Source organism: Haloactinopolyspora alba, assembly GCF_003014555.1.
Taxonomy (GTDB): Bacteria; Actinomycetota; Actinomycetes; order Jiangellales; family Jiangellaceae; genus Haloactinopolyspora; species Haloactinopolyspora alba.
The window spans coordinates 1-57,671 of sequence record NZ_PYGE01000008.1 but is presented as its reverse complement, the minus strand read 5'-3'; the positions used below and the strand labels follow the sequence as shown (position 1 = coordinate 57,671).

At 70.3% G+C, this 57,671-nt stretch carries 44 protein-coding genes and 1 pseudogene; 23 read left to right on the top strand and 22 right to left on the bottom strand.

The genetic code is table 11. The features are described from left to right. Positions 1-14 precede the first annotated feature (14 nt). Entirely contained in the window at positions 15-1,058 is a 1,044-nt protein-coding gene (locus CLV30_RS12505) for a zinc-binding dehydrogenase (protein ID WP_106537557.1), read from the bottom strand. A 197-nt stretch (positions 1,059-1,255) separates the two neighbouring features. Between CLV30_RS12505 and CLV30_RS26455 the strand changes: the two genes are divergently transcribed. Together CLV30_RS26455 and CLV30_RS12500 are read left to right on the top strand one after the other, a co-directional pair. After that, positions 1,256-1,405, top strand: a complete 150-nt coding sequence (locus CLV30_RS26455; protein ID WP_165358538.1) for a hypothetical protein — start codon at positions 1,256-1,258, stop codon at positions 1,403-1,405. Between the two features lie 80 nt (positions 1,406-1,485). Next, positions 1,486-2,292: pseudogene (locus tag CLV30_RS12500) on the top strand (glycosyltransferase family 2 protein); the annotation flags it as partial. A 159-nt stretch (positions 2,293-2,451) separates the two neighbouring features. On the opposite strand, the gene CLV30_RS12495 reads toward CLV30_RS12500, so the two are convergent. Beyond that, a complete protein-coding gene (locus tag CLV30_RS12495) occupies positions 2,452-3,042 on the bottom strand; it encodes a TetR/AcrR family transcriptional regulator (protein WP_106537555.1) in 591 nt (196 codons plus the stop codon). Positions 3,043-3,182: 140 nt separating this feature from the next. Here CLV30_RS12495 and CLV30_RS12490 point away from each other — a divergent pair, with 140 nt between their 5' ends. Then, complete coding sequence (locus tag CLV30_RS12490) at positions 3,183-4,130, top strand: alpha/beta hydrolase family protein (RefSeq protein ID WP_106537554.1); 948 nt, start codon at positions 3,183-3,185, stop codon at positions 4,128-4,130. A 17-nt stretch (positions 4,131-4,147) separates the two neighbouring features. Here CLV30_RS12490 and CLV30_RS12485 read toward each other — a convergent pair whose 3' ends face one another. Next, on the bottom strand, positions 4,148-4,792 hold the full coding sequence (locus CLV30_RS12485; protein WP_106537553.1) for a GNAT family N-acetyltransferase: 645 nt from the start codon (positions 4,790-4,792) through the stop codon (positions 4,148-4,150). Between the two features lie 370 nt (positions 4,793-5,162). Beyond that, positions 5,163-6,332 (bottom strand): acyl-CoA dehydrogenase family protein, encoded by a 1,170-nt coding sequence (locus tag CLV30_RS12480; protein ID WP_106537552.1) that lies wholly within the window; start codon positions 6,330-6,332, stop codon positions 5,163-5,165. Positions 6,333-6,451: 119 nt separating this feature from the next. Here CLV30_RS12480 and CLV30_RS12475 point away from each other — a divergent pair, with 119 nt between their 5' ends. Then, positions 6,452-7,768: a UDP-glucose dehydrogenase family protein gene (locus CLV30_RS12475; protein WP_205740670.1), complete on the top strand. Its 1,317-nt coding sequence runs from the start codon at positions 6,452-6,454 to the stop codon at positions 7,766-7,768. A 240-nt stretch (positions 7,769-8,008) separates the two neighbouring features. On the opposite strand, the gene CLV30_RS12470 is transcribed toward CLV30_RS12475, so the two are convergent. Further along, positions 8,009-9,268: an LCP family protein gene (locus tag CLV30_RS12470; RefSeq protein ID WP_205740669.1), complete on the bottom strand. Its 1,260-nt coding sequence runs from the start codon at positions 9,266-9,268 to the stop codon at positions 8,009-8,011. A 92-nt stretch (positions 9,269-9,360) separates the two neighbouring features. Between CLV30_RS12470 and CLV30_RS12465 the strand changes: the two genes are divergently transcribed. The 6 genes from CLV30_RS12465 (at position 9,361) to CLV30_RS12435 (ending at position 17,266) form a co-directional block, all read left to right on the top strand. Next, positions 9,361-9,861 (top strand): acyl-CoA thioesterase, encoded by a 501-nt coding sequence (locus CLV30_RS12465; protein ID WP_106537551.1) that lies wholly within the window; start codon positions 9,361-9,363, stop codon positions 9,859-9,861. 217 nt (positions 9,862-10,078) lie between these two features. Beyond that, entirely contained in the window at positions 10,079-11,641 is a 1,563-nt protein-coding gene (locus CLV30_RS12460) for an LCP family glycopolymer transferase (RefSeq protein WP_106537550.1), read from the top strand. Between the two features lie 65 nt (positions 11,642-11,706). Beyond that, entirely contained in the window at positions 11,707-12,840 is a 1,134-nt protein-coding gene (locus CLV30_RS12455; protein WP_211300053.1) for a glycosyltransferase family 2 protein, read from the top strand. 117 nt (positions 12,841-12,957) lie between these two features. Then, entirely contained in the window at positions 12,958-13,833 is an 876-nt protein-coding gene (locus CLV30_RS12450; RefSeq protein ID WP_106537549.1) for an ABC transporter permease, read from the top strand. 10 nt (positions 13,834-13,843) lie between these two features. Beyond that, entirely contained in the window at positions 13,844-14,626 is a 783-nt protein-coding gene (locus CLV30_RS12445) for an ABC transporter ATP-binding protein (protein WP_106537679.1), read from the top strand. Between the two features lie 435 nt (positions 14,627-15,061). Beyond that, positions 15,062-17,266: an FG-GAP-like repeat-containing protein gene (locus CLV30_RS12435; protein WP_129710938.1), complete on the top strand. Its 2,205-nt coding sequence runs from the start codon at positions 15,062-15,064 to the stop codon at positions 17,264-17,266. Here CLV30_RS12435 and CLV30_RS12430 read toward each other — a convergent pair. From CLV30_RS12430 to rfbB, 3 genes are all read right to left on the bottom strand, one after another. Next, positions 17,263-19,584, bottom strand: a complete 2,322-nt coding sequence (locus tag CLV30_RS12430) for an acetoacetate--CoA ligase (protein ID WP_106537546.1) — start codon at positions 19,582-19,584, stop codon at positions 17,263-17,265. The two genes, CLV30_RS12435 and CLV30_RS12430, sit on opposite strands and share 4 nt — an antisense overlap. Before the next feature lie 11 nt (positions 19,585-19,595). After that, on the bottom strand, positions 19,596-19,895 hold the full coding sequence (locus CLV30_RS12425; protein ID WP_106537545.1) for a nucleotidyltransferase family protein: 300 nt from the start codon (positions 19,893-19,895) through the stop codon (positions 19,596-19,598). Between the two features lie 76 nt (positions 19,896-19,971). Further along, positions 19,972-20,955 (bottom strand): dTDP-glucose 4,6-dehydratase, encoded by a 984-nt coding sequence (gene rfbB / locus CLV30_RS12420; protein ID WP_106537544.1) that lies wholly within the window; start codon positions 20,953-20,955, stop codon positions 19,972-19,974. A gap of 49 nt (positions 20,956-21,004) precedes the next feature. Between rfbB and rfbA the strand changes: the two genes are divergently transcribed. Both rfbA and CLV30_RS12410 read left to right on the top strand, forming a co-directional pair. Beyond that, complete coding sequence (gene rfbA / locus CLV30_RS12415) at positions 21,005-21,892, top strand: glucose-1-phosphate thymidylyltransferase RfbA (protein ID WP_106537543.1); 888 nt, start codon at positions 21,005-21,007, stop codon at positions 21,890-21,892. Further along, positions 21,889-22,515 carry a dTDP-4-dehydrorhamnose 3,5-epimerase family protein gene (locus CLV30_RS12410; protein ID WP_240723236.1) on the top strand — a complete coding sequence of 209 codons (627 nt, stop codon included), beginning with the start codon at positions 21,889-21,891 and terminating at the stop codon, positions 22,513-22,515. Before rfbA ends, CLV30_RS12410 begins: the two co-directional genes overlap by 4 nt. Positions 22,516-22,547: 32 nt before the next feature. On the opposite strand, the gene CLV30_RS12405 is transcribed toward CLV30_RS12410, so the two are convergent. Beyond that, positions 22,548-23,429, bottom strand: coding sequence for a sulfotransferase family protein (locus CLV30_RS12405; protein WP_165358537.1), 882 nt, complete (start codon positions 23,427-23,429; stop codon positions 22,548-22,550). 47 nt (positions 23,430-23,476) lie between these two features. Then, positions 23,477-24,331, bottom strand: coding sequence for a dTDP-4-dehydrorhamnose reductase (rfbD, locus tag CLV30_RS12400; RefSeq protein ID WP_106537541.1), 855 nt, complete (start codon positions 24,329-24,331; stop codon positions 23,477-23,479). Positions 24,332-24,747: 416 nt separating this feature from the next. Here rfbD and CLV30_RS12395 point away from each other — a divergent pair, with 416 nt between their 5' ends. Further along, complete coding sequence (locus CLV30_RS12395) at positions 24,748-27,612, top strand: glycosyltransferase (protein ID WP_165358536.1); 2,865 nt, start codon at positions 24,748-24,750, stop codon at positions 27,610-27,612. 50 nt (positions 27,613-27,662) lie between these two features. On the opposite strand, the gene CLV30_RS12390 is transcribed toward CLV30_RS12395, so the two are convergent. Then, positions 27,663-28,874: an MFS transporter gene (locus CLV30_RS12390; RefSeq protein ID WP_106537539.1), complete on the bottom strand. Its 1,212-nt coding sequence runs from the start codon at positions 28,872-28,874 to the stop codon at positions 27,663-27,665. A gap of 91 nt (positions 28,875-28,965) precedes the next feature. Between CLV30_RS12390 and CLV30_RS12385 the strand changes: the two genes are divergently transcribed. Continuing rightward, positions 28,966-29,553 carry a TetR/AcrR family transcriptional regulator gene (locus tag CLV30_RS12385; RefSeq protein ID WP_106537538.1) on the top strand — a complete coding sequence of 196 codons (588 nt, stop codon included), beginning with the start codon at positions 28,966-28,968 and terminating at the stop codon, positions 29,551-29,553. Between the two features lie 27 nt (positions 29,554-29,580). On the opposite strand, the gene CLV30_RS12380 is transcribed toward CLV30_RS12385, so the two are convergent. Further along, positions 29,581-29,889 (bottom strand): YciI family protein, encoded by a 309-nt coding sequence (locus CLV30_RS12380; protein ID WP_106537537.1) that lies wholly within the window; start codon positions 29,887-29,889, stop codon positions 29,581-29,583. Between the two features lie 185 nt (positions 29,890-30,074). On the opposite strand from CLV30_RS12380, the gene CLV30_RS12375 reads away from it, so the two are divergent. Next, positions 30,075-30,944, top strand: coding sequence for a helix-turn-helix transcriptional regulator (locus tag CLV30_RS12375; RefSeq protein ID WP_165358535.1), 870 nt, complete (start codon positions 30,075-30,077; stop codon positions 30,942-30,944). 10 nt (positions 30,945-30,954) lie between these two features. Here the strand turns inward: CLV30_RS12375 and CLV30_RS12370 are convergent, their stop codons facing one another. Then, positions 30,955-31,983, bottom strand: a complete 1,029-nt coding sequence (locus CLV30_RS12370) for an aldo/keto reductase (protein ID WP_106537535.1) — start codon at positions 31,981-31,983, stop codon at positions 30,955-30,957. A gap of 135 nt (positions 31,984-32,118) precedes the next feature. Here CLV30_RS12370 and CLV30_RS12365 point away from each other — a divergent pair, with 135 nt between their 5' ends. After that, complete coding sequence (locus CLV30_RS12365; protein WP_240723235.1) at positions 32,119-32,757, top strand: TetR/AcrR family transcriptional regulator; 639 nt, start codon at positions 32,119-32,121, stop codon at positions 32,755-32,757. Positions 32,758-32,807: 50 nt separating this feature from the next. On the opposite strand, the gene CLV30_RS12360 is transcribed toward CLV30_RS12365, so the two are convergent. The 4 genes from CLV30_RS12360 to CLV30_RS12345 form a co-directional block, all read right to left on the bottom strand. Continuing rightward, positions 32,808-33,959 carry a class I SAM-dependent methyltransferase gene (locus CLV30_RS12360; RefSeq protein ID WP_106537534.1) on the bottom strand — a complete coding sequence of 384 codons (1,152 nt, stop codon included), beginning with the start codon at positions 33,957-33,959 and terminating at the stop codon, positions 32,808-32,810. A 78-nt stretch (positions 33,960-34,037) separates the two neighbouring features. Beyond that, positions 34,038-35,129, bottom strand: a complete 1,092-nt coding sequence (locus CLV30_RS12355; protein WP_106537533.1) for a glycosyltransferase family 4 protein — start codon at positions 35,127-35,129, stop codon at positions 34,038-34,040. 53 nt (positions 35,130-35,182) lie between these two features. Then, complete coding sequence (locus tag CLV30_RS12350) at positions 35,183-36,445, bottom strand: nucleotide sugar dehydrogenase (protein ID WP_106537532.1); 1,263 nt, start codon at positions 36,443-36,445, stop codon at positions 35,183-35,185. A gap of 127 nt (positions 36,446-36,572) precedes the next feature. Next, positions 36,573-37,091 carry a hypothetical protein gene (locus CLV30_RS12345; RefSeq protein WP_205740667.1) on the bottom strand — a complete coding sequence of 173 codons (519 nt, stop codon included), beginning with the start codon at positions 37,089-37,091 and terminating at the stop codon, positions 36,573-36,575. A gap of 184 nt (positions 37,092-37,275) precedes the next feature. On the opposite strand from CLV30_RS12345, the gene CLV30_RS12340 reads away from it, so the two are divergent. Continuing rightward, entirely contained in the window at positions 37,276-38,523 is a 1,248-nt protein-coding gene (locus CLV30_RS12340; RefSeq protein ID WP_165358534.1) for a class I SAM-dependent methyltransferase, read from the top strand. Here the strand turns inward: CLV30_RS12340 and CLV30_RS12335 are convergent. Continuing rightward, entirely contained in the window at positions 38,508-39,932 is a 1,425-nt protein-coding gene (locus tag CLV30_RS12335) for a glycosyltransferase family 2 protein (RefSeq protein ID WP_106537530.1), read from the bottom strand. The genes CLV30_RS12340 and CLV30_RS12335 overlap by 16 nt on opposite strands. Before the next feature lie 98 nt (positions 39,933-40,030). Between CLV30_RS12335 and CLV30_RS12330 the strand changes: the two genes are divergently transcribed. Next, positions 40,031-41,995 carry a glycosyltransferase gene (locus CLV30_RS12330; protein WP_106537529.1) on the top strand — a complete coding sequence of 655 codons (1,965 nt, stop codon included), beginning with the start codon at positions 40,031-40,033 and terminating at the stop codon, positions 41,993-41,995. Between the two features lie 28 nt (positions 41,996-42,023). On the opposite strand, the gene CLV30_RS12325 is transcribed toward CLV30_RS12330, so the two are convergent. After that, positions 42,024-42,776 carry an SDR family NAD(P)-dependent oxidoreductase gene (locus CLV30_RS12325; RefSeq protein ID WP_106537528.1) on the bottom strand — a complete coding sequence of 251 codons (753 nt, stop codon included), beginning with the start codon at positions 42,774-42,776 and terminating at the stop codon, positions 42,024-42,026. Between the two features lie 124 nt (positions 42,777-42,900). On the opposite strand from CLV30_RS12325, the gene CLV30_RS12320 reads away from it, so the two are divergent. Next, positions 42,901-43,335, top strand: a complete 435-nt coding sequence (locus CLV30_RS12320; protein WP_106537527.1) for an Rrf2 family transcriptional regulator — start codon at positions 42,901-42,903, stop codon at positions 43,333-43,335. Positions 43,336-43,343: 8 nt separating this feature from the next. On the opposite strand, the gene CLV30_RS12315 is transcribed toward CLV30_RS12320, so the two are convergent. Beyond that, complete coding sequence (locus CLV30_RS12315) at positions 43,344-45,380, bottom strand: FG-GAP-like repeat-containing protein (RefSeq protein WP_106537526.1); 2,037 nt, start codon at positions 45,378-45,380, stop codon at positions 43,344-43,346. A 277-nt stretch (positions 45,381-45,657) separates the two neighbouring features. Between CLV30_RS12315 and CLV30_RS12310 the strand changes: the two genes are divergently transcribed. After that, positions 45,658-46,686 (top strand): class I SAM-dependent methyltransferase, encoded by a 1,029-nt coding sequence (locus CLV30_RS12310; protein ID WP_106537525.1) that lies wholly within the window; start codon positions 45,658-45,660, stop codon positions 46,684-46,686. On the opposite strand, the gene CLV30_RS12305 is transcribed toward CLV30_RS12310, so the two are convergent. Beyond that, a complete protein-coding gene (locus tag CLV30_RS12305) occupies positions 46,674-49,223 on the bottom strand; it encodes a glycosyltransferase (protein WP_165358533.1) in 2,550 nt (849 codons plus the stop codon). The two genes, CLV30_RS12310 and CLV30_RS12305, sit on opposite strands and share 13 nt — an antisense overlap. Positions 49,224-49,417: 194 nt before the next feature. On the opposite strand from CLV30_RS12305, the gene CLV30_RS12300 reads away from it, so the two are divergent. After that, positions 49,418-51,562 carry an acyltransferase family protein gene (locus CLV30_RS12300; RefSeq protein ID WP_106537523.1) on the top strand — a complete coding sequence of 715 codons (2,145 nt, stop codon included), beginning with the start codon at positions 49,418-49,420 and terminating at the stop codon, positions 51,560-51,562. Between the two features lie 3 nt (positions 51,563-51,565). Here CLV30_RS12300 and CLV30_RS12295 read toward each other — a convergent pair whose 3' ends face one another. After that, positions 51,566-52,777, bottom strand: a complete 1,212-nt coding sequence (locus CLV30_RS12295; protein WP_106537522.1) for an ROK family transcriptional regulator — start codon at positions 52,775-52,777, stop codon at positions 51,566-51,568. Between the two features lie 358 nt (positions 52,778-53,135). On the opposite strand from CLV30_RS12295, the gene CLV30_RS12290 reads away from it, so the two are divergent. Then, positions 53,136-54,104, top strand: coding sequence for a multicopper oxidase domain-containing protein (locus CLV30_RS12290; RefSeq protein WP_205740665.1), 969 nt, complete (start codon positions 53,136-53,138; stop codon positions 54,102-54,104). A gap of 90 nt (positions 54,105-54,194) precedes the next feature. Continuing rightward, a partial coding sequence (locus CLV30_RS12285) for a ThuA domain-containing protein (protein ID WP_106537675.1) occupies positions 54,195-57,671 on the top strand: 3,477 nt, incomplete at its 3' end.

Here is a 57,671-nt window from a genome sequence, read left to right as displayed (position 1 = left end):
GTGCTCCCATGGTGTCAGTCGGTCGTCAGGACGATCTTGCCCGAGATGTCGCGGCTTTCGAGTGCGGCGTGCGCGTGTGCCGCGTCGGCCAGCGGGAACGTCGCGGCCGGGGCCGCGTCGATCTCGCCGCGGGCTGCCAGCTCGAGAAGGCGTCGCAGGTTCGTGCGGTACCAGTCGTGGTCGGTGCGGATCTGCTTCGGAACCATGGTGAGGGCGGTGCGCCGGCCGGGCCGCAGGCCCATCAGCGTGACCCGGGCCGCTCCGCGGACCGTGTCGGCGACCATGTGCCCGGGACGTCCGGCGAAGGCGTAGCTGACCAGGACCCCGCCGCGGCCGAGCAGCCGGTACCCGGTCCGCAGGCTCTGCCCGCCGAGATGGTCGAAGACCGCGTCGAGTCCGTCCGGCTCGAACGCCCGCACGGTGGCCTCGACGTCCTGGCTCCGGTAGTCGATGAAGGTGACGCCGTTGGCGGCGAGCCGGTCCGCACTGCCGGGCGCGGACGCGGTTCCGTACATCCGCAGGCCGCGCAGCCGTCCCAGCCGGCTCAGGGCGCTGCCGACGCCGCCGCTGGCGCCCTGGATGAGCACCCGGTCGCCGGCCTCGACCCGTGCATGGGTGTCCAGCACGCTGACCGCCGTCAGGTGGTCCAGGGGCACGCCCGCCGCGGCGACGGGGTCGAGCCCGTCCGGCAGCGGAACGAGCAGCCACGTCGGCACCGTGACGTACTCGGCGTAGGCGCCCATCGCCGTCAGCGCGGCGGCGACGGTGGTTCCGGGTGGGAGCGCCGCCGCGGCGGCGCCGGTCCCGGAGCCGTGGTCGACGACCTCGCCGGCGAGCTCGTAGCCGGGTGTGAACGGGGTCTTGCGCTGCAGGATGTAGTCGCCGTCGCGGGCCATCACGTCGGTGAGTCCGACGCCGGCGGCGAGCACGCGGACCCGGGTGTGTCCCGGAGGTGGTTCCGGGCTGACGGTCTCGGACAGATGGAGCTGCTCGGCCCCGCCGAAGCGGCCGACGACGACGTTGCGGTGGTGGATCCGCCGGTCCTGGGACGTGTACACGGCTGCCTCCGTCGACGTGGGTATTTAGATGTCGCAACACTAAACGTTGTGACATACATGCCGCAACATCTAAATCGTCTGACGCGCCCGGCGTCGGTGTCGAGCCGGCGTGTAGGCGGACGGGTCGTGCCGACCGATTCGTGGCGTTGTGTCCGGGGTTGTCGGCAGTGTTCCGGGCGTGACGGGGGGTGAGTGCAGTGGAGCAACCGGACGTACCTGAGAACCTCGGGCCGATCCTGGCCGAGGTGGACGACGCGTGCGAGCACCTGGCGGGTGCGCTGGCCGCTCTGCGGGATGCTCGCCGCGCCCTGGGTGAGCTTGCCGACGGAGGGGGTGATCAGCGGTGACGGATGCCGGCGCGATCGAGGATGTCGGTCAGTCCGACCCCTAGTGCCGTGGCGACGTCGGTCAGTTCGACGACGTCGAGGCGGCGTTCGCCGTGCAGCGCTTGCTTCAGGCGATGTCCGACCAGGATGTCCGAGCCGCCACCGGGCTCCCGCTGACTCGTAACCGATCCACGTGGCTGCCCAGAGTGATCGACCTGGAGATCGCCTCGATCTGCTTGACCTACCGGGCCGCACGCTCCCGGATGGGCAGCCTCACCACCTGCTCGGGTGCGCTCTCGATCTACCGCGCCGACGTCGTGCTGGACAATCTCGACGACTACACCGCGTCCGCGATGGTCCAGGGTGACGACCGCCGGTTGACGCACTACGCCCAGCTCCGCGGAAAGGTCGTCTCGGTGCCGGAAGCGGTGGTGCACACCGACATGCCCGCCAGCGTCAAGGGGCTCTATCGCCAGCGCATCCGCTGGTCGTCGTCACACTGGCACTACACCCGGTGGGAGGTCGCCAACCTGCCGACCGGGCCGATGCTGTGGGCTTGTTTCCACCTCATCCTGTCCGTCGTCGTCCCCGCGTCCCTGGCATGGACGCTGGTCGCGGCGCCGTTGCTCGGCCAGGAGGTCAGGTGGCAGTTCCTGGCCTACTGGACGGTGGCGTGCTGGCTGCTCAACCTCAAATACGCCGTCGGCCGGCCGCACATGCTCGCGCGGGAGCGGTGGCTCACGTGGCTGCTCGGCACGCCCGTGCTCGTCGCCGTCCATCTCGTGGTCCTGCGGCCGGCCATGATCCATGCCCTGTTCAGGCTCCGCTCGAACAGCTGGGGCACGCGCGGCGCGCAGGTTCGCGGCCGATACCGGGGTCGGCCGGTCCCGGTCCTGGCCGACGCCTGAGCGCTTCGATCGCAGGGACGTCGAGTCCGGCGAGGACGGCTCAGAGCGCGACGGACAGGATCGTGGCCGCATTTCGAGGGGGTGACACAGGAAGCAACTGCTTACGCTCAGGCGGTCAACGCGACAACATCGACTGAGCTGGTCGGGGCACGTTTGTGATCACGGGCATACGTGCAGCCCCGTGACGAGGAGCCGGACCAGTCGGCGCGCGTCGTAGCGAAGATTCGTGCCGCCGCCCGCGCAGATACCCCCGACGCCGCGCATGAGCTCGTAGGCGTCCAGATCGGCGCGGATCTCGCCGGATTCGGTCGCTGCGTCGAGCAGTTCGGTGCACACGGGCACGAGCCGATCGAGGAAGTAGGCGTGCAGAGGGTCGAAACAGGGATCGTCGGACTGCAGCACGGCGGCGAGCCCTTGTTTGGTGACCACGAAATCGACGAAGAGATCGATCCATCGCCCCAGTGCGGCGTACGGGGTCTCGCTGGTGGCCAGCAGGGTCGGGCCCGCCTCGGCGAGGGCCTCGACCTGGTGCCGGTAGACGGCGATGATGAGATCCGCTCGCGTCGGAAAGTGACGGTAGATCGTGGCCGTCCCGACGCCCGCCTCGGCCGCGATGTCACGTATCGGAGCCTCGACGCCCGAACTGACGAAGACCGCGGCGGCTGCGTCCAGCAGGGTCTCCTCGTTCCGGCGCGCGTCGGCGCGCTTGGGCCGGGCCGTGCGGTCCGGGGCCGGATCACTGTCGTTCACCGCGTCTGACCTTTCTCTCCGCCACTCCCGGCGTTGCTAAACGGGACAGTGTCCCGTATCGTCAAGCGGGACAGTGTCCCGCTTCTATCGAATGATGCCAGACCCGGGATGCAACGACCAATCGAGAGGAACCTCGTCCGATGATCGACACAGACACGGCGACCGCGGACGTGCCCGTCGGCCCGTCCACACCGGTCGTCTCGGTGAAGCCGGTGGTGCTGCCGGTGCCGGGCCGTGGTGAGGACCTGCGGGTGCGGGTGTCCGCGCCCACGAGTGGGCACGGACTGCCCGTCGTCGTCTTCTCGCACGGCTTCGGCTCGTCGTTGGACGGCTACGGCCCGCTGGCCGACTTCTGGGCGGCTCACGGCTTCGTGGTGATCCAGCCCACGCATCTCGACTCGAGGACCGTGGGCCTCGCCGCGGACGATCCGCGCATTCCGCGGCTCTGGCGGTTGCGCGTCGAGGACATGAAGCGCGTCCTCGATGAACTCGACGTCCTGGAAGCCGCCGTTCCCGGTCTCGGCGGGCGCCTCGATCGAAGCCGCATCGCGGCGGCCGGACACTCCTTCGGCGGCCAGACGGCGGGCATTCTGCTGGGCATGCGCGTCCTCGACCCGGAGAGCGGGACGTCGGCGGACCTGTCCGACTCACGCGTCAAGGCGGGGCTGCTGCTCGCCACCGCCGGATCCGGCGGGGACCACCTGACGCCGTACGCGACCGAGAACTTCCCATGGCTGAAGGCGCCGGACTTCGCGGACATGACCACGCCGGCGCTCGTGATCGCGGGGGACCGGGACGAGCTCCCGCTGACGGTCCGCGGACCGGGCTGGATCACCGAGCCGTACTTCCTCAGTCCCGGCGACAAGAGCCTGCTCACCGTGTTCGGGGCAGAGCACTCGCTCGGCGGAATCGCCGGCTACGACGTCAAGGAGACGACGGACGAGGACCCCGGACGGGTCAGCATGATCCAGCGGCTCACCTGGGCCTACCTGCGCCACGTACTCGACATCGAAGACCTCGGCTGGTCCGCGGCACGCAAGGCGTTGTCGGAGAGCGCCGATCCACCCGGGCGGATCGAGTCCAAATAGGTGACTGGACGGGGTGGTCAGCCGGCGAACATGTGCCGGCACGCGTCGACACCGTCGACCACGACGTCGGTGTGCGGCACGTCCGCCCAGCGTGAGCGGGTCAGCCGAAGCCGATCCGAGATCAGCACCTCGGATCCTCTCGCATCGCGCGAGATTCCGTCGTGTTCGTATCCGAGCTTGCGGGACACCCCCTGGGAAGCGTGGTTGTCCTGGAAGACCTCGGTCCGGGCGGCTTCGGCGCCCAGATGATCGAACGCGAGCGTGAGCAGGCCCCGGCGAGCTTCGGTTCCGAGCCCCTGTCCGTGGTGCTCGAGGCCCAGCCACGACGTCGTCGCCACTTCGTGCACCACCGGGAAGTCCTTGGCGCGAAGGGTCACCATGCCGAGAGGCTCGCCGGACGTGGCGAAGACGCCCAGTCCGAGACTCCAGTCGTCGACCTCCCACGTCGAAAGCTCGTCCCAGTGCGACTGCAACACGATGCGGATCCGGTCGGCTGCGGTGCCGTCCGTCCAGGGTGTGAGGAAGGGGCGCTCGGACGGGTCGTGTATCCCGCGGCCGGCCAGTTCCGCGAGCCCGCCCAGCTCGGCCTCCCTGGGCAGTCGCAGCCGAAGCCGCGGAGTCGAGATCGTGAGTCTGAAGGTGGGCCAGAGATCGTGGATCACATCCGGAATCCTTCAGGCGGCGCACCGGATGCGCAAACGGATTCCGTCGCCGGTGCGGAATGTGGCTCGGACGCGGTGCACATACCGCCCTCGGGTGATTAGGCTGGCTACTCGGAGGTGCCCTATGACTGGTGGCAACGGGCATATGTTCCGGACAAAGGACGAGCGGAACGCGCGTGCGTTCATGGCAGAGCGAGAGACCTTTCCCTCGAAACGGTCGTCCCGGTTGCCGAAGTCGTGGGCGGGCCGCGTCGTCGTGTTCGTCCTGCTGGCGGCTGCCGTGGTGGCGCTCGTGTTCATCTGACGTCGGAGCTCGTGAGCACGCGCGACCGCCGACCTACGGCGTGGGTTCGACGACGGTTGCGAAGGCTCAGAAGGTGACGTGTCCGTTGAGCAGTTGGCGGGCCATGACGAGGCGCTGGATCTGGTTGGTGCCCTCGTAGATCTGGGTGATCTTGGCGTCGCGCATCATCCGCTCGACGGGGTAGTCGCGGGTGTAGCCGGACCCGCCGAACAGCTGGACCGCATCGGTGGTGACCTGCATCGCGACGTCGGAGGCGTAACACTTGGCCGCCGCGCCGAGGAACGACAGCTGCGGCTCGTCCCGCTCGCTCGCCGCCGCTGCGCGGTAGACCATCTGCCGGGCGGCCTCGATGCTCATCGCCATGTCCGCCAGCATGAACTGCACGCCCTGGAAGTCCGAGATCGGCCGGCCGAACTGCTGGCGCTCCTGGACGTACGCCGTCGCCGCGGCGAGCGCACCGCTGGCGATGCCGACGGCCTGCGCGCCGATGGTGACGCGCGTGTGGTCGAGCGTCTGCAGCGCGATCCGCAAGCCCTGCCCGGGCTCGCCCACGATCCGGTCGCCGGGGATGCGGCAGTGGTCGAAAAGAAGCTCACGCGTCGGAGACCCCTTGATGCCGAGCTTGCGTTCCGGAGCGCTGTACGTGAAGCCGTCGTCGCCGTCCTCGACCACGAAAGCGCTGATGCCGCGCGATCCGGCCTCCGGATCGGTGACGGCCATCACGGTGTAGTACCGCGACACGCCGGCGTTGGTGATCCAGGACTTCTGCCCGTCGAGCACCCAGTCGTCGCCGTCGCGGACCGCGCGGGTGCTCATGGACGCGGTGTCCGAGCCGGCCTCTCGTTCGGACAGCCCGTACGAGAACATCGCCTCGCCGCGGGCCACCGCGGGCAGGTACCGCGCCTTGAGGTCGTCGGAGGCCGCCAGCAGCAGCGGCATGGTGCCGAGCTTGTTCACCGCCGGGATGAGCGACGTCGAGGCGCAGGCGCGGGCGACCTCCTCGATCACGAGGCAGGTGGCGAGCGCGTCCGCGCCTGCGCCGCCGTAGGCCTCGGGCAGGTGCGGGGCGTGGAAGTCCGAGGCGCGCAGCGCGTCGTACGACTCCTGCGGGAACCGGCTGGCCTCGTCGATGTCGGCGGCGTGCGGCGCGACCTTGTCAGTGCACAGCTCCCGGACGGCCGCGCGGATGGCCTCGTGGTCCTCGGACAGCCGGTACGGCTCGAAGTCGACGTCCATGGACTGATGCTACTCACCAGTAGTGCGCAGGGGGCAACCCCGGCCCGGCCGTGGCGGTGCACACGCGCGCGCTTGTACCCTCATCCGTGTTCTCGCCAGTCTGAGCAAAGGAATGGGTCGTGTCCCTGCGCATCTCCGTCATCGGCACCGGTTACCTCGGTGCGGTCCACGCCGTCGGGATGGCCGAACTGGGCTACAGCGTCGTCGCGGTCGACGTCGACGAGGCGAAGATCGCGGCGTTGGCGCGCGGCGAGGCGCCGATCTACGAGCCCGGCCTGGACGAGCTGCTGCTCAAACACGCCGAGTCGGGGCAGGTCAGGTTCACCACCGACATCTCCGAGGCGGCCGACGCGGACGTGCACTTCCTGTGCGTGGGAACACCGCAGCGCCACGACGGGCTCGCGGCGGACATGACCTACGTCCATGCCGCCGTCGACGCGCTCGCGCCGCACCTGGAACGCCCATGCCTGGTCGTCGGCAAGTCGACGGTCCCGGTCGGTACGGCGGTGCCGCTGGCCGAGCGGCTGGTCAAGCTGGCGCCGATCGGGTCCGGCGCCGAGCTGGCCTGGAACCCGGAGTTCCTGCGCGAAGGCTTCGCGGTCGAGGACACGCTGCGCCCGGACCGGCTCGTGTTCGGGGTCAGCTCAGACGAGGCCGAGCAGCAGCTGCGCTCCGTGTACGCGTCGGCCATCGCGGACGGCACCCCGGTGGTCACCGCCGACCTGGCCACCGCCGAGCTGGTCAAGTCGGCGGCGAACGCTTTCCTGGCGACGAAGATCTCGTTCATCAACGCGATGGCTGAGCTGGCAGAGATCACCGAGGCCGACGTGACGAAGCTCGCCGACGCCATCGGGTACGACGAACGCATCGGCCGCAAGTTCCTCAACGCCGGTCTCGGCTTCGGCGGTGGCTGCCTGCCGAAGGACATCCGGGCGTTCATGGCGCGTGCGGGTGAGCTCGGCGCTCCGCACGCGCTGAGCTTCCTCGGCGAGATCGACGCGATCAACCTGCGCCGGCGTGAGCGAGTGGCCGAGCTCGCCCGCGAGCTGGCCGGCGGCAGCGTGGCCGGCCGCAGGGTCGCTGTGCTGGGCGCCGCGTTCAAACCCCAGTCGGACGACGTGCGCGACTCGCCGGCGCTGTCCGTGGCCGGGCAGTTGCACCTCGAGGGAGCGCACGTCGCGGTCCACGACCCGCGGGCCATGGCGAACGCGCGCCAGGTCTATCCCACGCTCGAGTACGCCGACACCGTCACCGACGCGTGCCGTGGCGCCCATGTCGTGCTGCACCTGACCGAGTGGCCCGAGTACCGTCGGATCGACCCGGTCGAGCTGGCCGAGGTGGTCAGCGCACGCGCGGTCGTGGACGGGCGCAACTGCCTGGACGCGCGGGCGTGGCGGACGGCCGGCTGGACGTACCACGGCCTCGGTCGGCCGTAACGGGTCGGGCGGACGGCCCAGGTGGGCCCGTCTTCGCCCGCGGCTCGCTCGTTCCTCGCTCGCCGATGCCCGACCGAACCCTGACGGCCCCACCTGGGCCGTCCGCCGCGTGCGGGCCCGTCTTCGCCCGCGGTTCGTTCGTTCCTCGCTCGCCGATGCCCGGAGCCGAGCCCTGACGGTCCCGCCTGGGCCGCCCCCGCGTCCGGGCGCGGAGCCGTCCACGCCCGCGGCGGGTCCGGGTCATTCCTCTTCGAGGAGCTCCTGGGGGATGTCGGTGCCGTCACGGAGCGCCGTCCACAGCCGGCCCGCCTGCTCCTCGTCCCAGTCGACTGTGTTGCCGACACGCCCGAGCGGGACGGTGAGCGTGTCGCCGGAACCGCTGGACACCGCTCCGATGGCGCGCACGAAGTTGAGCATGTCGAACGGGCCGGTGTCCTCGTCCAGAACGAGCGCGTCGCCGCCTGCCAGCGACGTGCGGGCGAGCTCGAGCGGGTTCAGCAGGGTGCCGGCCGACAGCGCCTTGTCCGAGATCGACGAGATGAGCTCACGCTGACGCTCCACCCTGCCGAGGTCGGATCCGCCGTCGAAATGCCGGGCCCGGGCGTAGCCGAGGGCCTGGGCGCCCTCCAGCTGCTGGCACCCGGCAGGCAGGTCGATGTGCGCCTTCTCGTCCTGGACGGGCTCGTCGAGGCACATCTCGACGCCGCCCAGCGCGTCGACGATCTCGGCGAAGCCGCCGAAGCCGATCTGCACGTAGTCGTCGATGGCGACGCCCGTGTTCTGCTCCAGCGTCTCGACCAGCAGCGGCGCCCCGCCGAAGGCGAAGGCGGCGTTGACCCGGTTCTCGCCCTCGTCCGGGATGTCGACGAGGGAGTCGCGCGGAACGCTGATCAAGGCCGGCCGTGCGCCGTCGCCGGGCACGTGCAGCAGCATGATGGTGTCGGTGCGCTGGCCCGAGGCGTCGCCGGTCCCCAGCTCGGACTGCTCGCCCTCCGAGAGCTCCTCGCGACTGTCCGAGCCGACCAGGAGAATCACCTGGCCGTCGGAGCGTGCGTCGCCGTGGTCGTCCGGGATGGCGTCGACCTTGTCGATGCGGCCCCAGACGTACCACGCCAGCACCAGCAGCGCGATGACGATGACCAGCAGGATGATGAGGAGCCAGCGCAGGAACCGGACGAAGCCGGACCTGCGGCGCTTCGGCTTCTTCGGCGGCTCGTCGCCGCCGCGGCGGCGCGGGGGCGGTTCCGCCGGCGGGGCGCCGGCACCGGCGTCGGTGCCGTCGTCGGACGGCATGACGCTGGTGCCGCGGGGGGACGCGGCGGCCGCGTCCTGTGCGGGCGGGACCGGGGTGTCGTCCTCGCGAGGGCTGTGTGCCTGCCCGCCGCGGTACGACACGCCGGGCACGTGGCCCGATCGGTAGGTGGTCCGCCGTACCTGGACGCCGTGCTCGTCCTCACCCGGTGGCGGGGGAGGTGCGTCGGGGCCGTCTGGTCGCGTCATCATCAAAGACGATACCGGGGCGCGGGTGATTCGTGCCTCGCACGCGGTCGTGTCCCGGCGGCGCGGCGCCCGCCTGGCCTACGCTGACCCCGATGACGACACCCGAGGGCAGGCCCACGTCGGCGGCGCAGACGAGCCTTTCGAGAATCATGACCGCGCTGGACACGAACCTGCTCGGCACGGTGCACGGTGGCGTGGTCATGAAGCTGGTGGACGACGTCGCCGGCGCGGTCGCGCAGCGGCACTGCGGCGGGCCGGCCGTCACCGCGACGATGGACGAGATGACGTTCCTCGAACCGGTGCACGTGGGCAACCTCGTGCACGCTCACGGCCGGGTCAACTGGACCGGCCGGACCTCGATGGAGGTCGGCGTCCGTGTGGTGGCCGAGCCGTGGAACGAGGTCCGCCCGCCCACCGCGGTGGCGACCGCGTACCTGGTGTTCGTGGCGTTGAACGAGGACGGTACGCCGCGTGCGGTCCCGCCGGTGCTGCCCGAGACCGAGGAGGACCGCAGGCGCTTCGCAGAGGCGGAGATCCGGCGGACGCACCGTCTGGCGCGCCGGCAGGCGATCCAGCACTCCCGGGAGAGTTGAGGGCGCGGTCCGGTGGCGGCGACCCGTGCGCGGGTTCCGTCCATGTCCCGCCTTGTCGTTCAACGTGGCGGTATCCGGCGTTCTGTGTGACTGTTGTGACGGACGAGACGTGCGGTGTCCGGCGTGCCGCAGACGCGATCACGGACCTCGGCGGTGATACTGGCGACGCGAGCGCTACGGGGGCGCCCGCGCGGACGACGCATCGTGGGGGACGTGCATGGGTACTGCGGCCAGGCCGCCGGGTCCCCGGCGGCAGCCGGCCAGACGCCGGCCGGCGGCCGCGCTGCGGGCCGAGCGTGAGGAGGCGGCCCGGTTCCGCCGGTCGTTGACGCTCGTCGGGCTGTCCGTCGTCGCGCCGGGTTGTGCCCAGTTCATCGCCGGTCACCGCAAGACGGGCAAGATCGCTCTTTGGACGGCGGCGGGTCTGGCGGCGGTGACGCTGCTCGTGCTCTGGCTGGTGCCGTTGGAGGACCTGGCGACGCTCGCGGTGCGGCCCTGGCTGCTGACCACCTTCAAGATCCTGGCTTTCGGGGCCGCGGCCTGCTGGGTCGGCCTGCTGGTCGACGCCTGGCGGCTCGGGCATCCGCCCGGGCTGAACCAGAAGCACCGGCTCATCATGGTCGGCTCGACGCTCGCGCTGGCCGCGATGGTCGCGACCCCCTTCGTCGTCGCCGCGCGGTACGCCACGGCCGCACACGACGCCGTCGTGGCGATGTTCCCGTCCGGAGAGGTCGCCGCGGCCAGTGACGGGCGGCTGAACATCCTGCTGCTCGGAGCGGACGCCGGCGACGGACGGGTCGGGGTCCGCCCGGACAGCATCAACCTCGTCTCGGTCGACGTGCGCACCGGCGAACCCGCCGTGATCAGCCTGCCCCGCAACCTCGAGAAGGCGCGGTTCCCCGACGGCACACCGGCGGACGAGCAGTTCCCGGACGGGTTCAGCGGCGAGGGCGAGCGCTCCGACTACATGCTCAACGCCACCTGGACGTACGGCGAGGAGCACCCCGACATGTTCCCCGGGCCGTCGGGCCCCGGGCCGACGGCGGTGAAGCAGGCCGTCGAGGGGACGCTCGGGCTCCCGGTGCACTACTACGTCGCCGTGGACCTCGACGGATTCCGCGACATCATCAACGCCATCGGCGGCATCACCATCCGGGTCGAGGAGGAGTTGCCCATCGGCGAGAAGGGCCGCGTTCTCGAGCCGGGCCTGCAGGAGCTTGACGGCTACCACGCGCTGTGGTACGCGCGGTCCCGCGAGGGGTCGTCGGACTACGCCCGGATGGCCCGGCAGCGGTGCGTCCTCGGCGCGTTGCTGAAGGAGGCGAAGCCGGGCACCCTGCTGGCGAACTTCCTCGACCTCGCCGAGGCGTCGAAGACGATGATCACCACGGACATCCCGCGCGAGGACCTCACCAACCTTGTCGACCTCGGTCTGAAGGCCAAGGACCAGGAGATGACGGCGCTGCAGTTCGTGCCGCCGTTGATCGCGCCGGCCGACCCCGACTTCGACCTGATCGCCGCCGAGACGCAGGCGTTCCTGGACGGCGCCGTCGAGACCGGTGACGGGAACGGATCCGGAGGCTCCGGGTCGGCGGGCGACGGCGCCGCGGGCGACGGCGCCGCGGGCGACGGTAATTCCGCGTCCTCGCCGGACGGTTCCGGGGACGGCGACGCCACCGGCGAGGGCGCTGACGTCGACGCCGGAAGCGGCGGTGAAGAGGGTTCGGGCTCGGACGCGTCCGAGCCGGTCGGCGTCTCCTCGGTGTGCTCGTACGAGTGAGCAGCGGACGATTCGCGGCGGGTGGCCGATCGCGTGATCTCGGTGCGGGTAATGTTCTCGCCGACATGAACGCCGCCGAGAACGCCGACATGAACGCCGCCGAGAACGCCGAGACGGATCCCGACCGGAACGCCGCAACGGACGCCGCGCGGCCGGGCCCTGCCGCATCCGACGGCGCCTGGCCGGCCGTCTCGGTCATCATGCCGGTGCTCAACGAGGAGCGGCACCTGGCCGAAGCGGTCTCCGGCGTGATGGCCCAGGACTACCCGGGCGAGGTCGAGCTCGTGCTCGCCCTCGGGCCGTCGACCGACCGCACGGAGCGGATCGCACACGACATCGCCGCGGCCGACCCGCGGGTGCGCACGGTCAGGAACCCCGCCGCCCGGACCCCCGCCGGACTCAACGCCGCGCTCGGCGCCGCCTCGCACCCCATCATCGTCCGGGTCGACGGGCACGGCGTGCTGTCGGACGGGTACGTGCGTACCGCGGTCGAGACGCTGGAGCGCACGGGCGCGGCCAACGTCGGCGGCATCATGCACGCCGAAGGGCAGACCGACTTCGAACGTGCCGTGGCGCGGGCGTACACGTCGCGGGCCGGCCTCGGTGGCGGGCGGTTCCACGTGGGCGGCGGCGCGGGGCCGGCCGACACCGTCTATCTAGGGTCGTTCCGCCGGGACGTGCTGGACACGCTGGGCGGCTTCGACGAGCACTTCCAGCGCGCCCAGGACTGGGAACTCAACCACCGCATCCGTGCCGCCGGGCACACCGTCTGGTTCACGCCCGAACTCACCGTCAGTTACCGGCCCCGGCCGGACCTGCGTTCGCTGGCGCGGCAGTTCCTCACCACCGGGCAGTGGCGGCGCGAGGTCGTACGCCGCTACCCGGATACGGCCGGGGTGCGGTACCTGGCCGCCCCCGTGGTGACGGTCGCGGTCGCCGGCGGCACGGTGACCGGGCTGGCTGCGGCACTGGGCGCTCCCGCCTGGCTCGCGCTCGGCTGGCTCGCTCCCGCCGGGTACGCCGCCGGGGTGCTGGCGGCAGGGCTCGCCGTCGGTCGTGGGCTGCCGGTGCGCTCGCGCGCGTGGTTGCCGCCCGTCCTCGCGACGATGCACCTGACGTGGGGTGTCGGCTTCCTCACCGGACCGCGGGGCGCAAAGCGCCGACCTGCACGGATACGCTGGCAGGGGGCGGCGGAGTGAGGACGGTCATGCCCGTCGGTGCGAGGATTCGGCGCCGTGTCGTCTACCCTTGACCCGGTCCGGCTGCGGAACCGTGTGCGGCCCGAGCGACGGCAGCAGTAGAAAGGCTCAACTCCCATGAACGCCACACGTCTCGACGAGGACTTCACCTCGTCGACGCACGTCTACGAGCCGCATCGGGCAGGCTTGCCACGGTTTGGCAAGTACTTCCGTGCGTTGTGGCAGCGCCGCGAGTTCATCCGCGAGCTGTCGCGCACATCCATGCGGGCGGCCAACACGCTGACGGTGTTCGGCCAGATCTGGCTGGTGCTCAACCCGCTGCTGCTGGCGATGGTCTACTTCACGCTGGTGTTCATCATCCGCGGCACCGCCGACTCGGACTTCCTGGCTCATCTGGTCGCGTCCATATTCGCATTCACGTACTTCGGCGGAATCCTGCGCAGCGGGGCGTCCAGCGTGACCGGCGGCGGCAAACTGCTGATGAACACGTCGTTCCCCCGGCTGCTGCTGCCGTTGACCGAGGTCCGTACCGCCTTCTTCCGGTTTCTGCCGACCCTCGGCGTGTACCTCGTCCTGCACATCGCGACTGGTCAGGCGTGGGACTGGACGATGCTGCTGGCCCCGTACTTCGTGCTCACCCTGACCTTGTTCGGCGCCGGGATGGGAATGATCTTCGCCACGGCGCAGGTGTACTTCCGGGACACGGCGAGCTTCCTGCCCTACATGGTCCGGCTCTGGCTCTACACCTCGCCGATCCTGTGGTACCCGTGGGAAGGGCAGGCACGAATACAAGAGGTGCTCGGCGATGTGGCTTGGCTGCTGTATCTCAACCCGTTGTATTCGATGCTGGGAGGATGGAGCGAAAGCCTCGTCCGCACCTCCATGCCGGACACGCCCATGCTGATCTTCAGCGCGGCGTGGTCGCTGGTCGCCATCGTGACCGGTGTGCTGTTCTTCATGTCGAAGGAGCGCGAGTTTGTCGTCCGTCTCTGAGGTGCAGGCCGTGAGCGAGTATTCGGTAGCCACGGCCGTCAAGGTCGAGAACGTCTCCTTGACCTACCGCACGACGTTCGAGCGGACACCGACGTTCAAGACCGCGTTGGTGCGGCTGGGCCGAGGTGAGCGGGCGGTCAAGGAGGTCGAGGCGGTCCAGGACGTCTCCTTCGAGGTGCCGCACGGCAACGCGGTCGGCATCATCGGCGCGAACGGCGCCGGCAAGTCCACGCTGATGCGGATGATCGCGGGCATTCTGCCGCCCAGCCAGGGCCGGATCGAGGTGGATGGTCGGGTGAGTACCCTCCTCGCGCTCGGCGTCGGCTTCAACAATCAGCTCACCGGCCGCGACAACGTCATCCTCGGCGGGCTCGCGGGCGGTCTGACGCGCGAGGAGATCCACGAGCGGTACGAGGACATCGCCGAGTTCGCCGAACTGGGCGAGTTCATCGACATGCCGATGCGCACCTACTCCTCCGGCATGTTCCAGCGACTGGCGTTCTCGGTCGCCGTACACATGGACCCGGACATCCTGCTCATCGACGAGGCACTGTCCGCCGGCGACGCCACGTTCAAGCAGAAGGCCGCGGCGAAGATGAAGGATCTCGCCGCCAACGCGCGCACGATGTTCCTGGTCAGCCATGCGCTCAGAAGCGTCAAGGACATGTGCAACGACGCGGTGTGGATGCACAACGGCCGGCTGATGATGCACGGCGAGCCGAAGGAGGTCATCGCCGAGTACCGAAAGTTCCTCAAGTTCGGCGAGGACGCCTACTCGATGGAGGACTTCTAACCCTCACCCTCCCTCCCCGGGAATGATCACGTCCCGCATGGAATTCCCTGCGTCACCACCCCTGCAGGCCTCGTGACGCGTGCGAAAGCCTCGTGACGTGAAACCCGGCCACTACGGCGAGCCCGGCTACTGAAGCGATCCTGGCCACGACGGCGAGCCGAACTTGCACGTCCGGCTGTGGACGGCGTGCGTGGCCCCTGTCGCGCCGTGTGGCACGTGACCGCGTCCGACGAGTGCGTGGCGGCGCGGCGCCGGCTCTTGTCTCCCCGTTGTTCCCCGGCGCCCGAGGGGCCGTGGCTACCCCGGTGTGCTTCCGCTCATGCGTGGACCGAACCGGCACATCTGTCGGACAAACGGACCATCTGGGTTGTGCGGGACAGGAGTGACGCGTGAGACTGATGGTGTTTCTCGGGCGCGGCGGAGAGGGGAGTCGGCATGCGCACCAGATCTGTGATTCCGAGCGGCTTGGTGACGGCTTTGGTCGTCGCGGGGCTCGGGAGCGCACCGCCGACTCTGGCGGCGCCCGACCCCTCCGGCACGGCCCCGGATTCTTCCGAGACCCGGGCGCCGGCCACGACGCCGTCGTCGGGGCAGGGGGCGCCGGCCACGACGCCGAGCGCACCCGAGAGGACGCCGACCGCACCGGACGGCTCGGTGTCGCACGGTTCGACAGCCCCGACATCGGCCACGCCGACGGCGCCGCCACCGGCCACGTCGACGGCGCCGCCACCGGCCACGCCGACGGCCGGGCCGCGTCGGGCCGGCCAAGGGCTGCAGACCGTCGGCCTGCGGGCGCGGGCGGAAGGTCTCGGCGATCTGCCCGCGATGCCGGCCGCTCCGTGGGACGACACCGGATCGAGGACCCGGGACGCCGGACGGCCCGTGGTGCGCACGCGGAAACTCGAGGTCGAGCCGTTCGAGCTCGCCGCTCTCACCTGGAAGGGCGACGCCGAGATCACCGCGTGGGTGCGAACTCGAAGCGAGGGCACGTGGTCGTCGTGGTACGAGCTGCCCGGCGGGGCGGACCATGCCCCCAACCACACGCCCGACCAGGGCGCCGGGAACGCGTCCGGCCCGACCGCGTCCGGCCCGACGACGCCGGGCACGACCGAGCCGGGAACGCGGCACGGGACCGACCCGCTGATCGTCGAGCGGTCCGACGCCGTTCAGGTGCGCGTCGACGCGCCCGACGGAGCGGTTCCGGACAGCCTGCGCCTCGACCTCGTCGCGCCGGGCGACGACCCGGCGAGCGTGTCGGACGCCCCCACGGCGTCGACGCAGGAGGCGGCGCAGGGAGCGGCGGTCGCAGGTGCTCGTGTGCCGCGGCCGAGGATCCGGTCGCGTGCGGCGTGGGGAGCCGACGAGTCCCTGCGGGGGGACCCGCCGGACTACGGCGAGATCCGCGGCGCGTTCGTGCACCACACAGTGAACACGTCGCGGTACTCCCGGTCGCGGGTGCCGCGCATCATCCGGTCGATCTACCGCTACCACGTCCAGTCCCGCGGCTGGAAAGACATCGGGTACAACTTCCTGGTCGACCGGTTCGGACGGATCTGGGAGGGCCGTTACGGCGGCATCGGCAGGCCGGTCATCGGCGCGCACACGTACCGGTACAACGACCAGGCGTTCGGGATGGCGGCCATCGGCACGTACACCGGCACCGTTCCGACCATGCGCATGCGCCGTGCTTACCAGGAGCTGTTCGGCTGGAAGTTCGCCGTGCACCGCGTCGACCCGCGGCGACGGGTCCGCTACGAGCAGGGCCGGCTGCCGGCGATCGCCGGGCACCGGGACGTCTCGGCGACGGCCTGTCCCGGACACGAGTTGTACCGGCGGCTGGACCAGATCCGGCGGGGCACCATAGCGGCCATGGAGCTGGTTCCGGGACGTGACCTCAACGTCAACTGGCGCCCGGAGTTGCTCGCCACGACGCGCGCCGGCAGGCTGTACCTGGCGAAGGGAAACGGCGACGGGTACGCCGCGCCCCGGCGGGCGGGCTCGGGCTGGCACCGGATGGACGGGCTGGCGACGCCCGGCGACTGGAACGGCGACGGCATCGACGACCTGGTCGCCCGGCGGAAGAGCGATGGCTCGCTGTGGCTGTATCCGAGTGCCGACAACGGAAACCTCGGTTCCAAGCGCCAGATCGGCTGGGGCTGGCAGGGCATCAACGCGATCGTCGGTGCGGGGGACTTCGACGGCAACGGCCGGCCCGACCTGCTGGCTCGCCGGCGTTCGGACGGGTCGCTGTGGCTGTACCCGCGCCGTGCGAACGGCATCACCTTCGCCCAGCCTCGTCGCGTCGGCACCGGATGGGCCGGGATGAGCGCCATCATGGTCGTGGGTGACTGGAACGGTGACCGCATCCCGGACGTCGTGGCCCGGCGTCGCTCGGACGGCTCGCTGTGGCTGTACCGGGGCCGCGGGGACGGCGCGTTCCGGCCGGCTCGGCTGATCGGTTCGACGGGCTGGGATCGCTACCAGCTCGTCGCCGCGGGGGACGTGGACGACGACGGCCGCGCCGACCTGGTGGGCCGCCGCGGTGACGAACTGGCGTTGTTCCGCGGCGACGGCCGCGGCGGGTTCATCAACAAGCAGCGCCTGGCCGGGCGGTGGGGCGGGTACAACCGGATCGTCTAGCCGCGGTCGGCGAGCGCGACGAACTCGTCGAGCGCGTCCGGGTTGCGCAACGCCTCGCGGCTCACGGCCGTGTCCGGGTCGGCGCCGGCGAGGATCTTCTTCACCGGCACCTCGCACTTCTTCCCGTTCAGCGTGCGGGGTACCGCGTCGACCCGGAGGAACCGGTCGGGCACGTGCCGCGGCGACAGCTCGGTGCGTAACGCGCGTCGCAGGTCGGCCTCGACGTCCTGCGGCGCGGCGCTCTCGGCGAGCACCAGGAAGCACAGCAGCTCGCCGTCGCCGTTCCCATGGCCGGACGTGTCGATGACCAGCGAGTCGTCGACGCCGGGGTGTCCTTCGGTGACGCGGTAGAACTCGGCCGTGCCCATCCGGACGCCGCCGCGGTTGAGGGTGGAGTCGCTGCGCCCGTGGATGATGGCGGAGCCGTGTGCGGTCGCGGTGACCCAGTCGCCGTGGCGCCACACCCCGGGGAAGTCGGCGAAGTACGCGTCATGCAGCCGGGTACCGTCCGGGTCGTTCCAGAACGCGACCGGCATGGAGGGCATCGGCCGGGTCAGCACCAGTTCGCCGACCTCGTCGGCGACGGGCCGGCCCTGCTCGTCGTAGGCGGCGACGGCGGCGCCGAGCGCGGGGCGGGACAGCTCGCCCAGCCACACCGGAACGTCCGGAGCGGGCCCGAGGAATCCGGTGCACAGGTCGGTGCCCCCGGAGAAGCTGGCGATCTGGACGTCGGGACCGAGCTGCGCTCCCAGCCAGCGGAACCCGTCCGCGGTCAGTGGCGCACCGGTCGATCCGACGGTGCGCAGTGACGCGAACGCGTCCGGGTCCAGCGTCACGTCGTCCTTGAGGCACGCCTGCACGAACGGCGCCGAGGTGCCGAACACGGACACGTCCTCCTCGGCAGCCATCCGCCACAGCGCGTGCAGGTCCGGATGCGACGGGCTGCCGTCGTACAGCACCACGGTCGAGCCGGTGAGCAGGCCGGAGACCAGGAAGTTCCACATCATCCAGCCGGTGGTGGTGTACCAGAAGAAGCGCTCGCCCGGGCCCGCGTCGAAGTGCAGCGCCATGGTCTTGAGGTGCTCGAGGACGATGCCGCCGTGCCCGTGCACGATGCCTTTTGGCAGCCCGGTCGTGCCCGACGAGTACAGCACCCACAGCGGGTGCTCGAACGGCACCGGCGTGAACTCGAGGGGTGCCCCGTCGTGGTCCTGCAGTAGCTCCGCCCAGCCCACCGTCCGATGATCATCGGCACTTTCCGGCCACATAGCCCGGGAAGTGCCGATGATCATGGTGGACTTCACCGACGGAAGCTCCGCGCGCAGAGCGTCGACCGTCGGGGTCACGTCGAATACGCGCCCGTTGTACCGATAGCTGTCGACCGCGATGAGTACCGTCGGCTCGATCTGGGTGAACCGGTCGGCGACGGCGCGCGTGCCGAAGTCCGGAGAGCACGACGACCACACTGCGCCGAGGCTCGCGGTGGCGAGGAACGCGACCAGCGCGTCCGGGGTGTTCGGCACGACTGCCGCGACCCGGTCGCCGCGGCCGACGCCGTGCGCGGCGAGGCCGGCGCGTGCCGCCGCGACTCTCCGGCGGAGCTGCCCGTAGGTCAGTTGCTGGCGCAGTCCGTCCTCACGCCGGTACACGACGGCAAGCGCGGTGTCGTCGCCGGCGCGCAGGGCCTGCTCGGCGTAGTTCAGGGTGGCGCCGGGGAACCATCGGGTGCCGGGCATGACCGGCTCGGGCAGCACGGCCTCCGGCGGGTCGTGGAACGCGACCTCGAAGAAGTCGGCCACAGCACCCCAGAACGCGGCGGGTTCGTCGACGGACCAGCGCCACAGCTCGTCGTAGCTGCCGGTGTCGGTGCTACCTCGCTCGCGCAGCCACCCGCGGAAGCGGCTGATCCGGCTGGCGGCGACCCGGCTCGGATCGGGCCGCCAGATGACTTCGGCCCGATCTGCCGAGGAGGTGTCCGCATCCAGGAGGTCGCGGATCCGCTGAATGTCGGCCTTGAACTCCGGGAGGGCCGCGGTGGCAGTCTGATGCAGAATCTCGAGGTCGACGTCCCAGTAGCCGTGAACGACCCGATTCCGCAGCCGAATCGGCTGACGCCACTGAAGTTCCGGGAACCGAGACTTCACCTCCTCGGATACTTGCCGCGCTGCCTCGCCGAGAACCATGAAGTTCCAGAAGAGTGAACCACGTCGGTCGGTGTGGGACTCGAGCTCTTCGACGCTCGACTCGTCACAGATGCGGATTGCCGTCGCCGCGGCCTCGATCATCTTGTCGAGGTGGAGTACGTCGCGCTGCTGCATGGACGGGGCGATCAGGCGGCGGCGTACATGAGACGGGCCTCGGCCAGAATGCTCGCGCGCAGGCGGCGATTGATGTATCGCTTCGAGATCAGGTCCACGTGGCGGCCGAAGAGTTCGTCGAGCTCGTCGTTGAGGTCCTCGATCGCCCAGCCGAGCTTCGCATCCGGGCGCAGCACGTAGAGCAGGTCGATATCGCTCTGCGGAGTGTCGTCGCCGCGTGCGACCGAGCCGAACACGTCGAGCTCGGCCACGCCGTAGCGTTCGCAGATCTCGGCGAGGCGGTCACGGTCGACTTCGGGGATGCTTCCCATGACAGCAAGGTACCGCGACGCCCAGCAGCAGGCCACAGCCGCAGGCGATCAAGTCTGCGTCACCGGCTGCAGTCGTTCAGCGGGTCGAGCCGGACTTCAGCGGCTCCCACCAGGCGCGCTGGTCGCGGTACCAGGCCACGGTGGAGGCGAGGCCGTCCTCGAACGTCTGCCGTGGCCGGTAGCCCAGCTCGCGCCGGATCTTGCCGTCGTCGACGGAGTACCTGCGGTCGTGCGCGAGCCGGTCCTCGACGTAGCGGACCATCTCCCAGCCGACGCCGCACGCGTCCAGCAGAAGGCCGGTGAGCTCGGAGTTCGTCAGCTCGCGGCCGCCGCCGATGTTGTAGATCTCGCCGGAGCGGCCGCCGCCGCGGACCAGCTCGACGCCCGCGCAGTGGTCGTCGACGTGCAGCCAGTCGCGGACGTTGAGCCCGTCGCCGTACAGCGGCACCTGCAGGCCGTCCAGCAGGTTCGTGACGAACAGCGGGACGACCTTCTCCGGGTACTGGTACGGGCCGTAGTTGTTGGAACAGCGGGTGACCGAGACTGGTACGCCGTGAGTGCGGTGGTAGGCCAGCGCGACCAGGTCGCTGCTGGCCTTGCTGGCGCTGTACGGCGAGTTCGGCTCGAGGACGTGGTCCTCGGTCCACGACCCGGACTCGATGGTGCCGTAGACCTCGTCGGTGGACACGTGCACGAACCGGTCGACGCCGTGCCGGCGTGCCGCGTCCAGCAGCGTGTGCGTGCCCACCACGTTGGTCTGGACGAAGTCGGCGCCGCCGGCGATGGACCGGTCGACGTGGCTCTCGGCGGCGAAGTGCACCACCTGGTCGCAGGACGAGACGAGCTCGTCGACCAGCGCGGTGTCGAGGATGTCGCCCTTGACGAACGTGTAGCGGGGATCGTCCTCGACCGGGGCGAGGTTCGCCGGGTTGCCCGCGTACGTGAGCTTGTCCAGGACGACGACGTCCGCGTCGGTCAGCCCGGGGTACGCGTCGGACAGCGCCTGACGGACGTAGTGCGATCCGATGAAACCGGCTCCGCCGGTGACGAGAACCCGCATCGAGCCCTTCCTCGATAGTCCTGTTTCCGCGCGGCTATCGTAAGCGCTCATGCGAGGAATCATCCTGGCGGGAGGATCGGGCACCCGTCTGCATCCGTTGACCGTCGCTGTGAGCAAGCAACTGTTGCCGGTGTACGACAAGCCGATGATCTACTATCCACTGACGACGCTCATGCTCGCGGGTGTGCGCGACATCCTCGTCATCACCACGCCGCAGGACCGGGCGCAGTTCGAGGCGCTGCTGGGGGACGGGTCGCAGTTCGGGCTGTCGGTGTCGTTCGCCGAACAGCCGGCGCCGAACGGGCTCGCGCAGGCGTTCGTGATCGGGGCCGACTTCGTCGGTGACGACAACGTCGCGCTCGTGCTGGGTGACAACATCTTCTACGGCGCGGGCCTCGGCACCCAGCTCGGCCGGTACTCGACCGTCGAGGGCGGGCTGGTCTTCGCGCACCACGTCTCGGACCCGACGGCCTACGGCGTGGTCGAGTTCGACGCGTGGGGCCAGGCGATCAGCCTGGAGGAGAAGCCGTCCGTTCCGCGCAGCAGCTACGCGGTGCCGGGGCTGTACTTCTACGACAGCGACGTCGTCGAGATCGCCCGCGGGCTGCGCCCCTCCGCCCGCGGGGAGTACGAGATCACCGACGTCAACCGGACCTACCTCGAGCGCGGCATGCTGGGCGTCGAGGTGCTTCCCCGCGGTACCGCGTGGCTGGACACCGGGACGTTCGACACCCTGATGGCCGCGGGCGACTACGTCCGGGTGATCGAGGCCCGGCAGGGCCAGAAGATCGGCTGCCCGGAGGAGGTGGCCTGGCGGATGGGGTTCATCGACGACGAGCAGCTGCGCGAGCGCGGCGACCGGCTGGCGAAGTCCGGCTACGGTGACTACCTGGTGGAACTACTGAAGACCGAGCGGGTGGAGGTCGGCCCGTCGTGAACGCACCGCTGATCGAGGCGCTGCCGGTCGAGGGCGCCTGGGCCGTGACACCGCGTGTGTTCAGCGACGACCGGGGAGCGTTCCTCGAGTCGTTCCGCGGCGACCTGCTGGAGCCGTACGTGGGACACCGTCTCGACGTGGTGCAGACGAACGTGTCGGTGTCGGCCGCCGGTGTACTGCGCGGCGTGCATTTCGCCGACGTCCCGCCGAGCCAGGCGAAGTACGTCACCTGTGTGAGCGGCGCCGTGCTGGACGTGGTCGTCGACATCCGGGTCGGCTCACCCACGTTCGGGCTGACGGCGTCAGTGCTGCTCGACGACGTCGACCGGCGGGCGGTGTACGTCTCCGAGGGTCTCGGGCACGCGTTCATGTCGCTGGCGGACGCGTCGGCGGTGACTTACCTGTGCTCGGCGCCGTACGCACCGGGCCGCGAGCACGGTATCGACCCGCTGGACCCGGCGCTGGGCATCGAGTGGCCGGCGCACGACCGTACCGGTGCGCCGATCGCGCCGTTCCTGTCGGAGAAGGACCGGCAGGCGCCGACGCTGGCTCAGGCGCGGGCCTCGGGGTTGTTGCCGCGGCACGACACCGTGCGGGCCTACCGCCGCAGCCTCGCGGGCTGAACCCGAGCGGCACGATCGAACCCGGTACGCCCTCAGGTCGAGAGGACGGCGGCCGAGGTCACGCCGTCGGCGTGCAGCTTGTCCACTACTGCACGGTAGGTTTCCTCGAACTGCTCGTGTTCGGCTTCGGGTATGTCCGCACGCCAGCGGCCCACCTTGGCGCGCGTGGGCGTCATGGACTCGGCGAAGAACTCGCGCATGGTGTCCTCCGGGGTGATGTCGAGGAACTCGCAGACCCGATCGAACTGGCGCTCGCGGTCGTTGGCGATGAGCGCCTCGAACCCCACGAGAAGGGTGTAGCCGTCTGACGGGGCGTTCAACTCGGCGGCACGTAACCGCTCGCCCCACCACTGCAGCGCCTTGAACGGGTCGTTCGGGCCCCACGGCTTCGATGCGACGGACACGGCGACGTCACGCCCGTCACGCACGATGTGGATCGTCTTCGACGACGGGAACATGCTCTCGAGCAGTGCCTGCTGCTCGACGTTCGGTGGTGTCATCTCGACCCACGCCGTTGCCCCGGCACGCTCGGCCACGGGGTCGAAGATCGTGGACATCAGGTCACGCGCGGCCGCGCTCGAGCCGGACCCGAACTTCTTGACGAACCTGTCGACGGCGCGCTCCATGTCTTCACGGTGCACGTCGGCCAGGTGTAAACCGCGGCTGCCGCCGTTGCTGGCCGTGCGTTCGAAGTAGTGGCCGACCAGTCGATCGCGGAAGTCCTCGATCGACATCTTCCCTGCGATGACGCTCGGCAGTCCGCCGGCTTCGCAGTGGAACCGGGCCTCGATCGGGATCAGGTGATATCTGGAGTGTTTCCCGATCAGCCGTGCTATGACGGTGGTTCCGCTGCGACCGGTCCCGCCAACGAAAACAGGCTCGGACTGCGTGGAACGGCGTCGCCGGAAGAACATGCGCGTAACCATAGCCGACGCTCCGGGAGGCCCGGCGGATCCCGCCATCAGAAGTCGGCCAGCACGACCGGCGCCGCGGCGGCGAACGCAGCCTCCCACGCGCGCATCGGGCCGAGCCCGGCGCGTCGCCATCCGTCGTGGTCCAGCACGGAGTAGGCGGGCCGCGGAGCGAGGCTGGGGAAGTTGTCGGTCGTGGTCTCGCGGACTCTGTCCGGATCGAGCCCGAGTTGGGAGAACACGGCACGGGCCAGGCCGTACCAGGTAGTCTGTCCAGTGTTGGTCGCATGGTAGATCCCCGTCGGCGCGTCGGCCTCGACGAGGTCGGCGATGCGGACGGCGACGTCATGCGACCACGTGGGCTGGCCGCGCTGGTCGGTGACGACGTCGACATGGTCGCGTTCGCGAGCGAGTCGCGCCATGGTCGTGACGAAGTTCCGGCCGTGCCGGCCGTACAACCACGCCGTGCGGACGACCGTCGCGCCGTTCGGATGGTCCGCGAGCACCGCCTGCTCGCCCGCGAGCTTGGTCTGCCCGTAGATCGAGCGCGGAGCCGTCGGCGCGTCCGTGCGGTACGGGGTGGTGGCCATGCCGTCGAACACGTAGTCGGTGGAGATGTGTACGAGTCTGACGCGGTGGCGCGCGCACGCGGTGGCGAGCAGCGAAGCACCGGTGGTGTTCACGGCCCGAGCGGTCTCGACATCGCGTTCGGCCCCATCCACGTCGGTGTAGGCGGCGGCATTGACGACGACGTCGTACCCGTGCACGGCCGCGTCGACGGTTGCAGCGTCCGTGATGTCCATTTCACCGTGCCTGGCGGCGGTGACGTCCTCGCCGCGTTCGCCGAGTATCGCGCACAGGTCCCGGCCGAGCATCCCGCCGGCGCCGGTGACCAACCACAGCATCGAGAAACTCCAAGTCGCCAACGAACGTTCGGTCGGGGTCGAGACGCTATAAGATACCGGTGCACTTGGGTCGGGAAGGACCTGGGTACACGGTCGTTTCCGAGGAGAGTTGCATGAGGGCACCCATGGCCACGCTTCGGCGCCTGGCCCGGCGAGCATTGCCGAAGGGTTATGTCGATGACGTCCTTCGACGTCGCCGGATCGTCAGCTCGATCCGTCAGAGTGGGTTGTTCGATCCCAAGTGGTACCGGGAGCAGTTCGACGGTTCGATCCCGTCGGGTACTGACCTCGTCGACCATTACGTGACGGTAGGTGCCGGTACGGACATATCGCCGAACCCGTGCTTCAGCTCTGCGTGGTACCGCGACCACCCTCGGACCCCGCGATCTCTGGACGTCGCTCCGTTCATCCACTACGTGAACCGGGGGATCGCCCGCGGGCTCCCGCCGCATCCCCTCTTCGACCCCACGTACTACGTCGCCGAGTACCCCGACGCCGCGGCGTACCGTGGCGGGCCGCTCGGCCATTATCTCTCGGTGGCGTGGAAGTCCGGTGCGAGGCCGAGTGCCGACTTCGACAACGACGCCTACCGGAAGAGGTTCGGCGACGTCGATGGTCCACCGCTTGCTGACTTCACCCGGCGGACATGCGCGTTGCTGCGCGAGACCGAGGGCTACGAAGGTCTACCCCGCACCAGCGAGACGTTCGATCATTCCGCCGCGGAGGCATTCAAGCGCGAGGTTCTCGACGAGTACCGGCGCAACGGTGAGCAGCGGCCGCTGGTGTCCGTGGTCATCCCTACCAAGGACCGCGCTCGCGGTGTCGTAGCCGCGATCGAGTCGGTAGTCGCGCAGACCTACTCGAATTGGCAACTCGTCGTCGTCGACGACGGCAGTACCGACGACACGGCGGAAGCGCTCGAGCCTTTCCTCGACGACGATCGCATCGAGCTGGTGCGGCGGGAGCGCGCCGGCGGGGTGTCGGTGGCCCGCAACGCCGGGCTCGAGCGCATCCGCGGCGATTACGTCGCCTACCTCGACTCCGACAACACCTGGTTCCCTGACTTCCTCGAGGTCATGGTCGCCTTCGTTCGCACACGCCGGGTCCGGTTCGCCTACGCGGCCTCGGAGTTGGTGGAAGAGAAGGAGAACGGGCGGCGCGGGTATCGCTCGTTGCCGTTCAACTCAGCTGCGCTGCGGGAGCGCAACTTCATCGACTGCATCGTCGTGCTGCACGAACGATCCCTGCTCGACGAGGTCGGCGGGTTCGACGAACAACTGCGGCGAAATGTCGACTGGGATCTGTTCGTCCGGATGTCCGAAGTCACCGATTTCGCCCATGCGCCATTCATTGCCACTCGCTATAACGCATGGGAACAGCGCAGCGACCGGATCACCATCAACGAGCTGTTCGGTTACCGCTACGTCATCCTCGGCAAGCACATGATCGACTGGGAGAACGTCGCGTCCGGGCTGGGTGAGCGGCAGCCAGGCTCGGTATCGGTCATCGTGCACGCGCCTTCCGATGCCCGAAGCATCGCCGCAACGGTGGAACGGCTGCTCGAGGTGACAGAGCGCGACATCGAGATCGTCGTGATCGATGCCAAGACGGACGAAGCCGAGGCCATCCGGCTGCAGCACCTGATGGTGCGCTTCCCGCAGGTGAGGGTCGTTCGCCTGTCGCTGCGCATCTCGCGCGAGCTCGCACAGTCTGTCGGGGTCGCGTACTCGAGCGGGGAACTGGTCGTGTTCATCCCGCCCGACACCTGGGTCGAACCCGGCTGGCTCGGCCCGCTGGTCGAGCCGTTGCGTGACGCCGGCGTCGTGGCCACGCAGCCTCGGTTGCTGGCGGTCGACGGCACCGTGTGGTCCGCCGGAGTGTCGTTCGCGCGTGGAGCGCTACCGCACAACCGCTACCGCCAGTTCCCGGGTGACGGTCCCGAGGCGGTGCGCTCGACCGCCCCTGCGGCGCTGTCGTCGAACGTGATGGCGGTGCGCGCGGCCGACTTCACCAGGGTGCGCGGCTTCGACCCGTTGTTCGTCAACGACATGGACAACCCCGATCTCAGCCTCAGGCTGGCCCACGAGACCGGCGGTGAGCTGCGCTACGTCGCAGAGAGTGTGGTGGCGCTCTCGGTCATGCCGCAGCGCAAGCGGAAGCCTTCGGCGGCGCTTCAGGCCGTGGACAACCAGGAGCACTTCACCGGCCGGTGGCGCGACGCCGTGCCGCAGGACGACATCCAGGTGTGGCGCGACGGAGGGTACGCCATCATCGGGTACGACGGCGCGGCTAACACGCACTGGGGATTCGACCCGATTGTCGTGCACGACCGGCCGCAGCGGCCGCTGCGGTGGGCGTTGAAGATCGGCGCCGAGGACGTGCCGACCCGGTTCAACTGGGGTGACTGGCATTTCGCCATAGGGCTGAAGCAGGCACTGGAGCGCCTGGGGCATGAAGTGGTGATCGACGCGAAGCGCGCTTGGTACCGCCCAACGTCGCGGCTTGACGACGTCACGCTCGTACTACGCGGTTTGAGCGCCTACCGGGTGAATCCGCAACAGATCAACCTGTCCTGGATCATCAGCCATCCGGAGCGGGTCACCAAACGCGAACTCGGCATGTACGACGCGGTTTTCGCTGCGTCGGCGAGTCTGGCCGACCGCCTGCGTACCGAGATGGGCACGGACGTCCAGCCGTTGCTGCAGTGCACCGACCGATACCGGTTCCGTCCGGTGGCGCCGGACGAGACCCGGCGTCATGATGTGCTCTTCGTCGGCAACGCCCGCGGCTTTGCGGGCCGCGGTCGCGCGTCGGTGACCGCCTCGCTCGAGGCCGGCATAGCCCCGGCAGTGTACGGCGCGCGCTGGGACGGCCTGCTGCCCGAGGGCTTGTGGAAGGCGGAGTACCTGCCCAACGAGCGGTTGGCGGCCACGTATGTCGCCGCAGGCGTCGTGTTGAACGACCATTGGGACGACATGAAGGACGAGGGGTTGCTGTCGAACCGATTGTTCGATCTGGCCGCCTGCGGAGCGCGTGCCATCACCGACGATGTGCCGGGTGTGGCCGACGTCTTCGGTGACGTCATCCCTACCTACCGGACAGCGGACGAACTGGCCGAGGCGGTGGCAATCCAACTCGCCGAGACACCTGAGCGTGCCGCGGCGCGGGAGGCTCTGTCGGAGCGGGTTCGCCAGGAGCACTCGTTCGACGCCCGGGCCGGGACCCTGGTCGACACGGTCGACAAGCTGCGGGCGGAGAAGGGCATTGCGCGGGTCGGTTGAACGTCCTACCGCACGAGGCGGAAGGGCCCACCTCACGCCCGGATCGCGAGTCATGGCCGCGCACCCGACGGTGCGAACTTCGTGGCTGTGGCGATACACCATGCCGCCACAGCCAGGAGTCCGGCGAGGGCCAGCAGCAGGACGGTGAAGTTCGTGGTCGCGGTGGCGACGATCGGGCCGAGGCTGGCGCCGAGGAACATCACGAATCCGTTGAGTCCGATGCCACCCGCGCGGTCCGGCGCCGCGGCCTCGACGAAGAGCGTCAGCATCGACGGCACGACGATGGCCACCCCGGTGACGAAGACCAGGCTGGCCACGCACACACCGGCCAACGACCCTGACATCACGGCCTCACCGGCAAGACCGTAAGCCGCGACGGTGAACCCGATGCGTGCCGCCCCGGCGGTGCCCCAGCGCAGCGCGAGCCGGCCCGCGAACAGCGCGGCGAACATTCCGGGAAGTCCCACCAGCCGCAGCCAGAGGACTCCGGACTCGTCCAGGCCGAGCGTGTCCAGATGCGGGCCCAGCGCGGTGTACATGCCGACGAAGGACAGCAGCAACGTCGCGTTCGCGGCGCACAGCAACTGCACCGACCGGCGGGTTGCCACCCGGGCGACCGCCACGAACCGGTGGCCGACGTGCCCGCGCGGTGCGTTCCGGGCCGGTTGCCGCACGCTACGGGCGATCGCGGCGCCCGCGGCCGCCAACGCGATCGCGCTTGCGAGGAACAGCCACGGCCAGCCGACCGTCACCGCCGCCCACGAGGCCAGCACCTGGCCGACGATCCCGGACGCGAGGAGCGCGATCGACAGCGCGCCGATGGCGGCCGGGCGCCTTGACGGTGGCAACGCCTCCGCGAAATAGGCGACGGCGGCCGGAGCGAAACTGGCGGCCGCGAGGCCCTGTACGCCGCGCCAGACGGCGAGCCAGTCCGTGGACGGGGCGAATGCACAGCCGATCGTCGCCACGGCGAGCACCGACACACCGATCGCCATCGCCCGCTTGTGCCCGTACTGATCCGCGAGCGGCCCCCAGGTCAGGAAGCCCACGGCGTAGCAGAGGCTGAAGCAGGACGCGAGCGCGAACGTGACGTCGCCGCCGAGATCTTCGCCCACGGGGCCGAGCAGCGGGATTGCGGCGTAGAGCTGGGTGAGCACCACCATCGCGGTGGCCACGAGCAGCGCGACCGTCCCTGTGCCCGGCGGTGGGTCCGTGCCGGCGGCTGTGCGGCTGAGCCGGGCGTCTTCTGCGGTCTGGGACATCGAACACCATCTCCAACGTTGTGGTTGGATTTGACTGTAGTACCGTACGGGCAGATGAGCAACGCTTGCGTTGGAAGTGGGGTTCGATCCAGTGGCGTGGGACACCGAAGGCACCAAGCGCAGGATCCTGGAGGCGGCGGCGTCCGAGTTCGCCCGGTACGGGCCGGACGGCACCACGATCGAGCGGATCGCGACGACCGCGGGCGCGAACAAGGAGCGGGTGTACAACTACTTCGGCGGCAAGCGTGATCTCTTCCGCCGGGTGCTGCGCGACGAGCTCGCGACGGTCGCGCAGGCGGTGCCGGTGGAGTCGTTCGCGGCCGTGGATGTCGGCGACTACGCCGGCCGGGTGTACGACTACCACCGCGAGCGCCCGGAGTTGAACCGGCTGATGCGCTGGGAGGGACTCGCCTTCGACGGCGAGGTCCCTGACGAGGCGCTGCGCCGCGAGTACTACGCGGCCAAGTCCGCCGCCGTCAGCGACGCTCAACGTCGCGGTGCGGTCACCACGTCGATCGACGCGGACCACCTGATCTTTCTCGTGCTGTCGCTCGCCGGGTGGTGGTCCGCGGTGCCACAGGTCGCCCGGATGTTCACGGGGGAGCCCACCGAGGAGGAGCACGCCAGGCGGCGCGCGGCGGTGGTGGAGGCCGCACGCCGCGTGGCCCGGGCGCCCTGAGTGCGCTCCGCCCCTCGGAGTGGCCGGTCACGCCTGGCTGGTCAACGCGCCCGCGGCAGGACCGAGCAGCGGCACCCACTCGCGGATCCGGGCCTCGGCGACCACGCCGTTGGTCACGAACGGGTCGCCGTCGACGATCGCCTGCACGGCCGCTCGGTCCTCGGCGCGGTAGACCAGCAGGCCGCCGCGGGCGTCGTCGGGCCCCCACGGGCCGGACGCGACCAGCAGGCCGTCGTCCACGAGGCGGCGCAGGTAGTCGATGTGGGCGGAGCGATGTTCGTCCTGAAGCGCCACGTCGTCGGTGTAGGTGTACATGAGGGCGAATGTCGTGGTCATGCGGAAGCTCCTTCGTCGCTGAGATGAGATGGGCTGCTCTCACCCGGCACAGTCAACGCCGCCGCCGACCACGAAGCGAGGCACTGATCGGACGCGGTCCAGCGGCCCGGGGTCCGCCGGACCTGGGTCCAGCAGTACCCGTTTCCGGCGCCCCGGCTGCATCGGCCGCGCGCATACTGGGGGACATGGACCGGTCCGACGAGTTGCGGGAGTTTCTCCGGTCGCGCCGTTCCCGGTTGGAGCCCGCGGACGTCGGACTGGACTGGCAGGCCGTCGGCCGCCGGACCGCGGGGCTACGCCGCGAGGAGCTCGCGCTCGTCGCCGGGATCAGCGTGGACTACTACGCCCGCCTCGAGCAGGGACGGGCGCGCAACGTGTCCGACCAGGTCGTCGACGCGCTCGCGACGGCGCTGCGGCTGGACGACATCGAACGAGAACACCTGCGCAGACTCACCCGTACGGACGCGAAGTCCAGCCCTCGATCGCAGGCGCAGGTGGTGTCGGCGCGGACTCGTTCGATGATCGAAGCGCTCCGCCCGACTCCCGCGCTGGTGCACAACTCGATGCTCGACGTGCTCGCCGTCAACACGATGGCCGGCGTGCTCCTCGAGGGGCTGCTGGACATGCCGCCGAGCCGGCGCAACCTCGCCAGATGGCTCTTCCTCCGGCCCGAGTCGCATCGAACGTTCCTCGACCGGGAGGAGTCGGCCCGCGAGCTGGCGTCGAGTCTGCGGACCGCGGCGACACGATCCGGGGACACGGCGGTGCACGCACTGATCGACGAGCTGACCGTCGGCTCAGCGGAGTTCGTCTCGTACTGGACCGAACACCAACTCTCCGGGCCGGGGGCGTTCACCAAGCGCGTTCATCACGACGCGGTCGGAGAGTTCGAGCTGTCGTACCAGTCGTTGGTCATCCCGCAGGAGGCCGACCAGTACGTCGCGCTGTACACGCCGCAACCAGGATCGCCCTCGGCCGAAAGGCTCGCCCTGCTCGCGGCGCGGACCGCGGACAGCGCGAGCCGTCCGGCGCAGCCGTCGACCGGACCGGCGTGAGTGGCAGGGCTCAGGCGGCCGAGCGCTCGTCGGCCGGGCGCCGGCGCAGCCGCGCCTGCGTGACGGCCGGTGGGTCGTAGGCCATGTCCAGCCGGCCGACGTCGGTTCCCGGCGGGCCGATCTCGTCGATGCGGTCGAGCATCTCGTCGGTCAGCGTGACGTCGACGCCGGCGAGCAGGTCGTCCAGGTGGTCCATGGTCCGCGGGCCGACGATCGCGGACGTGACGCCGGGATGGGCGATCGCGAAGGCCATGGCCAGGTGGGTCAGCGGCATGCCCGCGTCCCGGGCCACCGGGATGAGCTGCTCGACCACGTCGAGCCGGCTCTCGTCCTTCAGGTGCTGGAAGCCGAACTGGGACCGGTGTGTAGCGTTCTGCTGGTCCTTGCGGTACCGGCCGGTCAGCAGGCCGCCGGCGAGCGGGCTGTACACCAGGGTGCCCATGCCGAACTCCTGGGCCACCGGCAGTACCTCGCGCTCGATGCCGCGGGTGAGGATCGAGTACGGCGGCTGCTCGGTGCGGAACCGGGTGAGGCCGCGCCGCTCGGCGACCCAGTGCGACCGGACGATGTCCGACGCGGGCAGCGACGAGATGCCGACAGCCCGGACCTTGCCGGCGCGCACCAGGTCGGTCAGCGCCGAGAGGGTCTCCTCGACGTCGGTGTCGGGGTCCGGGCGCTGCATCTGGAACAGGTCGACGTGGTCGGTCTGCAGGCGCCGCAGCGAGTCTTCCAGGGCACGCGTCAGCCAGCGCCTGGAGGCGCCCTGGTGGTTCGGGTCCTCGCCCATCGGGAGCCGTGCCTTGGTGGCGAGCACGACGTCGTCGCGGCGCCCGCTGAGGGCCTTGCCCACGATCTCCTCCGACTCGCCGTGCGAGTACACGTCGGCGGTGTCGATGACGTTGATCCCCGCGTCGAGAGCCTTGTGGATGATCTTGATCGAGTCGTCGTGGTCGGGGTTGCCGACGGCGCCGAACATCATGGCGCCGAGCGCGTAGGGACTGACCTTGATGCCGGTCCGGCCGAGGGTGCGGTACTGCATGCGGGTTCTCCCGGGGTCTGGGCGTGGTGGGCGAGTGTGGTGAGCGTGTCCGTGGTGCCGTATGCTCGGACATAAGCGGAACGCTCTTCCAGAACTATACGGAAAAGTATTCCGGTTAGCAAGGGGAGGAGTGTCGTGGCCGACAGCACAACAACGACCGGAGCCGACTCGACGGGTCCGGTCGCGCCCGAACATGCGCCGCGTCCGCTGCGCGCAGACGCGCGACGCAACATCGAGTCCTTGCTCGAGGCGGCGAAGACCGTGTTCGGAACATCAGGCGTGGATGCGCCCGCCAAGGAGATCGCCGACCTGGCCGGCGTCGGAGTCGGAACCCTGTACCGGCACTTCCCGAAGCGATCGGACCTGGTCAAGGCCGTGTTTCAGCGCGAGGTGGATGCCTGCGCCGACGCTTCACCGGTGCTGGCGGCCGAGCACGAGCCAGGTGTGGCGCTCGAGAAGTGGCTGCACCGTTACACCGAGTTCCTCGCGGCCAAACGAGGGCTCGTCAAAGCCCTGCACTCGGGCGATCCGGCGTTCGACGACCTGCCCGACTACTTCATGCGGCGTCTCGGCCCCGCCCTCGGGTCACTGCTCGACGCGGCGGACGCCGCCGGCGACGTCCGCGCGGACGTCGAGGCCCAGGACATCCTGGAGGCCGTCGGCAACCTGTGCCTGCCCTCGAGCGAGAAGGGAGCCGCGTACAGCCGGCGCATGGTCGACCTCCTGGTCGACGGGCTGCGCTACCGCGCCGACACGAGCCGCGCTCGCTCCTGAAGGTTCCGGCGCCGCGCTGCCGGGTCCCGGCAGTGGTCGCGGTCCGGTGCTCAGCTTTCAGCCCGGTCGTCACCCTCGGCCCGGTCGTCACCCTCGGCGCGGTTGACCGTCAGCAGACGCGTGCGGCCGATCATTCCGCCGTCGTGCAGGCTCACACCGTCGGCACCCTCGGCGAGCCAGTCGGCGCCGATGCGCGCCTCGGCGTCCCGGTGGATGTCGTCCAGCGCGACCACGGCGCCGTCCGCGAGCGCCGGCGCGAGCAGCGGGAACGCCGGATAGCGCGAGCGCGGCCCGATCGAGCCCGGGGGCCCGTCGACGAACAGCAGGTCGATACCGGAGAGGTCGTCCCACTGCTTGCGGTCGTACCAGTCGAACGTGGTCTCGTCGAGTGTGAACGGCTCCAGTTCCGCCACCCGGACCGCCGCGAACTCCGCGAGCCTGTGCCGGGCGAGAGCCTGCCGGGTCTGCTCGGCGTAACGTTCGTCGTGCTCGAGCGCGACCACCCGGCCGTGCCCGGCGCGCCGGCAGGCGAAGGCCATCCACACGGTGGAGGAGCCGCTGCCGCACTCGACCACCAGCCCGTCTTCGGGCAGATGCATGACCAGGGACGTCAGCCGCAGGATGGTCTGCGGTGTCGCCGCGAACCCGCCCAGCACCGGGACCTCGTCGGACGGCTCGAAGATCGTGTAGAGGTTGCTCAGCGCGGACAGCTCCGACATCTGCGCCTCGGAGGCGATCGACGCGTCGTGGAAGCCCGTCGTGACGCCCTTGTGGACGGTGTCCAGCTTCTTGCTGAGCTCGGCGATGCTGTCCACCAGCTCGTCGTGGCGCACGGCGGCGTCGAGACGCTGCGCGCCGACGATCGCGCCGAGCGGGCCGCCGTTCGGATCGGCTTGCGCCTGCTTGATCTGCTCCAGGGACGACGCCTGTGTGCGGTTGGCGGACTCGACCTTCTCCAGTTGCGCCTCGACTGCCTTGGCCCGGTGCTCGACCGCTTTGGCCCGGTGCTCGGCGGCCCGGGCGATGCGCCCGACCATGACCAGACTGACGAGGGTCAGGCCGAGCAGCGCCGTGATGGCGGCGAGCGTGACGCTGCTTTCGTCGATCAGGGCCCATACCGCGAAAAGCGCGGCGGCGACCGCGCCGAGCATGCCCAGAACGGGCCAGCGGGAGCCTAAGAACGAGCGTACGGCGCGCAACATCTGCGATCTCCGTCGTCGGGCGGATGGTAGACCGAACTCTATCCGGACACGGCACCGACACTACGATCGGCGCGGCGGTCAGCGTACAGCGTGAGCTGCGAACTCCTCGAGGGTGCGGACGAAGGTGTCGGCCTCGGCCGACCAGCTGTAGTTCTCCAGGGCGGCAGCCCGGCCGGCGGCGGAATACCGGTGGTACGACTCGACGTCCCGGGCCAGCGCCCGGATCCGCGACTCCGCGGCCGCGACGTCCCCGAACGGCACGACCAGCCCGCACCCGTACCGGTCCACCAGCTCCGCCGAGCTGGGGTTCGGTGTGGTGATCACCGGCACGCCGTGTGCCATGTACTCAATGATCTTGGTGGGACGCGACCGCGCGTAGTTGGGCTGATCGTGCAGCAGGCTCAACCCGGCGAGCGTGCCGGGCAGGTGAGCCAGCGCGTCGTCGTTGGGCAGGAACCCGTGCCAGCGCAGGACGCCCTCGTCGTGTGCGGCCGCCAGCGGGTCGCGGCAGTCCGCATCGGCCGGTCCGATGACCTCGACGGTGATGTCCGGGGCCAGCCGCCGCCCCAGCTCGACGAGCTCCAGCGCCCCGCGCGGGCGGGTCAGCCGGCCGAGATAGACGACCCGGGGCTCGGGGGAGGCGGCCGGTGCGGCGGAGTCGGGGACGAGGACGCTGTTGTGCACGATCGGGTGCGGGTCGCGGAACCGTTCGGTGTAGGAGTCCTCCGCCAGCAGCAGCGGCATCCGGCGCTCGGCGTAGTGCTCGGCCACGCGGATCAGCCGCGCGGCTGCCGGGCGCAGCGCGGACGGCAGCCACGTCTTCATCTCGACGGCCGCGGCGGTGTCCTCGTGCACGTCCCACACCAGCCCGGGCACGCGCAGGCCCGCGGCCGCGACCACCAGTTCGGGGTCGTGGAGCAGCGTCACGTCGAACGAGCGTCCGCGTGTGCGCAGCAGCCGCCGGGCCGCGCGGGCGGCGGCCAAGCGGCGCTTGCCGCGTGCCCGGGGCAACTCGACAGTGGCGACGTCGTCCGGTACGGGACGCTGGTATGCGGTGAACGGCGCGGCGTAGGTCACCCGGTGCCCGGCGTCGAGCAGTGCGCGGATCTGCCGGTGCCGGATCCGCGCATCCTCGGGGTCGTGCACCACCGTGACGACGAGGATGTCCACGACCGGCTACCCCTCTCCGTGGCCGCGGCGGCGGTGGCGCGTGCCACCGGTGGTCACATGTGCTCCACGGTGTCGGACTTCGGGGTGATGCCGCGGGTGTCGAAGACCCGTGGGGACGACTTCGCGATGAGGTCGCCGTCGTACTCGGCGTGTCCCTGCAGCACCACCGACAGGTCGGCACGCGTCAGCGCGGTCTCGAGGTCGGGGACGCACTCGAGGACGTTGTCGTCGACGTGCCACTGCTGCACCCGCGGGTCGTGGAAGACCAGGTTGGCGCCCAGTGCCAGCAACCGGCGCGCCACCGGCACCGCGGGCGACTCGCGCTGGTCGGCGATGTCGGGCTTGTACGTGACGCCGAGCAGCAGCACGGTGGAACCGTTCACCGCCTTGCCGTCGACGTTCAGCAGGTTCTGGACCCGCTGCGCCACGTACGTCGGCATGGTGGCGTTGATCTCCTGTGCCAGCTCGACGAAGCGGAACGGGTAGCCCAGGCGGCTGCGGACGTTGTGGCTGAGGTAGTTCGGATCGATCGGGATGCAGTGCCCGCCGACGCCCGGCCCGGGGTAGAAGGCCTGGAAACCGAACGGCTTGCTCTTGGCCAGCCGGATGACGTCCCACAGGTCGATGCCGAGTTCGTGGCAGAACCGGGCCATCTCGTTGACCAGCGCGATGTTGACGTGCCGGTAGGTGTTCTCGAGCAGTTTCGCGGTCTCGGCCTCGCGGGTGCCCCGCGCCTCGACGACGGTGTCGACGAACCGGCGGTAGAACGCCGCGGCGCGCTCGGTGCACGCTCGCGTCTGCCCGCCGATGACCTTCGGGGTGTTGCGCATGCCGAACTGGGCGTTGCCCGGGTCGATGCGCTCGGGCGAGAACGCCAGGTGGAAGTCGCTACCGGCGACGAGCCCGGACTCCTCGAGCATCGGGCGCACGACCTCGTCGGTGGTGCCCGGATAGGTCGTGGACTCGAGTACGACGAGATTGCCCCGCCCGATGTGCCGGGACACGGTGGCCACGGCGGCCATCACGGCGTCGAGGTCCGGCCCGCCGTCCTCGGACAACGGCGTCGGCACACAGATGATGATGGTGTCGGTGTCGTCGAGGTCGGACTCGTCGGTGCTGGCGCGGAAACCCGCGGCGCGGATGGCCGCGATGTCGTCGTCGGTGAGGTCGTCAACGTGCGAGCGTCCCGCGTTCAGCCCTTCGACGACGGTGGTGCTGACGTCGAAGCCGAGCACGGACAGCCCGGCACGGCTGGCTTCCTGGGCCAGCGGCAGGCCGACATAGCCGAGCCCGATCACCGCGAGGTCTGCGGACACTGATTCATCTCCGGCTGCTCGAGACATGCATGGTCGTTAACGAAGAGAGTCTGCCACGGTGCCGGGCGGATCGGCCAAGGTACCCCTGCCGGCGGCGGTCGGCGACGCCCACGTCCTCACCGACCGATCAACCGGCGGCCGGGGCGGCGTTGTGACGGTGCTCGAACTCGCCGAGCGCCGCGTCGAGGTCACCCTCGGCCCCGATCCGCCGCCAGAACTCGGGGAACTGTTCGGGCGCGTGCTCGAGATCGACGGTCATCGTGTTCGGCACGGTGGCCAGGAACGCTTCGATGTTGGTCCGGACCGTGTCGACGTAGAAGCGGGCGACGTCGAGGCGCTGCTCTTCCGGGCGCGGGAACGGCCCGGGGATCACGGCCTGCCCGAACGCGCCCATGATGTTCGCCCGTCCCTTGTTCCAGCGGCCGACGAAGCTGCGGGCCACCTGTTCGGGGTCGCGGCGCAGGTGCACGTAGAGCGGATCGGCGCCGAAGGCGCGGCCCAGGCCGCCGAGGAACCAGGACAGCCGGTTGTCCGCCTCGATGTGCCCGTCCGGGTAGTCGAAGCGTGCCGGCCCGTACTCGCGGAAGCGGGTCTCGTGCCCGGCGGTGTAGTTGTCGATGTGCTGACACGCCTCGATGAACGTCACCGAGCCGCATCGTCCCGTACACAACACGAACACGCGCATCTGCGAAAGCTCCTCAGGGCCGATGGTGTCACGGCAGGGCGCCGGCGGCGGAAAGCGGACACGAGCGGTTGCCCGCGCCGCCACAGCGAACGGTAGTCTCACGCCGACGCCGAGTGTGGAAGGTTGGGCAGGATTCGTGTTGGGCATGACGAGCCGTCAACTCACTGCCGTCGCGGCGGCCGCGGTGCTGGGTCTCCTTGTCGCTGTCGCCGGACTCGCCGGAAGCACCGACCTGGCCGTCGGCGGGCTGGGGCTGCTGCTGGCCGGAATCTTCGTCGTCCTGATGGACGTCCGGCGGCGGCAGGGTGAGGTCGCCCGCCGCCTGCGCGACGTCGCGCGCCAGCAGTCGCGCGATGCCGGGAAGATCAACCGGTTGAAGAAGCTCCCGGACAAGGTCGGGGCGTCGGCCGACGAGGCGGCGCGCTCGCTGTCGACCGCTTTCGCCGCCGCCGCCGACCGGGTCGAGGCGGCCGGAGAGAAGGCCGCGACCGGAATCGCCCAGGAACGCCTCGCGGCCGCCGAGCGGCACGTCCGGTTGGTGGACGAGTTCGGCCGGGTGCACGAGGAGATCATCGGCGTGCGCGGAGATCTCGGCGGGGTGCGTGCCGACCTGATGGGCGCCCGCGACGACGTCCGCGACGGTGTCGACCGTGTCCGCGGGACGGTCACCGACGTCCGTGACGCGACGGTGGCGAAGATCGACGAGGCCGAGCAGGCCGGCAAACGCCGTCAGGTGATGATCCGTGAGCACATCGCCAGGCTCGAGTACGAGCCGGTGCGCCAGGTCCAGGCGCTGCTCCAGCTCGTGGAGCGGGTCGATGCGCGGGCACCACTGCCGCAGACCGGCGGCTGGGCCATGGAGCCGACCACGCTGCTCCGGCTGGTGAACCTGGTCGAGCGCGAACGCCCGGCGATGATCGTGGAGTGCGGCAGCGGCGCGTCCACGGTGTGGCTGGCCTACGCGGTACGGGCCCTGGGCGCCGGGCGTGTGGTCGCTCTGGAGCACGACGAACGCTTCGCCGCCGAGACCCGCCGTCTGCTCGACGAGCACGGACTCAGCGAGGTCGCGGAGGTGCGCACGGCCGCGTTGACGGACCTGGAGCTCGGGCGGGAGAGCTTCGTCTGGTACGACCGCGACGCGGTCGCAGACATCAAGGACATCGAGCTCCTGGTGGTCGACGGGCCGCCGCGCTCCAGCGGGCCGCAAGCGCGCTACCCGGCCGTTCCTGTTCTCGCCCCGGTGCTCGCCCCAGGCGCGAAGATCGTGGTCGACGACGTCGATCGCTCGGAGGAGCAGGAGGCGACCGAGGCGTGGCTGGCGCAGACACCCGGGCTGACGCGCGAGGGCGAGCCGGTCGACCGTGCGGCGATGCTGACCTACCGGCCCGCGTGAAACCTGCCGTCCTTGAAGTGCCGGTCGGAGGCTCCTGAACGGGTTCCGACGCCGTGATCCGAGCCGGCGACCCAGGTCTCGCCGAACAGCTCACGCGCCGTTTCGCGGACCGGGCGCTCGGCCGCGGGATCGGCGCGTCGCACCCGGCTCAGCGCCCGCGTCGCCCACATCTCCAGCGGCGCGTCGACCCCGGTCACGCTGATGCTCAGCAGACCCTGCCGCCACGTGCGCAGGCGGTCCAGCAGCGAACCGACCGCGGTGCTCGTCAGCCGGGCACCGACCGGAACGATCATCGTCGCAGGACTCGGGAACCCGGACGCCGGCGCCTGCTCGACCAGACGCACCCGGCCGTCTGCCTGCCAGTAGTCCGCGTAGAGGTCGGCGTCGTCACCGTCGGGATCGACGACGACGGAGACGGTGAGGTCGTCGTGATCGTTGGCGAGGATGTCGTCGACGGTGTAGCGCGCGGTCATGAACGGCGCGGTGCTCGGCGGCACGATGACGTGGACGTACGGCACGGCCCACTGCCGCCCGCCGATCGGCGTGCGGTACCGCGGGTTGGCGATGTGGTTCGCGATCAGCGGCGCCCGGCGCTGGGCGATCTCGGGCCCGCGGGTGGCGAACGACCGCTGGCCCTGATGCAGGCTGCGCGCGTGGCGCTCCGGGACGATGAGGCCGCCGCCGGTGAAACACCGATAGCCGAACTCGGTGTCGACGATCCCCCGGCGCGGGAAGTGCGCGAATCCGCCGACCTCCTGGTAGAAGTCACGCCGAGTCGAGACACTCGCGCCGACGACGGCCCGCCACAGGTCCTCGCGGTCGTGGAGCAGGTCGTCCGTCTTCTCGAGCAGCTGCTCGATCCACGAATGCGGCTCGCGCTCACGGCCGTCGACCAGACTTGCCATCGTGTCGCGCCCGACCGCGTCGTGCGTCGCCGCCGGCGTGACTCCGGTGACGTCCACGAAGTCGCGGAACCCGAGGACCACAGCGTCGTCGGTGATCTCGTGCCAGCGTGCGTGCGCCTCGAGGTGGTGGTGATCGGCGATGATGTCCGCGTCGAGGAAGAGCACGACGTCGCCCTCGGCGTGGCGTGCGCCGATGTCGCGGGCGCGTCCGGAGCCGTGGCCGCCGCCCTCCACCCGGACGAGCTCGGTGTTCTCGGGGCGCAGGTCGGGCAGCGTCAGCGGCGGCTCGGAACGGTCGTCGACCACGACGACACCGATCAGGCTCGCAGGATGGCTCTGCGCGGCCAGTGCGGCCAGGGTGAGGTCCAGTTCGGGCTGGCAGCCGTGGGCGGGCACGACGACGCTGACCGACACGGGGGTGTGTGCGGGGCTGCCGAGTGGACGCGGATCGAGACTGCGCCAGTCGTTCCGCGCCGCGGCGGAACGGACCGGGGTCGTGATCATGTGAGCTCTCCTGTGACGTGGCGTGACCGGTGCCAGACTCTAGCGACAACGCTCGGGTATCGTTCGACGGACTCCGAAGCCGTTGGGAATGTGGGGCCGTGAGCGTACTGGGTCTGCTCGTCGCGACCGACGATGCACTCGTGAACCACGTGGGCGGCCGTGAGTGCGACACGGTGGTGGATTTCTCCGGAACGTTCCCGGACGAGTGGCTCGGCGACGCCACCTGGGGCCGGGTGCTCGTCGTCGCCGACTCGGTGACCGCGCTCCGAGCGGTGTTACCGCAACTGGCCAGCATGACGACCCGGTCGAAGGCGTTCGAGCTGGTCGTCGGTGGCCATCCGCGCCCGGGCGTGCTGCGGCTGCCGGTGGCGCCGGTCGGGCTGCGTACGGTCACCTCCGCCCAGCGCGAGGCTGTCAGCAAGCCGGTCCCGCACGCGCGGCTGACCGTGCACTTCAAGGGCTATCTCACCCTGGGCGACGCGCTCGCCGCGTTCCTCGCCGGCGGGACCACGCTGTTCAAGCGACCGGCGGGCGGCCTGCGGATCGGGGTGGCCGACGACGCGCGCGAGACGATGACGTGGGCCTGCGGCGACCCGTCGGCCCGTCTGCTCGCCGCGGGTACGCCGGAGCCCGCCGACGGTGAGCCGAGTCCGGTGGACGTCGTGCTGGCCCGCTCGGCCTCCGGCGACGAGGGCGGGCATCCGAAGGTGCTCGACGTCGGCTCGCGGGCGCGCGAACCACACTGGACCGACCTGGTGGACGCGCCGGGCCCGGAGATCGAACGGTTCGTCACCGCGAGTCACGCCCGGGACGTCGTGCCGCCCGTCGACACCGACACGCTCGGTCCGATCGGGTTCGTCGGCGATCCGACCCGCTCGGAGACCCGGCTGCGATGTGTGCGCCGCGGCGAGCGCCGCCAGATGGTTCTGGACGACGGCCGCGGCCGCGAGAGCGCATGGTTCGACGACTGGTCGGGCCTGAGCGAACGGGTCGTGGAACACGCGCGCAGCTACTGGGTCGTGCACGACGACCCGCGTGCTCACGGTGGACCGGTCCGGCATGCAGCCTTTCTGGTCCAGGCGGCATGCGCGGCGTTGCCGGTGCTGGTCGGCGAGTTGAGCGACACGGTGCGCCGGCTCGTCGGCGCTGAGCTCGGTGCCGCGTTCGAGTCGGTGACCGCGCAGGAGCTGACCGACCCGGTCCGGCGTGAGGCGTACTGCATGGCGATCCGCCGCGCGGCGTTCGAGCGCCACGGCGCCCGGCGCCGGTGGGCGGCGCTCGCGCGCCGCAGTGGGCTCTGGGCGCCGGCCCCGCCGGCGGTGTCGGTGGTCGTCGCCACCCGACGGCCGGATCTCGTGCCGCGGATCGCCGAGCAGGTGGGCGGCCAGGACTGGCCGGAGATCGAACTCGTACTCGGCCTGCACGGGTTCTCGCGCGACGACCCCAGAGTGCACGAGCTCGAGCGCACCCACCGGGGAGCACTTGTGGTCGCCGAGGTCGACGCGGACCGGCCGTTCGGCGAGGCGCTCAACGACCTGTGCTCCATGGCCGCGGGCGATCTGCTGCTGAAGATGGACGACGACGACTGGTACAGCCGTCACCACGTCACCGACCTCGTGCACGCGGCCGAGTACTCCCGCGCCGACCTGGTCGGCGCCGGCGCCGAGTTCATGTACCTCGAAGCGCTCGATCTGACGATCCGGCGGCACAAGACCAGCGGCAACCGCTTCGCCAACCGGGTGCCCGGTGCGGCGTTGCTGATCGCGGCGCACACGTTGCGCTCGATCGGCGGGTGGCGGCCGATCCACCGTGGCCTGGACACCGCGATCGCCCGCGCGGTCACCGACTCCGGCGGTTCGATCTACCGTGGTCACGGACTCGGCCTCATGGTGTACCGCGCCGCGGAGGGCCACACCTGGGATCCGGGTGTCGAGTACTTCGTGCGCGGCGACATCGATCAGTGGCCCGGGTTCGTGCCGCCTCCCGGGATCGTCGGCGCCGGACCGGCCCGCACGGCGGTGCCGCGCAGCTGGTTCGACGCCGACGCACTCCGGGCGGTTTAGCCCGGGCTGTCACGGACTGGCCCTCGGGTCAGGCGTTGTACCCGCCGTGGGCGTCCAGCACGGCGCCCGTGACGTACGAGGCGGCAGGGCTCGCCAGGAAGGCGATCGCGGCGGCGATCTCCCGCGGATGGCCCATCCGCTGTAGCGACAGCAGGCCGAGCAGCGCCTCGAGGATCTCGGGAGGTGCTGTCATCTCGCTCTCCATCAGTCCGGCTTCCACCACGTTGGCCGTGATGCCCCGGGGTCCGAGGTCGCGAGCGACGCCTGTGGTGTACCGCTCGATTCCGGACTTGGTCGCCGAGTAGTCGGCGACGCCGGGGATGCCGACCCGGGTACCGAATCCCGAGCTCACCGTGATGATGCGCCCGTCGGCGCGCAGCACCCGGGAGGCGGCACGGATGATCGCGATCACGCCGAGGTAGTTCGTGGCGTGCATGCGGTCCAGCGCGGCCGTGTCGGCGTCCGGATCGTCCACCGTGCGGCCCTGCTCCACCGAGATCGCCGCGTTGTTGACGAGGATGTCCAGGCCGCCGAAGTACGCGACCACCTCGTCGATCAGCGCCGGCGCCCTGCTCGTGTCCGCCTGGTCGGACCGGAAGGCCGCGACCTTCGCGCCCGTGCCGCGTACCTCGTCGACCACGGCCTGTGCCTGCTTCTCCGAGCTGACGTAGGTGAACCCGACGTCGGCGCCCTGCTCGGCCAGGAGCCTGACGGTGGCGGCTCCCAATCCGCGGGATCCTCCGGTGACCAGGGCGACCTTGCCAGTGAGCGGTTCGTTCATTCTTCCCACCTTGTCGTTCGATCATTCAGTGGTCGTAACTGTAATTGTTACGACATAATGTCGCAACTGTTGTTGTTACGACAGGGCGTTGTAACATGGCGCGTTACGGCCGAGGGGAGGGTTCGTGAGCGCCAACAGCAGATTGACCATCGCCGCTCACACGCTGGCCTGGATCGGCCTCTACCAGCGTCAGGGCCACGACGTGGCCACGTCCGAGCAGATCGCAACCAGCGCGAACACCAACCCCGTGGTGATCAGGCGCCTGCTCGGCGAGCTACGCAAGGCGGGGCTCGTGGAGTCCCGGCGTGGCGTGGGCGCCGGCTGGTCGCTAACGCGGGAGCTGGAGTCGATCACTCTGCTCGACGTGTACGACGCGGTGGAGCCCGGTCCGCTGTTCGCGATGCACCGCGCCACGCCGGACCAGGGGTGCGTGGTGGGCTACGGCATCCGGCCGGCGATGCAGCACATCTACGGGGGCATCGAGGAGACGCTGAGAGCCGAGTTGGCCCGCGTCACGATGGAGGACGTGCTCCTGGACGTCCTCGCGGTGCCGCGCTAGCCGGGGCGTCACTTGCGCGACGGCGCCTGGGTCCCGTCGCGCAGCTGTGCCCGACCGACGGCGGACGGCCAGAACCGCCCGTCCGCCGTGCGCGACATCTTCGGCGCTCGTGGGTGCAGCGTCGCCGACGGCGAGCAGCGGACGTCGAAGCCGTCGCCGTCGGACAGATGGAACCGCCACCGGGTGCGGGCGTCGTCGCCGCAGCGGCCGAAGTAGGCGACGTCGTCGCGGCCGTCGCCGTCGTAGTCGCCGATCATGAACTCGGAGGTGACGCGGCCGTCGCCCAGCCGTGCGTCGCCTCCCGCGTCGTGGGCGGCGAACCCGGAGCCGGTGCTCAGCTGGAACCGCCAGCACGGCTCCCGGTCGCCGCAGTATCCGCGTGCGACCAGGTCGTCGCGGCCGTCGCCGTCGAAATCGCCGGCGGCGAATCCGTACCGGCGGGTCTCACCGCTGGGATAGACGTCCGCGCCCCACTCGGTGGCCGGCTCGAAGCGTGTTCCGGTGCTGCGGTGCATCCGCCAGCAGGGCACCCGGTCGCCGCAGTAGCCCGCGTACGTGAGGTCGTCCAAGCCGTCGCCGTCGAAGTCCCCGACCTGGACGCCGTACGCCGACGTGCGCGCGGACGTGTACGGGTCGGCGGGCCAGCGGGCCGACGTGAAGCCGTCGCCTGCGCTCAGGTGCGCGCGCCAGTAGCCGCGGGCGTCGTCGGGCCGGACGTGGTGCACGAAGTCCTCAGCGCCGTCTCCGTTGAAATCGCCCCGATGCAGGCCGGCCAGCGGCCGCGTCCATGCTGGCGGCGGCGAGCAGTCGCGGCGCACTCCGCGGGTGGCGCTCTGCCGGACCGAGGCGTTGGCGTTGCCCTCGACGCAGAACCGGGAACCGCGTCCGCGGGAGATCCGGATGGAACCACCGTCGGTGAACCTGTTCCCGGTGATGCGCACGCCCTGCTCGTACCGTCCGTCCCCGGTGAAGTTGCGCCAGAAGCTGATGCCGCAGTAGGCGCCGCGGCAACGGTGGCCGCGGGCGACGTCGATGGTGTTGCCGCGGATGACCATCCGCCTGAGATGACGTGGCATGTCGTCGCTGTCGTAGACGTAGGTGAGGATCCCGGACCTCGACAGCGAGTTACCCAGGACGAACGTGTCCTCCTGGTTCCGCAGCTTCAGTGCGCCGCCGGCCGCCGTCGTGTCCCACCCGTCGGCGTGGTTGCCCACCACGAACAGGCGGTCGGTGCCCCACGCGTAGAGGCCGTGGTCCTGGCACTGCTCGCACGCGGCCGGCACTCGCGGGTCCGGCGTGCGCCGCCAGACGTTGCCGTCGACGACCGTGCCCTGGCTGCCCGCCTTCCGTGCGGTGTCGTAACCGGAGATGTTGATCGCGGTGCGGAAGTGCCCGTACGGCACGCCGGGCGTCAGGTCGCGCGTGGTGCCGAAGTAGGAGTCCTTGATCACCGTCAGCCTGGTCGTGCGGGCCATGACGCCGCGGCCTCCGTGTCCGGCCGAGCGCAGGAACTCGCAGGAGTCGACGGTGACGCCCTCGGTGTAGGTCAGGCGCAGGTAGGGATCGGACCACTCCGCCGACTCGTGCCCGCCCTCGAACCGGCAGCCCAGGAAGGTGACGTTCCGGAACGAGCTGTACCGCGCCGTGCCGGTCAGCGTGATCCGGACGTTGTCGAACGTCAGGCCGCGGATCGTCACGTCGCGCAGCGGTGTCGCCGCGGTGTGCGCGATGGTCAGCCCGTCGGCGTCGGCGGAGCGGACGGTGGCACCGTCGGCGCCGCGATACGTGCGGTCCGAGGCGAAACGGAACGGCCGGTCCAGGACGTACTCCCCGGCCGGGAAGAACACCGTGTCGCCGGTGTCCGAGGCGGCGATCGCCGCCTCGATGGCCGCGGCGTCGTCGTTCCCGGACCGATGGTCGGCCACGCTCACCACGTCGCCGGCCGCTGCGGCGGGCGCGCGCCGGTCGCGCTCGGAGGCCCGCGCCTCGGCCGTAACGGCGGTTGCGGAGGCGAGAACCAGGCCGGCCGAGGCCAGGGCAGACATCGTCCGACGCAACCGGTATCCTCCCGCACTGTCGAACGTGGCGACGAAAAGTCCGGCAAATCGTAACAGCGGCAGGTTCGGGGTGCAGCCCGCCGACCTGGCAGTTCGCAGTTCTGCCGAGGCAAGTAGGGGCGATGGGTAGGGTCACGCCTGTCGTCTGGGTGGGGAAAGATCGGAGGCAACCGTCGTGGGGACTGGTCCGGGGCGAGCGGGGCGCTTGCGCGCGGTGGTGTCGCGGCTGGCACGCACGTTGGGGGAGACGCGGAGGCAGTACCTCATGGTCGCCTCCGGCGCCGTTCTGGCGGTCGCGGTCGCGGTCGCGGCGGTCGGTGGGCTGACCCGATGGGCCATGGCGGCCGGCGGCGTGCTGATCCTGGCCGTGCTGCTCGTGCTGTTGGACATCCGGCGGCGGCTCGGGCCGATCGCCCGCAGGATCAAGCAGCAGACGTCCGAAGGCCGGCGCACGGACGACCGGGGGCGGGGTTCCACGGACGCCACGCCGCGCAGCCGCTTCGACGCGTTGAGCCGGCGGCTGATGGCCTCGATCGAGGCTGGGCGCCTCGAAGCGGCCGACCGGCACGCCGAGACCGTCGACGCACTGCGAGAACTACGCGTCGGCGCCGCGGCGCGGGCGACCGCGCCGGTCGCCGGGTACGTCGACCACGCCGTCGGTGCCGAGTCGGCCCAGGTGGCCACGTCGCCGCAGTTGGCGCGCTCGCTCGCGAACGAACAGGTCCGCGAGGTCGAGGCGCTGCTCGAGCTGTTCCAGCGGGTACGGCCGATCGCCCCGATGCCCGCGTCCGAGCGTGCCGCGACGGCGCCGACGGGCCTGCTGACCGTGGTCGACCTGGTCGAGCGGGAGAAGCCTGCCGTCGTGGTCGAGCTCGGCAGCGGCACGTCGACGGCCTGGATCGGGTCGGCTCTGCGGCAGGCGGGCAGCGGCCGCCTGGTCTCGCTCGACCACGAGCCCGAGCGTGCCGAGCGCACCCGAGCGACCGTCGGCGCGCACGGCCTCGACGCCCTCGTCACCGTCCGCGTCGTCGGCGCGGAGGCGCTGAGCACGGGTGCCGGCGAGGTCATGGCGGGCCTCGACGACGTCGACATGGTCGTCGTCGGCCCCGACGGCGTGCCCGGCGGCGGCCGCCCGCCGCACGGACTGTGGGCACGGCTGACCGCGGACGCGCTGATCGTCGTGGATGACTCCGCGGACGACCGTGGCGCGGCGCGGTGGAAGCGTGACCTGCCCGGGCTGGAGACGATGGCGCCGGTGCAGGGGCGGCAGCTGGTGCTGCGCTACCGCGCCTGACCACTGCTGCCGGCGCCGATGTCACGGACGAGACGCGCGTAGGCGTCGTGGCTGAAGGTCTCCTGCACGAACCGGTACCCGCGCCGAACCTGCTCGCGGTAGCGCTCCTGGTCCTTGTAGTAGCGGCGGACGGTGTCGCGCACCTCGGTGCTCTCGCAGTAGACGGCGGCGTCGCCGAAGAGGTCGCGGAAGTGCGGCGGGAGGATCGCCACGCACCCGGTCGCGATCGCTTCGAGAATGGTGCGGCCGAACGCCTCCTGCCACTGCGGGTGGTGGAAGTAGACGAAGAAGTCCAGCTGGGACAGGAACTGGCGGGCCGGGATCTCGTCCTGGTCGTAGACGAGCCAGTTGTCCGGGACCGCCGAACTTCCGGTGATGCGCCGTACCGTGTGCTTGCCGCCCATGACGCGCACGTCGAACTCGTCGTCGTCCGGGTACACGTCGAACAGCACGTCCTGGTCGTCCGGCCACTTCATCGCGGTGTCGCGGCTGAGCCGGCCGAGCACGGGCCGGTCGCTGCGGAACCGGTCCCGGGTGGTGGCCCACTCGTCCAGGTCGAGGATGCCGGGCATGTCGTAGCCGGCGAGGCGCTCCGCCGCCACCCTGTCCTCGAGGGCGCGGCGGACGATGGGCCCCTGCGGCACCCACGTGCACTCGACGCCGAACAGCTGGCGGACCGTCTGCTCGCATGCCCGGACGGTGTAGCGCAGGTCGGACCCGTCACGCTCGGACGGCGCCTGGTTCGCCAGGATCAGCGCTCGGTCGACCCGGATGTCCGTCGGCGTGGACGGCGGGAACTGCAGCACCGGTGGGTATCGGATGATCAGCAACGAGATCCGCGCACCCTGGTCGAGCTGGACCAGGTCGACCACGCCCTGATCGACCAACTCGAGCAGCGGCGTGCACAGCGGATCGGCACGCGAGGTCATGAACCGGAACGCTTCCATGTGCGCCACTCCGACGCGCAGGCCGCGGGCGGTCAGCGCGCGGATCTCCTCCATCATGGAGCGTTGTGGACCGCCGTAGCGACGCCATTCGCTGAGGAAGACGACGTCGTAATGTTGCGAGCGGTTCGGGCGCCCCGGGATGTGCCGGTCGAAGCGCGACGGCGCCTGCACGGCGCGGGCGCGCACGTCGTTGGGTACGTAGCAGCTGTCGTCGCCCGCGGCGACGCGTTCGTGCCAGTGCCCGTACGTGGTCTGGTAGGCGTGGCGGGCCGGGTGATGCCACCCGAACGAGAAGTCGGCGCGGGACAGCGACACGTCGGCCATCCGGACCAGCGCGAGCGGCTCGGGCACGTCGTGGCAGCACTCCGGCGCGGTCAGCATCAGGCGGCGGTGATACTCGGTGTCGGCGCCCTTGCGGACGGAGTCGAAGTAGCCGACCGTCTCCATCGCCTCGCGGCGCCGGAACATCAACGACGACGCGTTCGCCCGTGTCGGCTCGTACCCAGGACGGTTGAACACCAGATTCTCGTTGACCCGGACCGACAGGCTGCGGGTGGCGAGCATGTTCGGGTCGTCGAGCAGCGGCCGCACCTGATGCTCGACGCGACGCGGATGCGACCAGTCGTCCGAGTCCTGGAACGTGACGAACGTGCCGGTGGCGGCGTCCAGTCCGGCGTTACGCGCCAGGTACGTGCCACCGTTGAGGGGCTGACGGATCACCCGCACGCGCGGGTCGAGGGCGGTACAGCGCTCGAGCAGCGGGTCGAACTCCGCGCCGGACGCGTCGTCGACGATCAACAGTTCGAGGTTGCGCCACGTCTGGGCGAGAATCGAGCGCACAGACGTGACGAGGCTCTCGTCCGGCTGGTACGACGTCATGATGACAGTGACCGGGGGGCCGTCGACCGGTGGTCCGGCCGCGCACTCCACCCGGTCGAACGGCGTGTCGCCGCGGCTGCGCAGCGTCACGGGTTCGAGCCGGGCGCCGCGGAAGATCCGGTTGAACGAGCGCAGCCAGCGACGCCGGCTCCCCGGCTTGCCGGACCGGAACGGGTTGAGCAGGTCGGCGTGCAGATGCCGCGCGGTGTGTTCACGCAGCCCGGTGAGCTTGCGCAGTAACGTGCGCAGCCGTGCGTGCTCGCCGGCCTGGTAGAGTAGTTCCGCGTATGCCTTCTGGTGCACGGACGTGAACGGCTCGAGCCCGCTGGCGTCGTGCACCGCTGACATGATCGCCACCGCCACGTCGGTGTCGTCGGATTCGAGGTTCTGGAATCCGACGACCCGGGCCAGCGGAATCGCCCACGCCGGGTCGAGCCACGGCAGTTCCGGGTCACCGGCTCCGCCGCGAGCACGATGGGCGCGGACGGCGTCGACCAGCTCGGCATACGTGGCGGCACCGGAGGTGGCGGCGTGGGCGAACAGGTGCCGGGCAGCGAAGCTCTTCGTCCGCAACGCCGTGCGCTCGAGGGTCGCGACGCCACGGTGCCGCGCGATGGCGAGGTAGTCGTCCAACAGCTGGACGCTGTGCTCGCCCCAGTCGGTGGCGTGCGACAGCGCCGGCCATCTCTCGTACGCGCCATCCTCCGGCATCGTCGTGTCCTCGGCTCTCGGCGGTCCTCGGTAGGCGGGTCTCGTGATCGGGCTCTCGGCGACCGGGCGCCAATCTAGCGGGTTCGCGGCCATCGGGCACAGGGGGCGACACGAGCGCTCGTCTAGACTGTTGCGATACGTCGAAAGGCACACGGACGCGCAGGCTCGTCGACCCGGGGTTACGGACTAGGCAGATGCACGACACACCTGTCGCGGCGACGCGTCCCGTGCCTCCTCCTCCGGCACCTCCGGGGGCGAGCCCGCGGGCCGAGGCCCAGCCGGTGTCCGACGGCCACACCCCGGCCGGCGCCGACTCCGCCGGCTACCGCGGCGACATCCAGGGCCTGCGCGCCGTCGCGGTCATGCTGGTGCTGGGTTTCCACGCCGGAGTGCCGTTCCTGACCGGCGGATTCGTCGGCGTCGACGTGTTCTTCGTGATCTCCGGGTTTCTGATCACCGGACTGATCGACCGCGAGATCGGCCGCACCGGGCGGCTGAGCCTGTCGCGGTTCTGGGCCCGTCGCGCGCGGCGGCTGCTGCCGGCGACGGCGGTGGTTCTGGGGTCGGTCGGGGCCGTGACCATCATCGTGCTGCCGGTGACCCGGTGGTCGTCGGCGGCCTGGGACATCGGCACCAGCGCGCTGTACGTCGTGAACTGGCGGCTGGCCGAGCAGTCCGTGAACTATCTGGCCGCGAACGATGCGCCCAGTGTGGTGCAGCACTTCTGGTCGCTGGCCGTCGAGGAACAGTTCTACGTGGTCTGGCCGGTGCTGATCCTGCTGGTGCTGTGGGTGCAGCGGCGGTACCGGTTGCCGCTGACCAAGGTGCTGCTGGCCGGGATCGCCGCGATCGGCGTGCCGTCGCTGCTGTGGTCGATCTACCTCAGCGAGGTGAACGCGGGACGAGCGTACTTCGTCTCCACGACACGGCTGTGGGAGTTGGCCATCGGTGCGGCGCTCGCGATCGTGGCGCACCGCCTGATCCGGATACCGGCCGTGACGGCGCGGGTGCTCGGCGTGCTCGGCCTGGCCGCGATCGGGTACGCGGCGGTGAGCTTCGACTCCGGGACGACGTTTCCCGGCGCGGCGGCCCTGGTGCCCACGCTGGGTGCGGCTGCCGTGCTGGCGGCGGGCACGGCAGGGCACCGCACGCCGGCGGGAGCGCTGCTCGACACCGGCGCGATGCGCGACATCGGCACGCTGTCGTACTCGCTGTACCTGTGGCACTGGCCGCTACTGGTCGGCGCGGCCGTGCTGTGGGGCGGGGACGACGGAACGCTGCCGGTGGCCATCGGCGTCGTCGTCGTGGGGTTCTCCGCCGTGCCGGCGTGGCTGACGTACCGCCTCGTGGAGGCGCCCATCCACCACGCGCCGGCGTTCGCCCGGTTCCCGTGGCGGGCCGGCGTACTGGGCGTGGCGTGCACGGCGGTCGGCGTCGCAGCTGCGGTCACGGTGTCGACCGCGATCCCGAAGACGCCGGAGGTCGACGGGCGCGAGGCCGCGGGTGCTGCGGTACTGTCCGACGACCCTGCGGAGTACGAGCCGCCGGACAGCGTCGATGCCATGGTGCCCGCGGTACTCGACGCGCCCGACGACGTCGCGGACCTGGACGGCGAGACCTGTATCAGCACGATCGTCGGCACCGACCTCGAGTCGTGCACCTACGGCCCTCGCGACGCCGAGACCACCGTCGCGGTGGCCGGCGACTCCAAGATGCACCAGTGGCTGCCCGCCTTGGAGCGCATCGCCGACGAGCGCGGCTGGCGGCTGGTGACGTACCTGAAGAGCGCCTGCCCCCTGGTCGGGGTGGACGTCGAGTACGAGGACGCGGCCAACCACTGGTGCGCCGACTACAACGACCGCCGTTTCGATGCGCTGACCGAGGACGACACCATCGACTACGTGCTGACGTCGCAGGTCGCATCGTCGGCCTACGGTGTCGACGGCGACGCGACCGAGGCGATGGTGGACGGGCTCGTCGAGTCGTGGGAGGGCCTCGAGGACGCCGGGACGGAGGTCGTCGTCATGGTCGACAACCCGAACCCGCTCCTGGACGTCATGGAGTGCGTCGCCACCCACGAGGACGATCTCGGCGCCTGCGGGTTCTCGCGGGCACGGGCGGAGACCGTCGGCGGGGCCAGGGCACAGCTGCCGGCCCTCGAGCAGGCGGAAGGGATCGACGCCGTCGACGTGCGCGACTACATCTGCCCCGGTGACACCTGCCCGCCGGTCATCGGCAACACGCTCGTGTACCGTCAAGGCTCACACCTGACCGGCACGTACGTCGAGTCGTTGACGCCGCGGGTCGACGCGGCGCTGACCGACGTCCTTCGGGACTGACGCTCACCGCGACGGCACCGAGGCGCCGCCCCGGGACAGCTGTGAGTCGATGTTCGCCGGCGCGAGGAGATCGTCGATCACCATGACGGCGGCGCCGACGACACCGGCACGCTCACCGGCGCGTGAGCGCACGATCCGCAGGTCCTGAGTGGCCAGTGGCAGCGAGCGCTGGTAGACGACCTCGCGGACGCCCGCGATCAGCTGCTCGCCCGCCTGCGACAGCGACCCGCCGATGACGATCACGGACGGGTTGAACAGGCTCACCGCGGTCGCGAGGACGTCGCCGATGTCGCGTCCGGCCTGGCGCAACGCCTTGAGCACCCCGGCCGAGCCGCCGCGGGCGAGCTCGACGAGCTCCGCGCTGGTCGTGACGGGCAGGTCCGGCGTGTTCAGGCGTGCCGCGAGGGCGGCGCCGCCGGCGATCGCCTCGAGGCAGCCGACGTTCCCGCAGTGGCACGGGACGTCGGCGCTGTGCGGCACCTGGACGTGGCCCATGTCGCCGGCGGCGCCCTGTGCGCCCCGGTGCAGGTGGCCGTCGGTCATCAGGCCGCTGCCGATGCCGGTGGCGACCTTGACGTACAGCAGGTTCGGCACCTCCGGCCACTGGGTCCGTTGTTCGCCCACGGTCATCACGTTGACATCGTTGTCAACGAGTGTGGGTACGCTCAGGTGCTCATGAACGAAGCCGGGGACGTCGAAGCCGTCCCAGCCCGGCATCAGCGGCGGGCGGGTCGGCCGCCCGGTGGCGTGCTCGACCGGTCCGGGCAGGCCGACGCCGACACCGATCAGCTCGTCCTCGCCGTATCCCGAGCGCCGGACGAGCGCGCGTCCGCGGTGGCAGACGTCCGCCAGCACCGTGTCGGGACCGCTCGAGACGTCCAGTTCGTGCTCCTCGTCGACGAGGATCCGCCCGGAGAGGTCGGTGACGGCCAGGTGCGCGTGGGTGACGCCGATGTCGACGGCGAGCACGGCGCGTGCGGCGTGGTTGATGGCGAACGTGGTCGGCGGGCGCCCGCCGGTGGAGCGTGCCGTGTCCGCTCGCTTCAGGAACCCGGACGCCAGCAGGGTCTCGAGGTGCTCGGAGACGGTCGATCGAGCCAGGCGCGTCTCGGAGACGAGCTCCGCGCGAGTGCGCGGCCGGCCGTCGCGCAGCAGTTGGAACAGCGCCGACGTTCCGGACACCGGGTGCGGTCCGTGGGTGACGTGCCGAGTCATGACCTGCCGTTTCTGACCGTTCTCGTCGCTCCTTCGTACATGGCGATCGTAGAAGAGTAAGCGCTTCTAACGGTCCAGCGCCGTCATTTGGCTGAAACAAATGAAACTTTAGGTTGACTTGCGCGCAAAAGTCCCCCTAATGTGCCGCAACATGGAGCGTCACTGACGGCCGCTGGGTCCGTACGGCAGGTGCGACAACGTTGCCGCACCGGTTCCGGCGTCTCGGTGCACCTCCGTATCGGCGCGCGTCCGACCGCTGTTCTCCCCGGCGGCACAGCCGGGAAGACCGAATGGAGACCCGATGGTTGACAAGCACATTCGGAGTAACGGGCTGGGGCTTCAACTTTCCCGTCGTTCCATGTTGGCCGGCGCCGCCGCAGGCGTCGCCGTACCTGCCGTCGCTTCGAGCGCCGGTGCTGCGCCTCCCGACACGGCGCCACCGGACACCGCACCCGGCCGCGGCGCCGCCGGAGGAGGCGAGACTCACCGGATCACCATGTACGCCGAGGAGCTGCCCAACGGCGATCTCGGCTACGGCCTCGCCCCCGGCGAGGCCACGGTTCCCGGGCCGCTTCTCGAGATCACGGAAGGTGACACGCTCGAGATCGAGCTCGTCAACAACACCGGCGTGCGGATGTCCATCCACCCGCACGGAGTGGACTACGACGTCGACTCCGACGGCAGTCCGCTGAACGACTCGTTCAACGAGCCGGGCGAGACCCGCACGTACATCTGGCGCACCCGTACGCAGTCGCCGGGCCCGGGGCGCACGTGGCAGCCGGGCAGTGCGGGCTACTGGCACTACCACGACCACGCCTACGGCACCCCGCACGGGACGGGAGGCATCCTCCGCGGCCTCTACGGCGGCCTGATCGTGCGCCGCAAGGGCGACGTGCTGCCGGACCGGCAGTTCACGATCGTGTTCAACGAAATGACGGTCAACAACAGGATCGCCCCCGACCTGCCGATCCTGGAGGCCAACCTCGGCGAGCGCGTCGAGTTCCTGGCCATCGGGCACGGCAGCAACTGGTTCCACACCTTCCACCTGCACGCACACCGCTGGGCCGACAACCGCACCGGCCTGCTGGAGGGCCCGAACGACCCCAGCCAGGTGATCGACAACAAGGACCTGAACCCCGGCAGCTCGTTCGGCTTCCAGGTGATCGCGGGCGAAGGAGTCGGCCCGGGCGCGTGGATGTACCACTGCCACGTTCAGGTCCACGCGGACGACGGGATGGCCGGGATCTTCCTGGTCCGCAACGAGGACGGCAGCATGCCTGAGGGCGCTCAGGAAGCGATCGACCGCTACCACAACCACGGCGAGTAGACCTCCGCAGACCAGCTACAGCCGAGCACGGGGGATGGGCCGAAACCACGGCACGGGGCAAGGGCCGCACCACGAAGTGAAGGAGTAGCGATGGGACGCAGACGTCTCTTCCGTTCGGACGGCGCAGGGCGCATCCGAACCAGACCGTGGCGGCGCGCGATGGTGTTCTCGACCAGCGCGGCGCTCGCTCTCGGATTGTCGGCGCTGCCGGCTCAGGGACAGCCGGAGCGGCCCGAGCGGCCGGGGGACTCCGGGACGTCGTCCGGTGAGTCCGCGGGCAAGGCCGACACGAGCCCGGTGAACGTGCTCGTGTACCACGGCGCGGCCGGCGACCAGGACGATCCCGTCGGGCAGGCGACCCAGGCGATCAAGGATCTCGGCGCCGAACACGGTTTCGCCGTCGAAGAGTCCACCGATCCGTCGGTGTTCTCGAAGCAGAACCTGAGCGACTACCGCGGCGTCGTCTTCCTGTCCGCCGCCGGCGCCGGGCTGAACGCGAGCCAGGAGGACGCGCTCGAGGCCTACATCGAGGACGGCGGCGGGTTCCTCGGGATCCGTGACGCCGCGAAGGCACAGGAACGCTCCGAGTGGTTCACCGGCCTGATCGGCACGCGGCCGGTCGGCAGCCTGCCGGACCCCGAGGACGTCGCCGAGGTCACCGCGACTGGGGAGAACCCGCCGAACGAGGTCGCGGCGAACCTGGCCGACGGTGACGACGGCACCAAGTGGCTGACGTTCAACCCGACCGCGACGATCACCGTGCAGCTCACCGAGCCCGCAGCGGTGTCGCAGTACGCGCTCACGTCGGCCAACGACTTCGCCGGCCGCGACCCGCAGGACTGGACCCTGCAGGGCTCGACGGACGGACAGACCTGGACGGACCTGGACTCCCGCAGCGGTCAGGACTTCCCGGGCCGGTTCCTGACCAAGGACTACGAGTTCGAGAACGACCAGGCCTTCCAGTACTACCGGCTGGACATCACCGCCAACGCCGGTGACGGCCTGACCCAGCTGGCCGAGCTGCAGTTCTTCGCCGGCGCCGCCACTGAGCCGCCGCCCGAGATCCCGGTGCAGGAGGCGACCGTCAGCCTGGTCGACCGCCAGCACCCGGCGAACGACGGGCTGCCGACGAACTGGACCCGCTCGGACAAGTGGCTCAACTGGTCGCCGAACCCGATCGGCGAGGTGCACACGATCGCGCAGGTGCAGGAGAAGACCTACGACCCGGGCGAGGGCGCCAACGGCGCGTTCCACCCGATTTCGTGGTGCCGCGACTATGACGGCGGACGGTCGTTCTACACCGGCATGGGCGGCACCGCGGACAGTTACGCCGAGGAGAAGTTCCGCAGCCACCTGCTGGGGGCGATCCAGTGGACGACGGGCATGGTCCGCGGCGACTGCCAGGCCACCATCGGCTCGAACTACGAGATCCAGCGACTGACCGCGGAGAACAAGGAAGGCCAGCTGGACCAGATCGGTGAGCCGCACGGGCTCGACATCGCGCCCGACGGCACCGTCTTCTACATCGGCAAGGCCGCCTGCCCGTCCGGGCCGATCCCGGACTGGGAGGACGAGAACGTCGGCCTCGGCTGCGGCACGATCCACCAGTGGAACCCCGAGACCAAGGACGTCAAGCTCCTCAGCACTCTCGACGTGTTCGGCAACCGCGGCAGCGGCGACGAGCTCATCAAGACCGAGGAGGGCCTGGTCGGCATCACGCTCGACCCGGACTTCCAGGACAACGGGTGGATCTACATCATGTGGATGCCCTACGAGTCCATCGACAAGGAACAGCGGATCGGTCAGCGCACGGTTTCCCGGCTGACCTACGACTTCGAGACCCAGTCGATCGACATGGCCAGCCGCAAGGACCTACTGCAGTGGGACACCCAGATCCACAGCTGCTGCCACGCCGGCGGCGGCATGGACTTCGACTCCAAGGGCAACCTGTACGTCGGATCCGGCGACAACAACTCGTCGCGGGGCTCCAGCGGCTACTCGGGCAACAACTGGACCAAGGACTACAAGGGCGTGTCGTTCCAGGACGCGCGCCGCACCTCCGGAAACACGAACAACCTGAACGGGAAGATCCTGCGGATCCACCCGGAGGACGACGGCACCTACACGATCCCCGAGGGCAACCTGTTCCCCGAGTCCGAGGACCCGGGTGACAAGACGCGTCCGGAGATCTACGTGATGGGCGTGCGCAACATCTCCACGCTGAGCATCGACCCGGAGACGGACTGGCTCAAGGCGGCCTGGGTCGGACCGGACGCGTTCGCGCCGGACCCCGAGCTGGGACCAGCGAAGTACGAGACCGCGACGATCATCACGTCGGCCGGGAACCAGGGCTGGCCGTACTGCATGGGCAACCGGCAGCCCTACCGCAACCGGAGCAACGAGGACGCGTCGATCCTGACCAACTGGTACGACTGCGACGACCTGAAGAACACGTCGCCGCGGAACACCGGACTGGTGGACATCCCGGACGCGCGGGACAACATGATCTGGTACTCGCCGGGCGGCGGCGGCCCCGTCTATCCGGACCGTGAAGACGGTAGCGGTGTGCCGACCTACGACGAGGACGACGTCACCTACACGCAGCCGTACCTGCGCGGCGGCGGCCAGGCGATCATGAGCGGCCCGACCTACCACCGTGCGGAGGTGAACACCGACAGTGGTGTCGCTTGGCCGTCGTACTGGGAGGACAAGTGGCTCATCGGTGACCAGACCAACCCGAACAACCGCGTCGCGGTGATGCCCGACCCGAACGGTATCGAAGACGCGGCTCCGCCGCTGTTCGCCGAGGACCTGCGGCACATCATCCGCGCCGGCGGCGGCAGCAACGAGCTGCAGAGCTGGATGATGGACTCGAAGTTCGGCCCGGACGGCGCGCTGTACATGCTCGACTACGGCGGCGGCTTCTTCAGCCTGACGGACAACCAGAAGCTGATCCGGATCACCTACACCGGTGGCCCGGCCACGCCGACGGCGTCCGCGTCCGCGACGGCGGTGCAGAACAAGCCGTTGACGATGGCCTTCAACGGCGAGCGCTCCGGCGGCGTGTCCTACGAGTGGGACTTCGGCGACGGCGCCACGTCGCAGGAGGCCAACCCGCGGCACACCTACGAGGCCGTGGGCACCTACACCGCCACGCTCACCGTCACCTACGCCGACGGCGAGACGATGACCACCGAGGTCGAGGTCAACGTCGGCTGCATGGTGCCGGACGACCGGGACAACGTGTGGATCGGCGACACCGACACCGGCGTGCCGAACCACGTCGTCGGTGAGGGCTGCACGATCAACAACCTGATCGACGACGAGAGCAACTGGTCGAACCACGGCTCGTTCGTGCGGCACGTCAACGACACGGTCCGCCGGTTGCAACAGGACGGCGTGATCAGCGGTCGTGACAAGGGCACGATCTCCCGCGCCGCTGCCAGGTCGATCATCGGCACCAGCGAGCACACCGGCTACGAGGCGATTTTCGATGGGACGGCGGAGTCGCTGCAGGGGTGGAGTCAGGCTCCTGGTGGTGAGTTCGAGTTGCGTCCGGATGGTTCG

Coding starts and splice junctions, on each gene's coding strand:
- CLV30_RS12490 (WP_106537554.1), top strand. CDS start 3,183: ATGATCGACACAGACACGGCGACCGCGGACGTGCCCGTCGGCCCGTCC.
- rfbD (WP_106537541.1), bottom strand. CDS start 24,331: ATGCTGTGGTTGGTCACCGGCGCCGGCGGGATGCTCGGCCGGGACCTG.
- CLV30_RS12315 (WP_106537526.1), bottom strand. CDS start 45,380: ATGTCTGCCCTGGCCTCGGCCGGCCTGGTTCTCGCCTCCGCAACCGCC.
- rfbB (WP_106537544.1), bottom strand. CDS start 20,955: ATGCGGGTTCTCGTCACCGGCGGAGCCGGTTTCATCGGATCGCACTAC.
- CLV30_RS12480 (WP_106537552.1), bottom strand. CDS start 6,332: ATGGACGTCGACTTCGAGCCGTACCGGCTGTCCGAGGACCACGAGGCC.
- CLV30_RS12380 (WP_106537537.1), bottom strand. CDS start 29,889: ATGACCACGACATTCGCCCTCATGTACACCTACACCGACGACGTGGCG.
- CLV30_RS12450 (WP_106537549.1), top strand. CDS start 12,958: ATGAACGCCACACGTCTCGACGAGGACTTCACCTCGTCGACGCACGTC.
- CLV30_RS12340 (WP_165358534.1), top strand. CDS start 37,276: ATGACGAGCCGTCAACTCACTGCCGTCGCGGCGGCCGCGGTGCTGGGT.
- rfbA (WP_106537543.1), top strand. CDS start 21,005: ATGCGAGGAATCATCCTGGCGGGAGGATCGGGCACCCGTCTGCATCCG.
- CLV30_RS12455 (WP_211300053.1), top strand. CDS start 11,707: ATGAACGCCGCCGAGAACGCCGACATGAACGCCGCCGAGAACGCCGAG.
- CLV30_RS12370 (WP_106537535.1), bottom strand. CDS start 31,983: ATGCAGTACCGCACCCTCGGCCGGACCGGCATCAAGGTCAGTCCCTAC.
- CLV30_RS12405 (WP_165358537.1), bottom strand. CDS start 23,429: ATGTTCTTCCGGCGACGCCGTTCCACGCAGTCCGAGCCTGTTTTCGTT.
- CLV30_RS12435 (WP_129710938.1), top strand. CDS start 15,062: ATGCGCACCAGATCTGTGATTCCGAGCGGCTTGGTGACGGCTTTGGTC.
- CLV30_RS12430 (WP_106537546.1), bottom strand. CDS start 19,584: ATGCAGCAGCGCGACGTACTCCACCTCGACAAGATGATCGAGGCCGCG.
- CLV30_RS12470 (WP_205740669.1), bottom strand. CDS start 9,268: ATGACGCGACCAGACGGCCCCGACGCACCTCCCCCGCCACCGGGTGAG.
- CLV30_RS12290 (WP_205740665.1), top strand. CDS start 53,136: ATGTTGGCCGGCGCCGCCGCAGGCGTCGCCGTACCTGCCGTCGCTTCG.
- CLV30_RS12310 (WP_106537525.1), top strand. CDS start 45,658: ATGGTCGCCTCCGGCGCCGTTCTGGCGGTCGCGGTCGCGGTCGCGGCG.
- CLV30_RS12335 (WP_106537530.1), bottom strand. CDS start 39,932: ATGATCACGACCCCGGTCCGTTCCGCCGCGGCGCGGAACGACTGGCGC.
- CLV30_RS12360 (WP_106537534.1), bottom strand. CDS start 33,959: ATGTTGCGCGCCGTACGCTCGTTCTTAGGCTCCCGCTGGCCCGTTCTG.
- CLV30_RS12375 (WP_165358535.1), top strand. CDS start 30,075: ATGGACCGGTCCGACGAGTTGCGGGAGTTTCTCCGGTCGCGCCGTTCC.
- CLV30_RS12325 (WP_106537528.1), bottom strand. CDS start 42,776: ATGAACGAACCGCTCACTGGCAAGGTCGCCCTGGTCACCGGAGGATCC.
- CLV30_RS12425 (WP_106537545.1), bottom strand. CDS start 19,895: ATGGGAAGCATCCCCGAAGTCGACCGTGACCGCCTCGCCGAGATCTGC.
- CLV30_RS12305 (WP_165358533.1), bottom strand. CDS start 49,223: ATGCCGGAGGATGGCGCGTACGAGAGATGGCCGGCGCTGTCGCACGCC.
- CLV30_RS12295 (WP_106537522.1), bottom strand. CDS start 52,777: ATGACTCGGCACGTCACCCACGGACCGCACCCGGTGTCCGGAACGTCG.
- CLV30_RS12390 (WP_106537539.1), bottom strand. CDS start 28,874: ATGTCCCAGACCGCAGAAGACGCCCGGCTCAGCCGCACAGCCGCCGGC.
- CLV30_RS12460 (WP_106537550.1), top strand. CDS start 10,079: ATGGGTACTGCGGCCAGGCCGCCGGGTCCCCGGCGGCAGCCGGCCAGA.
- CLV30_RS12465 (WP_106537551.1), top strand. CDS start 9,361: ATGACGACACCCGAGGGCAGGCCCACGTCGGCGGCGCAGACGAGCCTT.
- CLV30_RS12300 (WP_106537523.1), top strand. CDS start 49,418: ATGCACGACACACCTGTCGCGGCGACGCGTCCCGTGCCTCCTCCTCCG.